53 protein-coding genes and 1 tRNA gene (2 of these 54 cut by a window edge) are annotated in these 57,671 nt (G+C 41.9%); 38 read left to right on the top strand and 16 right to left on the bottom strand.

Annotated elements, in window-relative coordinates:
• From B5X60_RS17350 to B5X60_RS17325, 6 genes are all read left to right on the top strand, one after another.
• A protein-coding gene (locus B5X60_RS17350; protein WP_079704004.1) for a serine hydrolase crosses the window boundary here: on the top strand, nucleotides 1-135 show its 3' portion. 1,428 nt of this gene lie to the left of the window's left edge; the window shows 135 of its 1,563 coding nt (coding positions 1,429-1,563); its start codon lies beyond the left edge, outside the window; its stop codon occupies nucleotides 133-135.
• A 73-nt stretch (nucleotides 136-208) separates the two neighbouring features.
• Nucleotides 209-1,249 (top strand): DUF1611 domain-containing protein, encoded by a 1,041-nt coding sequence (locus B5X60_RS17345; protein WP_079704003.1) that lies wholly within the window; start codon nucleotides 209-211, stop codon nucleotides 1,247-1,249.
• On the top strand, nucleotides 1,246-2,310 hold the full coding sequence (locus B5X60_RS17340) for a mandelate racemase/muconate lactonizing enzyme family protein (RefSeq protein ID WP_079704002.1): 1,065 nt from the start codon (nucleotides 1,246-1,248) through the stop codon (nucleotides 2,308-2,310). Before B5X60_RS17345 ends, B5X60_RS17340 begins: the two co-directional genes overlap by 4 nt.
• A 1-nt stretch (nucleotide 2,311) precedes the next feature.
• Nucleotides 2,312-3,697, top strand: a complete 1,386-nt coding sequence (locus tag B5X60_RS17335) for an APC family permease (RefSeq protein ID WP_079704001.1) — start codon at nucleotides 2,312-2,314, stop codon at nucleotides 3,695-3,697.
• A 4-nt stretch (nucleotides 3,698-3,701) separates the two neighbouring features.
• Nucleotides 3,702-4,883, top strand: coding sequence for a cystathionine gamma-synthase family protein (locus B5X60_RS17330; RefSeq protein WP_079704000.1), 1,182 nt, complete (start codon nucleotides 3,702-3,704; stop codon nucleotides 4,881-4,883).
• Nucleotides 4,884-4,978: 95 nt separating this feature from the next.
• A complete protein-coding gene (locus tag B5X60_RS17325) occupies nucleotides 4,979-6,241 on the top strand; it encodes a serine hydrolase domain-containing protein (protein WP_079703999.1) in 1,263 nt (420 codons plus the stop codon).
• Between the two features lie 107 nt (nucleotides 6,242-6,348).
• Here B5X60_RS17325 and B5X60_RS17320 read toward each other — a convergent pair whose 3' ends face one another.
• The gene (locus B5X60_RS17320) at nucleotides 6,349-6,780 is read right to left on the bottom strand and encodes an SRPBCC family protein (protein ID WP_079703998.1); all 432 of its coding nucleotides are present in this window, start codon (nucleotides 6,778-6,780) and stop codon (nucleotides 6,349-6,351) included.
• Between the two features lie 20 nt (nucleotides 6,781-6,800).
• Complete coding sequence (locus B5X60_RS17315) at nucleotides 6,801-7,124, bottom strand: ArsR/SmtB family transcription factor (RefSeq protein WP_079703997.1); 324 nt, start codon at nucleotides 7,122-7,124, stop codon at nucleotides 6,801-6,803.
• A 223-nt stretch (nucleotides 7,125-7,347) separates the two neighbouring features.
• Here B5X60_RS17315 and B5X60_RS17310 point away from each other — a divergent pair, with 223 nt between their 5' ends.
• The 19 genes from B5X60_RS17310 to gnd all read left to right on the top strand — a co-directional run bounded on the left by B5X60_RS17310 (nucleotide 7,348) and on the right by gnd (nucleotide 30,542).
• Nucleotides 7,348-8,736 (top strand): gliding motility-associated C-terminal domain-containing protein, encoded by a 1,389-nt coding sequence (locus tag B5X60_RS17310; RefSeq protein ID WP_170878487.1) that lies wholly within the window; start codon nucleotides 7,348-7,350, stop codon nucleotides 8,734-8,736.
• Nucleotides 8,737-8,918: 182 nt separating this feature from the next.
• Nucleotides 8,919-10,055: a DUF2341 domain-containing protein gene (locus B5X60_RS17305; RefSeq protein WP_079703995.1), complete on the top strand. Its 1,137-nt coding sequence runs from the start codon at nucleotides 8,919-8,921 to the stop codon at nucleotides 10,053-10,055.
• 193 nt (nucleotides 10,056-10,248) lie between these two features.
• Nucleotides 10,249-10,677 carry a PTS sugar transporter subunit IIA gene (locus B5X60_RS17300; RefSeq protein ID WP_079703994.1) on the top strand — a complete coding sequence of 143 codons (429 nt, stop codon included), beginning with the start codon at nucleotides 10,249-10,251 and terminating at the stop codon, nucleotides 10,675-10,677.
• Nucleotides 10,670-11,140: a PTS system mannose/fructose/N-acetylgalactosamine-transporter subunit IIB gene (locus B5X60_RS17295; protein ID WP_079703993.1), complete on the top strand. Its 471-nt coding sequence runs from the start codon at nucleotides 10,670-10,672 to the stop codon at nucleotides 11,138-11,140. The genes B5X60_RS17300 and B5X60_RS17295 overlap by 8 nt, the downstream gene beginning before the upstream one ends.
• A 39-nt stretch (nucleotides 11,141-11,179) precedes the next feature.
• On the top strand, nucleotides 11,180-12,751 hold the full coding sequence (locus tag B5X60_RS18410) for a PTS system mannose/fructose/sorbose family transporter subunit IID (protein ID WP_221406276.1): 1,572 nt from the start codon (nucleotides 11,180-11,182) through the stop codon (nucleotides 12,749-12,751).
• A gap of 7 nt (nucleotides 12,752-12,758) precedes the next feature.
• A complete protein-coding gene (gene ptsP / locus B5X60_RS17285; protein ID WP_079703992.1) occupies nucleotides 12,759-14,477 on the top strand; it encodes a phosphoenolpyruvate--protein phosphotransferase in 1,719 nt (572 codons plus the stop codon).
• Nucleotides 14,478-14,567: 90 nt separating this feature from the next.
• Nucleotides 14,568-14,834 carry an HPr family phosphocarrier protein gene (locus tag B5X60_RS17280; protein ID WP_221406275.1) on the top strand — a complete coding sequence of 89 codons (267 nt, stop codon included), beginning with the start codon at nucleotides 14,568-14,570 and terminating at the stop codon, nucleotides 14,832-14,834.
• Nucleotides 14,835-14,849: 15 nt separating this feature from the next.
• Nucleotides 14,850-15,605: a 6-phosphogluconolactonase gene (locus tag B5X60_RS17275; protein ID WP_079703991.1), complete on the top strand. Its 756-nt coding sequence runs from the start codon at nucleotides 14,850-14,852 to the stop codon at nucleotides 15,603-15,605.
• Between the two features lie 385 nt (nucleotides 15,606-15,990).
• A complete protein-coding gene (locus B5X60_RS17270) occupies nucleotides 15,991-17,766 on the top strand; it encodes a glycoside hydrolase family 9 protein (RefSeq protein ID WP_221406274.1) in 1,776 nt (591 codons plus the stop codon).
• A 23-nt stretch (nucleotides 17,767-17,789) separates the two neighbouring features.
• On the top strand, nucleotides 17,790-18,965 hold the full coding sequence (locus tag B5X60_RS17265) for a DUF5009 domain-containing protein (protein ID WP_079703989.1): 1,176 nt from the start codon (nucleotides 17,790-17,792) through the stop codon (nucleotides 18,963-18,965).
• A 62-nt stretch (nucleotides 18,966-19,027) separates the two neighbouring features.
• Entirely contained in the window at nucleotides 19,028-19,792 is a 765-nt protein-coding gene (locus B5X60_RS17260) for a ThuA domain-containing protein (RefSeq protein ID WP_079703988.1), read from the top strand.
• Between the two features lie 18 nt (nucleotides 19,793-19,810).
• Nucleotides 19,811-20,587: a ThuA domain-containing protein gene (locus tag B5X60_RS17255; RefSeq protein WP_079703987.1), complete on the top strand. Its 777-nt coding sequence runs from the start codon at nucleotides 19,811-19,813 to the stop codon at nucleotides 20,585-20,587.
• Between the two features lie 24 nt (nucleotides 20,588-20,611).
• Nucleotides 20,612-21,403 (top strand): ThuA domain-containing protein, encoded by a 792-nt coding sequence (locus B5X60_RS17250; RefSeq protein WP_079703986.1) that lies wholly within the window; start codon nucleotides 20,612-20,614, stop codon nucleotides 21,401-21,403.
• A gap of 21 nt (nucleotides 21,404-21,424) precedes the next feature.
• Nucleotides 21,425-22,924, top strand: coding sequence for an SUMF1/EgtB/PvdO family nonheme iron enzyme (locus tag B5X60_RS17245; RefSeq protein ID WP_079703985.1), 1,500 nt, complete (start codon nucleotides 21,425-21,427; stop codon nucleotides 22,922-22,924).
• A gap of 24 nt (nucleotides 22,925-22,948) precedes the next feature.
• Entirely contained in the window at nucleotides 22,949-25,954 is a 3,006-nt protein-coding gene (locus B5X60_RS17240; RefSeq protein WP_079703984.1) for a glycosyl hydrolase family 28-related protein, read from the top strand.
• Between the two features lie 28 nt (nucleotides 25,955-25,982).
• A complete protein-coding gene (locus tag B5X60_RS17235) occupies nucleotides 25,983-26,849 on the top strand; it encodes a sugar phosphate isomerase/epimerase family protein (protein ID WP_079703983.1) in 867 nt (288 codons plus the stop codon).
• Between the two features lie 10 nt (nucleotides 26,850-26,859).
• Nucleotides 26,860-28,347: a gluconokinase gene (locus B5X60_RS17230; protein ID WP_079703982.1), complete on the top strand. Its 1,488-nt coding sequence runs from the start codon at nucleotides 26,860-26,862 to the stop codon at nucleotides 28,345-28,347.
• A gap of 2 nt (nucleotides 28,348-28,349) precedes the next feature.
• Entirely contained in the window at nucleotides 28,350-29,639 is a 1,290-nt protein-coding gene (locus tag B5X60_RS17225; protein ID WP_079703981.1) for a gluconate:H+ symporter, read from the top strand.
• Nucleotides 29,640-29,645: 6 nt separating this feature from the next.
• Nucleotides 29,646-30,542 (top strand): phosphogluconate dehydrogenase (NAD(+)-dependent, decarboxylating), encoded by an 897-nt coding sequence (gene gnd / locus B5X60_RS17220; RefSeq protein WP_079703980.1) that lies wholly within the window; start codon nucleotides 29,646-29,648, stop codon nucleotides 30,540-30,542.
• Here the strand turns inward: gnd and B5X60_RS17215 are convergent.
• Nucleotides 30,435-31,646 carry a triple tyrosine motif-containing protein gene (locus tag B5X60_RS17215; RefSeq protein WP_079703979.1) on the bottom strand — a complete coding sequence of 404 codons (1,212 nt, stop codon included), beginning with the start codon at nucleotides 31,644-31,646 and terminating at the stop codon, nucleotides 30,435-30,437. The genes gnd and B5X60_RS17215 overlap by 108 nt on opposite strands.
• Nucleotides 31,647-31,903: 257 nt before the next feature.
• Here B5X60_RS17215 and B5X60_RS17210 point away from each other — a divergent pair, with 257 nt between their 5' ends.
• Entirely contained in the window at nucleotides 31,904-32,083 is a 180-nt protein-coding gene (locus tag B5X60_RS17210) for a histone H1 (protein WP_079704025.1), read from the top strand.
• A 170-nt stretch (nucleotides 32,084-32,253) separates the two neighbouring features.
• Nucleotides 32,254-33,219, top strand: coding sequence for a GlxA family transcriptional regulator (locus B5X60_RS17205; RefSeq protein ID WP_079703978.1), 966 nt, complete (start codon nucleotides 32,254-32,256; stop codon nucleotides 33,217-33,219).
• A 6-nt stretch (nucleotides 33,220-33,225) separates the two neighbouring features.
• Here the strand turns inward: B5X60_RS17205 and B5X60_RS17200 are convergent, their stop codons facing one another.
• The 5 genes from B5X60_RS17200 to B5X60_RS17180 all read right to left on the bottom strand — a co-directional run bounded on the left by B5X60_RS17200 (nucleotide 33,226) and on the right by B5X60_RS17180 (nucleotide 37,212).
• On the bottom strand, nucleotides 33,226-34,134 hold the full coding sequence (locus B5X60_RS17200) for a hypothetical protein (RefSeq protein ID WP_139377519.1): 909 nt from the start codon (nucleotides 34,132-34,134) through the stop codon (nucleotides 33,226-33,228).
• Between the two features lie 100 nt (nucleotides 34,135-34,234).
• On the bottom strand, nucleotides 34,235-34,690 hold the full coding sequence (locus B5X60_RS17195) for a nuclear transport factor 2 family protein (RefSeq protein WP_079703976.1): 456 nt from the start codon (nucleotides 34,688-34,690) through the stop codon (nucleotides 34,235-34,237).
• A 397-nt stretch (nucleotides 34,691-35,087) separates the two neighbouring features.
• On the bottom strand, nucleotides 35,088-35,678 hold the full coding sequence (locus B5X60_RS17190; protein WP_079703975.1) for a DUF4136 domain-containing protein: 591 nt from the start codon (nucleotides 35,676-35,678) through the stop codon (nucleotides 35,088-35,090).
• A gap of 221 nt (nucleotides 35,679-35,899) precedes the next feature.
• Nucleotides 35,900-36,769 (bottom strand): helix-turn-helix transcriptional regulator, encoded by an 870-nt coding sequence (locus tag B5X60_RS17185; RefSeq protein ID WP_079703974.1) that lies wholly within the window; start codon nucleotides 36,767-36,769, stop codon nucleotides 35,900-35,902.
• Between the two features lie 11 nt (nucleotides 36,770-36,780).
• On the bottom strand, nucleotides 36,781-37,212 hold the full coding sequence (locus B5X60_RS17180; RefSeq protein WP_079703973.1) for a hypothetical protein: 432 nt from the start codon (nucleotides 37,210-37,212) through the stop codon (nucleotides 36,781-36,783).
• 437 nt (nucleotides 37,213-37,649) lie between these two features.
• On the opposite strand from B5X60_RS17180, the gene B5X60_RS17175 reads away from it, so the two are divergent.
• From B5X60_RS17175 to B5X60_RS17145, 7 genes are all read left to right on the top strand, one after another.
• The gene (locus B5X60_RS17175; RefSeq protein ID WP_079703972.1) at nucleotides 37,650-38,030 is read left to right on the top strand and encodes an SRPBCC domain-containing protein; all 381 of its coding nucleotides are present in this window, start codon (nucleotides 37,650-37,652) and stop codon (nucleotides 38,028-38,030) included.
• A gap of 11 nt (nucleotides 38,031-38,041) precedes the next feature.
• Nucleotides 38,042-38,824, top strand: a complete 783-nt coding sequence (locus B5X60_RS17170) for an ABC transporter substrate-binding protein (protein WP_221406273.1) — start codon at nucleotides 38,042-38,044, stop codon at nucleotides 38,822-38,824.
• A gap of 129 nt (nucleotides 38,825-38,953) precedes the next feature.
• Nucleotides 38,954-39,035 (top strand) — tRNA-Leu (locus B5X60_RS17165).
• Nucleotides 39,036-39,102: 67 nt separating this feature from the next.
• Nucleotides 39,103-40,449, top strand: coding sequence for a trigger factor (gene tig, locus B5X60_RS17160; protein ID WP_079703970.1), 1,347 nt, complete (start codon nucleotides 39,103-39,105; stop codon nucleotides 40,447-40,449).
• 92 nt (nucleotides 40,450-40,541) lie between these two features.
• On the top strand, nucleotides 40,542-41,243 hold the full coding sequence (gene clpP / locus B5X60_RS17155) for an ATP-dependent Clp endopeptidase proteolytic subunit ClpP (RefSeq protein WP_079703969.1): 702 nt from the start codon (nucleotides 40,542-40,544) through the stop codon (nucleotides 41,241-41,243).
• On the top strand, nucleotides 41,243-42,481 hold the full coding sequence (gene clpX, locus B5X60_RS17150; protein WP_079703968.1) for an ATP-dependent Clp protease ATP-binding subunit ClpX: 1,239 nt from the start codon (nucleotides 41,243-41,245) through the stop codon (nucleotides 42,479-42,481). Before clpP ends, clpX begins: the two co-directional genes overlap by 1 nt.
• Nucleotides 42,482-42,526: 45 nt before the next feature.
• Nucleotides 42,527-43,393, top strand: a complete 867-nt coding sequence (locus B5X60_RS17145; protein ID WP_079703967.1) for an AMP nucleosidase — start codon at nucleotides 42,527-42,529, stop codon at nucleotides 43,391-43,393.
• A gap of 21 nt (nucleotides 43,394-43,414) precedes the next feature.
• Here the strand turns inward: B5X60_RS17145 and B5X60_RS17140 are convergent, their stop codons facing one another.
• From B5X60_RS17140 to B5X60_RS17130, 3 genes are read right to left on the bottom strand one after another with little or no spacing between them, the layout of a single operon-like run.
• Nucleotides 43,415-44,659, bottom strand: coding sequence for a DUF5009 domain-containing protein (locus tag B5X60_RS17140; protein WP_079703966.1), 1,245 nt, complete (start codon nucleotides 44,657-44,659; stop codon nucleotides 43,415-43,417).
• A gap of 27 nt (nucleotides 44,660-44,686) precedes the next feature.
• Nucleotides 44,687-45,997, bottom strand: a complete 1,311-nt coding sequence (locus B5X60_RS17135; protein ID WP_079703965.1) for a polysaccharide deacetylase family protein — start codon at nucleotides 45,995-45,997, stop codon at nucleotides 44,687-44,689.
• Complete coding sequence (locus B5X60_RS17130) at nucleotides 45,994-47,133, bottom strand: family 20 glycosylhydrolase (protein ID WP_079703964.1); 1,140 nt, start codon at nucleotides 47,131-47,133, stop codon at nucleotides 45,994-45,996. Before B5X60_RS17130 ends, B5X60_RS17135 begins: the two co-directional genes overlap by 4 nt.
• 291 nt (nucleotides 47,134-47,424) lie before the next feature.
• Between B5X60_RS17130 and B5X60_RS17125 the strand changes: the two genes are divergently transcribed.
• A complete protein-coding gene (locus B5X60_RS17125; protein ID WP_079703963.1) occupies nucleotides 47,425-48,786 on the top strand; it encodes a pyridoxal-phosphate dependent enzyme in 1,362 nt (453 codons plus the stop codon).
• 252 nt (nucleotides 48,787-49,038) lie between these two features.
• Here the strand turns inward: B5X60_RS17125 and B5X60_RS17120 are convergent, their stop codons facing one another.
• The 5 genes from B5X60_RS17120 to B5X60_RS17100 all read right to left on the bottom strand — a co-directional run bounded on the left by B5X60_RS17120 (nucleotide 49,039) and on the right by B5X60_RS17100 (nucleotide 56,698).
• Nucleotides 49,039-50,577, bottom strand: a complete 1,539-nt coding sequence (locus B5X60_RS17120) for a glycosyltransferase family 39 protein (RefSeq protein ID WP_079703962.1) — start codon at nucleotides 50,575-50,577, stop codon at nucleotides 49,039-49,041.
• 76 nt (nucleotides 50,578-50,653) lie between these two features.
• On the bottom strand, nucleotides 50,654-51,979 hold the full coding sequence (gene murA, locus B5X60_RS17115) for a UDP-N-acetylglucosamine 1-carboxyvinyltransferase (protein WP_079703961.1): 1,326 nt from the start codon (nucleotides 51,977-51,979) through the stop codon (nucleotides 50,654-50,656).
• A 138-nt stretch (nucleotides 51,980-52,117) separates the two neighbouring features.
• Nucleotides 52,118-52,804, bottom strand: coding sequence for a DUF4290 domain-containing protein (locus B5X60_RS17110; protein ID WP_079703960.1), 687 nt, complete (start codon nucleotides 52,802-52,804; stop codon nucleotides 52,118-52,120).
• Nucleotides 52,805-52,868: 64 nt separating this feature from the next.
• Nucleotides 52,869-55,139, bottom strand: a complete 2,271-nt coding sequence (locus tag B5X60_RS17105) for an ATP-dependent helicase (RefSeq protein ID WP_079703959.1) — start codon at nucleotides 55,137-55,139, stop codon at nucleotides 52,869-52,871.
• Between the two features lie 101 nt (nucleotides 55,140-55,240).
• Nucleotides 55,241-56,698: a tetratricopeptide repeat protein gene (locus tag B5X60_RS17100; RefSeq protein ID WP_079703958.1), complete on the bottom strand. Its 1,458-nt coding sequence runs from the start codon at nucleotides 56,696-56,698 to the stop codon at nucleotides 55,241-55,243.
• Between the two features lie 133 nt (nucleotides 56,699-56,831).
• Between B5X60_RS17100 and B5X60_RS17095 the strand changes: the two genes are divergently transcribed.
• The 3 genes from B5X60_RS17095 to B5X60_RS17090 all read left to right on the top strand — a co-directional run.
• Nucleotides 56,832-57,080 (top strand): hypothetical protein, encoded by a 249-nt coding sequence (locus B5X60_RS17095; protein WP_079703957.1) that lies wholly within the window; start codon nucleotides 56,832-56,834, stop codon nucleotides 57,078-57,080.
• A gap of 39 nt (nucleotides 57,081-57,119) precedes the next feature.
• On the top strand, nucleotides 57,120-57,284 hold the full coding sequence (locus B5X60_RS18340) for a hypothetical protein (protein ID WP_170878486.1): 165 nt from the start codon (nucleotides 57,120-57,122) through the stop codon (nucleotides 57,282-57,284).
• A gap of 106 nt (nucleotides 57,285-57,390) precedes the next feature.
• Nucleotides 57,391-57,671, top strand: partial view of a dipeptidase gene (locus tag B5X60_RS17090; protein ID WP_079703956.1) — the beginning only. Its footprint extends 1,093 nt past the window's final position; only the first 281 of its 1,374 coding nucleotides appear in the window; its start codon is at nucleotides 57,391-57,393; the stop codon falls past the right edge of the window.

Genomic DNA, 57,671 nt, shown 5'->3' with positions numbered 1-57,671 from the left:
AGAAGTCTTAAAGGGGATGCATACGTTACGTTTTCGTTAAATCCCGACGGCACCGTTGATCAGGTTAAAATGAAGATAATTGACCCTGATTCGGATCATACGTATCAGGATGTATTGCTAAAACCCGTCAAATAGTAATATTCGATGGAAATAGGTCTCCATTCTTTGCTCCTTACTCTTTGCTTTTTTTTTAACTTAATATATTAAAATGATACCTAATGCCCTGGTGCTTACTGGAGGATTACTCCATACTTCTGATGCTAAAACTGCTCATGGATTAATACGCGAAAGCAATCGCTTCAATATTGTAGGCTTTGTTGACAGTGCTAGCGCGGGAAAAGATGCCGGGGAGGTACTGGATGGCCGGAACCGCAATTTGCCGATATTCGCGAGTGTCAATGAGGCACTTGATACAAAGCCTGAATATTGTGTTGTGGGTGTTGCTACAACGGGCGGCATATTTCCTGACAGTATGCTTGCCGATGTAAAAATTGCTATAAAAAACGGCCTCTCGATTGTAAACGGGTTGCATGATTACCTGAATGACCGTCCCGAAATGCTAGAGCTTGCAAAGCAATATAATGTCGAGTTAATAGATATAAGGAGGCCAAAGAACAGGAAGGACCTTCATTTTTGGACTGGAGCTATTAAAAAGCTTGAAATTCCTGTTATCGCCATGTTGGGTACAGATTGCTCACTTGGTAAAAGAACTACTACCCGATTTATTCTAAAAGCCTGTTCGGAAAATAATATCCATGCGGAGATGATTTACACCGGGCAGACCGGATGGCTGCAAGGCGGCAAATACGGTTTTGTGTTCGATTCTACCCTGAACGATTTTGTTGGAGGTGAGATGGAACACGCGATACTTTCGTGCGCGAAAGAAGCGAATCCGGATGTTATCTTAATAGAAGGGCAGGCTGCGTTGAGAAATCCAAGCGGCCCGTGCGGCTCGGAAATGCTGATCTCGGGGAATGCAAAATATGTGGTATTAGTACACGCTCCCAAGCGCAAATATTATGAACATGAACCCTCATGGGGCGCTATTCCTGATCTGGAATCTGAGATTGAACTGATTAGGCTTTATGGATCAAAAGTGATAGCAATCGCTTTAAATACTGAAGATTGCAGTAGGGAAGAAGCGCTGGATTTCAAGAATAAGTTCCACGGGCGATATAACCTTCCTGTCATGCTTCCTTTGGAAGAAGGATGTGACGATTTAATTCCTTTGATAAAAGAGCTTCTATGAAGATCAGGTCGATCAAGGCTTACAAGAGATCTCTTGCGCTAAAGAAGCCATATACTATTGCCCGAGACACATTTTACGATACTGAAAATGTGTTCCTTGAGATCGAACTTCAAAATGGAATAACTGGCCTCGGCGCAGCTTGTCCTGAAGGAGCAGTTGTTGGTGAAACAGCAGAAAAAACAATCAAAAATCTGGAGTCAGACCTCGTCCAGCAATTGGTCGGCAAAGATATCCGAGAGTTTTTGGGGCACATTTCGGAGATTGCTGAAATCTACGGCCATTTTCCTGGGACGATGGCTGCTATCGACATTGCGCTTCACGATGCTTTTGGACAATGGCTAGAGGTTCCGGTGGTAGATTTTTATGGGAGGAAACATAAGAAGATGCTTACATCAATCACCATCGGTATCAAAAATGTTGAGGAAACCATTGAAGAGGCAAAGGAGTATTACGATCAGGGATTTAGAGCCCTCAAAGTAAAAACCGGCCTGGACTCTCGGGAGGATGCAGAACGGATTTTAAAGCTGAGGGAAGTGTTCAATCGCCATTTTAGTATCCGCGTAGACGCAAACACAGGCTATGATGCACAACAACTTGGTCATTTTTTAGACCTTACTAAAAACGCCGATGTGGAAGTGATAGAGCAGCCTTTTTTGCCGGGCAAAGAAAATGATTTACTCCAATTTTCGGAAGAGCTTAGAAGCGTATTCACAGCGGATGAGTCGTTAACTAGTCCTGCTACCGCACTGTCACTGACCAAAGCCATGCCTTATGGTATCTTTAACATCAAGCTAATGAAGTGCGGGGGAATCAGACCTGCATTGCAGATTGCTGATATCGCGAGACATGCCGATATTAAACTCTTTTGGGGATGCAACGATGAGAGTCTTATTAGCATCACAGCTGCACTACATGCAGCATTATCTTGTAGTCATACGCGATTTCTTGATCTTGATGGAAGCTTTGATCTGGCGGAAGATCTGGCTGAAGGAGGTTTCGTTTTGGAAGACGGTTTTCTCACCACAAATAGTAAAAGCGGTTTAGGCCTAACTAAATTATAAAATGGCAGCACCAACGCTCGACAGGACCATAACCAGGTGGCCGGCAATACTTCTGGTAGTAAGTGCTATTGTAGGCTCGGGCGTGTTTAAGAAAATTGCGCCTATGTCGGATTCTTTGCAATCCTCCGGCTGGATATTGATTTGTTGGCTCACTGCCGGGGTGCTTAGCCTGATTGGTGCTTTATGTACCGCAGAGCTTGCTGCCATGATGCCAGGGTCAGGCGGCGAATATGTTTATTTCAAGAAGATCTACGGTAAATTTTTTGCCTTTTTGTATGGCTGGGGTAACTTGACAGTGATGAAATCGGCTTCGATAGCAGCTCTTGCCTACATATTTTCGGAATCTGCCTACAGTCTTTTTAATCTCCCAGTTTTAGATCTCCCGGTTCTGGGGTTTTTAGGATTAAACGCCGGAGCAAAGATCATCGCATCTCTACTTATTTTTTTTCTCAGCTTCATTAATCATCGGGGCGTGGTCTTCGGGGAGAGGTTGAGCAGATTTCTTATCGCCGGAATTATCATCGCTATATTGGGATTTTGTGTTGCAGCGTTTGTATCCTCTGAGGGAAGTAGAAGCCATTTTACTACTGGAGCAAATGCACCGACAGGCTGGCCCATGATTGCGGCATTTTTCGCAGCTTCTGTTAGTGCATTTTGGGGCTATGAAGGCTGGAATAATATTGGTTATCTGGGGGAAGAAGTTAAAGAACCCCAAAAAAATATTCCTCTGGCACTGACGGTTGGAACCTTTAGCGTAATCATTCTCTATATGATGGTTAATGCGGCTTACATCTATATTTTGCCGGTTGCAGATTTAGCAGCCCTGAACACAATGGCTAACAAAATTGCTGCCGTGGAGGTAGCGCGTGTAATCAGTGGGAGTGGAGGTGCAATCCTGTTATCGGCTCTAATTGTTTTGGCTACTTTCACCTGTACGAACAGTACGATTCTGATGTCGTCCCGAATGGTGTATGCCATTGGCAGGGATAAATTATTCTTCAAAAAGGCAGGAGAAGTTCACCCAAAATATCATTCACCATCACACGCATTATGGTGGCAATGCGGCTGGTCCATTATACTAGTCTGGTCAGGTAGTTTTGACCAGCTTACAGATCTGTTAATATTCGCCTCATTTATTTTTTACGGTGCAACAGCTTTAGGAGTAATTGTAATGCGTTACAAATTTCCGAAAGCGGACCGGCCATATAAAGTGATTGCCTATCCTCTTTTACCTGTTATCTTTACACTGTTTTGCATGACACTTGTTGTCGTTACGGTCATTCAAAATCCAGTACAAGCCCTGGTGGGTTTGATACTTATATTTTCCGGAGTTCCGGTTTACCTTTATTTTTCAAGCCGAAATACCACAGATCCTTTAATAGAATAGTACCATGGAACAAAAAAAATACTCCAAATCAACAGAAGCTGTATGGGCAGGAGAAGACAGTCCTTATTTTAAAGGGGCAGCGACTACTCCTATCGTCAACAGCGTAGCATTTGCATACACCGACCTTGACGAATGGTATGACGTATCAGTTGGAAAATCCGAAGGGTTCATATACAGCCGAAATACCAACCCAACAGTAGCAGCATTGGAAGAAAAGATCAGGGTATTAGAGAACGCGGAGGCAGCAACGGCATTTGCTACTGGTATGGCAGCAATCAGCAATACACTTTTTACTTTTCTAAAACCAGGCAAGCGGGTTGTTTCTGTAAAGGATACCTACGGCGGAACAAGCAAACTTTTCCTGGATTTTTTTCCTGCATACCACGTAGAAATTAAGCTTTGCGAAACCGGGAATCATGACGAGCTGGAACTAGAGATAGATAAAGGCTGCGATCTGGTATACCTTGAAACACCTACGAATCCAACGCTGAAAATCATTGACATCAAACGTATCGCGGCTGCCGCAAAGAAAGTCGGCGCAGTTGTAGTTGTTGATAACACTTTTGCTACTCCTATCAACCAAAATCCGCTGGAACTGGGTGCCGATCTTGTACTTCATAGTGCCACCAAATATCTTTGCGGCCACTCCGATGCTATGGGCGGACTTCTTGCAGGTAAGAAAGATCTTGTTCAGCAGGTTTTCCACTTTCGTGAAATAAATGGTGCAAGCTTACAGGCGGATCCCGCTTATATGATCGCCAGGGGTATGAAAACTTTGGAACTTCGAATATCACGTCAGAATGAATCTGCTTTAAAAATCGCACGTTATTTGAAAAGCCATTCAAAAGTTAGTGATGTGTTTTATCCGGGACTGGAAACCCATACAGGTCATGAAATTGCCAAATCGCAAATGCGTGGATTTGGAGGTATGCTGAGCTTCGCGCTTGACGGAGGTTACGATCTTGTCGAGAAATTCCTGCCTGCATTAAAGCTTGTCCACCTTGCAGCAAGCCTCGGTTCGGTAAGCACGCTGGCTGGTCCGCCGCGTACAACAAGTCACGTTGAATTGACGACCGAGCAAAGGGCGCTATTGGGAATACCCGAAAGTTTGGTAAGGTACTCAGTTGGGATTGAAAATGTGGATGATTTGTTGAGCGATTTGGAACAGGGGCTGGACAGGCTTTAATCCTGACACCTAAATTTCCTGCTGGGATATTATTTCACAGTTCGAACAAAGGGATTTTTATTCTTATATTCATATTTCAATAATAGTTTAGTTTCATGCATAAGCATTCCAAGATAATTTCTTTAGTCGCCTGTTTCCTGACAATTGCTTTCTCTTCGTATTCACAACCAGATGGCCCCCGGGACGACGTAATTCGCTATTCTGAAGGTCAGATTGCTGCAAGAGATTGGAGAGAGAATCGTAAATTTATAAACGCATTTTTGTCTGAAAAGACAGAAAAGGATATAAAAGCGATCATGAAAGTTCAGGACATCATTGGAATGTCGCTGGCTGTGGTTAAACATGGTAAAATCATCTATGCTAATTCATTTGGCTATAACAATATCGACCAAGTTAGGATGCTTAAAAATGATGACATCTTCCGGATCGCATCTATTTCTAAGTCATTCTCAGCAACCTCGATCATGCAACTGGTCGACGCAAAGAAAATATCTCTCGACGATGATTTTGGAAAACTGGTTGGATTCAGGATTAGAAATCCCAAATTCCCCGATCAGGTTATCACGCTGCGAATGGTCATGTCACATACTTCCAGTATCAATGATAGTCAGGGATACTTCAATCTCGATGTAATAAACCCAGATAAAAACCCTGACTGGGCAAAATGCTACAATGATTACGCTCCAGGAGCGGATTATCAGTACTGCAACTTGAACTATAATATGGTGGGTACTGTCATTGAACGGGTTTCTGGTGAGCGTTTTGACAATTATGTAAAGAACCATATCATAAAGCCGCTGGGTTTATATGCCGGTTATAACGTCGATTCTCTGGATAATCAGAAATTCGTCACGCTATATGACTACGATTCTAAAAACAAAAAATTCACTCCATCACCACAGGCATATGCCCCGCGTAGAGAAGAGATCTCCAAATATGTTATGGGGTATTCAACCCCCATTTTTTCGCCGACGGGAGGAATGAAAATATCTGCAATTGATCTTGCAAAATATATGATCATGCATATGCACAATGGTAAAGCAAATGGCACTCAAATAATCTCAAAAAAGAGTTCTAAGATCATGCAAACCAAAATTGCTGATGAAGAGAATTATGGTCTTGCCCTTGGGACAAATCGTGAAGACATCATCCCTGGAGAAAAGATGACCGGCCATACCGGATCATCCTACGGCCTTTATAGCACGATGTTTTTCAATCAACAGAAAGATTTCGGATTTGTGGTGATTGTAAATGGCAGCAGTACAGCTGATAAATATACCAAAGGACTGCGGACCATTATGTATACTACTATTAACAGTTTGTATGATAATCTGATAAGTAGCAGTAAAGTTAGATAGGTGTTAGTAGTAAATTGGTTTTTAGTGGTTAGTTGTTAGTTTGTCAGGCAATGCCTCTACGTCGCCCAGGCTAACTACTAACCAACTAATCACTTACACAATCATTTTCACAAAGCTTCAACGTAGTTTTTCAGGGATTCGCCAAGGATAGAGTTCCAGCCTTTGGTAAAGCTTGCCACCTCGAAATTTGGATCTCCATTTGAAAAGCTGCTAAGTCCATCGTGTGTTAGTATAACACGTGTTTTATTTTCACCCACTTTCGTAAGTTCCCAGGTCACCACCGAATATCCTGCATTTTTTTCATAGGTCCAGGTATGACTGAGCTTATTTGGCGGGTCAACTTCAAGTACCTCACAGTTATGAACATACTGTACATGTTCATCGCCGCCGGTAAAGCTGAACTTAAAGCCTTTCTCAGCCTTAAATTCCTTTAGGTCAAAGTACCATTCTTTCATTTGATCTTTGTTGGTAATGGCATTCCATACTTTTTCAATCGACGCGTTGTATGTGCGTTCTACAATCAGTGGTTTCGTTTCCATTTTTTATTTTATTGATATTTTTATTTTTCACCATTTTCCTGTTCCAGGAAATCTCCCAGAGCATCTAGTTTCTTGTTCCAGAATTTTCGGTAAGTATCAAGCCACTTATCAACCTCTTTAAGTTTTTGCAGATCTGCACGGCAGTACCGATCCCGGCCATCCTGGCGGATTATAATTACTCCGCATTCGGTTAAAATCTTAATGTGCTTTGAAATTGCGGGCCTGCTGATGGCAAAGTGACCTGCGACCGCATTTAAATTCAGCGATTGCTGGCTAAGCAATTTAATTATATCTCTCCGTGTGGGATCGGATATTGCCTGAAAAATGTCTCTCCTTAATTCCATATAGGTAACCGTATGGTTACAAATTTATATGTAATTAAGTGGTTACGCAAATTTTCAGCAAAAAACTTTTAAATTTTAGGCTACTGCATTTCATCCCGGGATTAATTTAAAAAACAGCCTGTCAACTACTCATTAAAGTCTTAGTTTTAGACATCTACATTGAGCGATGCTAATAAGGATTTCAGTTTGTCTTATTTTGTTGGCCTTCCTGCCGCTTATATCCATGAGCCAAACATGTACCGGGAGCTTCGGGGAACCCGTGGTCAATCTTACTTTCGGCACGGTAGCCAATCCAGTTTCCGGCAGTTTTACCAATTATACGGCCACTTCAACTACCTGTCCACCTGATGGAAGCTACACACTCACAGGGATCACAAGTGGCTGCTTTGGAGGTAATTGGCATACGATTTCGCAGGATCACACACCAAATGACAACAATGGAAATATGATGCTTGTAAACGCATCGACCGCGCCAGGCGAATTTTTCAAGGAAACTATTGGTGGTTTGTGTACAGGGACAATTTTTGAATTCTCTGCCTATGTCATAAATGTGTTAAAACCAACTGCAGCCGGAAATAAACCTAATTTAACGTTCATTATTGAATCAACTGATGGAACAGAATTAGGTAAATATTCTACAGGTAACATCCTCGAAACACCTAGTCCAGAAGGGAAGAAATACGGAATGATCTTTACTACCCCAGTAGGTATTTCGCAGGTCACATTAAAAATTATAAACAATGCGCCTGGTGGCAATGGTAATGACCTCGCTATTGATGATATTACCTTCAGAGCGTGTGGTCCTGTAATTGAGGCTAAAATAAATGGGGGAATAGTCCCCGTTTCATTGTGTGAGGGGGAAAAGAGCACAATATTGTTAAGTGCCGATGTGTCTGCCGGTTACAACGCACCCGCATATCAATGGCAGATCAGCATTGATAATACAGTCTGGACTGATATACCCGGAGGTAATACAAAAAACTTAACAGTTACGATCCCATCAGCTGCAGCTGGAGGATACAAATATAGACTCACCGTAGCGGAGCAGGCAAACATAGGTTCTGTAAAATGCAGGGCATTATCGGAAGCCCGGGAAGTGGTGGTCATTGACCGGCCGACAGTTGATGCGGGGCCTGATAAATCATTTTTTAAGGGAATCCCCGCGCAACTAGATGGGAAAGCGGGCGGGAACGATGTTAGTTATTTATGGAGCCCGCCCAATTACCTTGACGATCCTACTAAGCTTAATCCGCTTGCAAGTCCGCCGGTTGAAACGACTTATACACTTGAGGTTACCAATGCGTGCAATGTGACTGTGCGCGACGAGATGGTGGTCAAGGTTTATCTTGAGATAAAGATACCTAATACCTTCAGCCCTAATGGAGATGGGGTAAACGACGTATGGAATATTGGAGGCCTGATATCTTATTCTGACGCGATAGTAAAAATATTTAATCGGTACGGCGATCTTGTCTATACCTCTCGTGGTTATGATTTACCCTGGGATGGAAAATACGATTCAAAAACTCTACCTGTTGGCACCTACTATTATTTAATCGACCTGAAAACGGGGGAGAAATCTTACAGTGGACCAGTCACTATACTCGAATAGAGCGTAATCTTATCCCTCAACGCAAAAGTACTTCAGTTGTGCCACCCTACTTAAGCACTACAAGCAGCCTCAGCTGTCATCAAAGAGATCAGATTGTAAAAATATTAAGGGTTCTTTATTTAGTTTAGGTTTTAATTAGCCAGCGGCGGGCAGCTAGAACCTATACCGAAATTCTGATAATTATGAATTCTTTACGACACGTTACTTCTGTTTATGCGATCCTTCTGGTCTCTGTTGCAAGTGCACAGGATTTTGCTAAATCCAGGTTCAGGCAGACTTTTGAACTGAACACGAGTCCCAATGGAGCTAATGTTAAAGGTGATGTTTATAATTTTCCTGTTGCCATAAGCCTGAATGAGAAGAACTTCAATTTCTCCGAAGCGAATGGAAATGGTTCTGATATACGTTTTTCAAGGGGCAAAGACACCGGATTGCTGGCGCATAGTGTAGAGCTTTGGGACAAGGAAAATAAAAGCGCTTTGATCTGGGTGAAAATGGATGTGAGTGGTAATAAATCGGGGCAGACTATTTTTATGCATTGGGGTGATGTAGCTGCTCAGAATATGAGTGATTCGAAGGCTGTATTTAATAATAAAGAAGGTTTTGTTTCTGTGTGGCATCTTGGTGAAACGAGTGATACTATAAAAGATCATTATAAGGACGCAACAGCAAATGCTGCTCACGGGACAGGCATAAATATAAAAAAGGGTTCATCAGTAAACGGCCGTTTGGGCAAGGCCGCCGCATTGATTAATTCGGAAAAGGAATGGATTCGAATTGACGCCGGAGACCGTAAAATATTTGATCTCACTAACAAAATGACCTTTTCGATCTGGGCGATGGCCAATAGTTATCCGAATAAAGGTGGTTACGAAACCATGTTCGCCAAAGGAGACAACTCCTGGCGTCTTCAGAAGTTTGGGATAAAGAGCTGGCATAATCCTCCGGCTGATCTGATAGAGATTTGTGTAGAAGAGCCGCCGCACGCTGATCTTTGCCTGGTTGGTAGGACTGATATGGTTCCGAAGAAGTGGTTTCACATTGTTGCTGTGCACGATTATCCTAATCTCAAATTATACGTAAATGGGGTCCTCGACAACACCGCAAATCTTCAAACAAATTGGATATCAGATGTCCATCCGGTAGGGATTGGGAATCAAAGTCAATTTCCCGACAATGGGCGCTCGTGGGACGGTATCTTAGATGAGGCAAGGGTGTACAATCTTCCTAAAGATGAGAATTGGATAAAATTGGATTATGAGAGCCAGAAAGAAGGGCAGCAGTTTTTAACGTGGAAGCAGAAGGAGGTTAAATTTTAGGGTGGAGAGTTGAGAATTCAAAGGGGGAAGTGGAGAGTGGAGAGTGGAGAGTGGAGAGTGGAGAGTGGAGAGTGGAGAGTGGAGAGTGGAGAGTGGAGAGTGGAGAGTGGAAACTGTATAAGTTAGGATTTTTTAATGATAATGTGGATTGTCAATTGCCTATTATCAATTTATCAGCTTGCATTAATGAACTATGAACGGAACGCGTAAGTTTTTGATTGCATCACATGGTAGCCTGGCGAGCGGGATAAAATCGTCGCTGGATATTATAGTCGGTGAAATGGACAATGTTTTCTTGATAGAAGCTTATCTGGCTGAAAATAAATCCATTGAGGAAGAGGTAAATGAGGTGATGAATACGCTCGGCAATGAGGATGAACTTATTATCTTCACTGATCTTCTGGGTGGCAGCGTGACAAATCAAATGGCAGTTTTTACCGGAAATGACAATGTTCATCTGGTGGCTGGGTTTAATCTGGCATTAATAATTGAGGTTTTACTCTCAGATGCGGAAGCCCCGATTGCTGCAGTAATAGAAAGTGCGGTAAATAACGCAAAATCGCAAATGGCGTATGTTAACCGGATGATTAACTCGAGTAAGGAAAAATTGAATCATGATTAAACTAACACGGATTGACGACAGACTAGTTCATGGTCAGGTTGCTTTGGTTTGGACACCTTCACTGTCAGCAGACTGTTTGATCGTTGCGAATGATAAAGTGGCGAAGGACGATTTTCTTAAAATGACTTTAGGATTTGCCAAGCCGGCAAATGCGAAGCTGCTGATCAAATCTCTTGATGAAACTGCGGAGTTTCTGAATAATCCAGAAAATGAGAGCCTCAGTGTGCTACTTATCATAAATTCAGTACAGGATGCTTTAACCTTGTCGGATGCAATACCTGAGATCACATCAATAAATTTCGGAGGCTTGCGCGGTAAAGAAGGATCAAAACTTATCTCTAAAGCTGTGGCCGTTACTGAGGCCGATATTGAAATAAGTAAAAAACTTCTGGATAAAGGTATCGAGCTGGAGGTGCGTCAGGTGCCGGGAGACAAGAAGCAAATGTTTATGGACCTTGTATAGCACATGACATTTCCGATCATATTTATAAAATAAGCAGACTTGCAGGTAAACTACATACTAATCACATTGATCGCCATGTTTGGACACATGGAAGATTTTCTGGGCACAACCTTGCTCAGCAGGCCACTTGTGCTAGGACCGCTTGTTGGCCTTGTTCTTGGCGACGTAAATCAGGGGGTGGTGATTGGCGCAACACTTGAGCTCATATTTATGGGGAACATCAAGGTGGGTGCGGCTATTCCGCCTGATGTCATTACGGGCGGCGTGCTCGGGACGGCTTTTGCAATCATGTCGGGTCAGGGTCCAGCTATAGCACTCGCACTGGCAGTGCCAATATCTATATTTGCAGAAATGGTTATCAGCGGACTTTTCGTCTTCAGGCCAGTATTCAACAAGAAATTCAATCAATATGCAGAAGAAGGAAACTATAGAAAGATCGAGCGACTCCATATTGCCTCCGGACTATTAAAGCCCCTGTTGATGGGTGTAATCGCATATCTATCTTTGCAGCTTGGCTCTGGTGTGATTAAAGGCTTTCTGGAATCTATCCCTGATTGGGTGCATGAAGGTTTAGGGGTCGCAGGAAACATGCTTCCTGCGCTCGGCTTTGCCTTGCTAATGAATCTGATGTTTAATAAGAAGGTTGCCCCCTATTTTTTTCTGGGATTTGTTCTTAGCAGTTACCTTAAACTGCCAATGATAGCGATTGGTGCACTGGGTGTGATAACTGCCCTAATTATTACAAGTATCACGCATAAAGAAGATGAACAATCAGCACCTCCCAAAGATAGTGCGTCGGGAAAGTCAGCATCAAAAGTTACGAGGGGTGATATAAGAAATGTTTTCTTCAGATCGATGGCCCTGGAAGCAAACTTTAACTTTGAAACATGGCAGAATACCGGCTTTGCATTTTCTATACTACCCATCCTCAAACGGCTTTACCCAAAACAGGATGCAATGAGAATTGCCCTCAAAAGGCACTTGCAGTTCTTCAATACGGCCCCACATGGCTCTACGCTGATCCTTGGCATGACCGCAGCAATGGAGGAGCAGAACAGTAAAGACGATAATTTCGACTCTGAATCTATTAATGCCGTCAAAATGGGTTTAATGGGTCCATTGGCCGGGGTATTTGATTCTTTGTTCTGGGGAACATTAAAAGTTATCGCTGCTGGGGTTGGAACGTCGCTGGCTTTAGAGGGGAATATCCTGGGACCAATTCTGTTCCTTCTAATATTCAATGTGCCCCATCTTGTGCTGAGATATAATTTAACTTTTATCGGCTATAATCAGGGAAATAAATTCCTGCAGAAATTGTCGCAGAGCAATGTGATGGACAAGCTTACCTTCGGGGCATCGATCCTTGGATTAATGGTAGTCGGTGCTATGCCTGCGCTGCTGATGTCAATCAAAACTCCTTTGGCCTTAGGTGCTGGTGGCTCGGTAGTCAAGTTACAAGGTATCCTCGATCAGATAGTTCCAAATATCCTGCCGCTTGCCCTGACGTTTTTTGTTTATTACCTGGTGCGGAGGAATGTTAAAACGACATATCTGCTGTTTGGACTGCTTCTTTTTGGATTTCTAGGAAGTATATTTCATATCTTAACGTAGAAATGATATGAAAGGAATAGGAGTTTCTTCTGGAATAGCTATAGGCAAGGCGTTCGTTATTAAAAAGAGCGAGCATGCATTAACGGGTATACTACTAAGCAGTGACTCCGGTACATTCTCAGAGATTGCCAAGTTCGATCAGGCGGTGGCGACATCTGTACAGGAAGTGCAATTGATCATCTCGAATAAAGATCTGAAACTGCAGGAAGAGGAGATTGCGATACTGGAAACTCAGATTGAATTTTTGAGTGACCCGCAGATCAGGATCGATGTACTTGATAAGATCCAGAACAATCACAGCACGGCACATGATTCATTAATACTGGTGATACATAAGCTTGTTGAAATGTTCAAGAACATGGATGATGAGTACATGAGCGCGCGGTCGGCAGATATTCAGGACATAGGCTACAGGATCCTAAAACACTTGAATAATTCATTTCATAGTGCTGCAATTACGCTGGAGAAGGACACTATCATTATCGCAGAAGATATTTCTCCTTCGGATACCATTACGATGGACCTGGAGCATGTTATAGGTTTTGCCACAGGCGCTGGCAGCAGGACATCACACACCGCTATCCTCGCCAAAGCCAAGGGAATCCCGGCCGTAGTAGGATGCGGAGACAGACTGAGTCTCATCAAAAATAATGATGTAATAATTCTGGATGGGAAGAGTGGTTATGTGCTGGTTAATCCTGATAACGCGAGTCTGAATGAGTATATCCGTTTGAGAACCGACCATATCAGGATGACCGAAGCTTTGAAGTCGTTGATGGATGTTTCTGCCGTAACGGTCGACGGCACTGAAATATCCCTTATGGGAAATATCTCGGATGCAGAGGGTCTAAATAACGTTTTTGACAATGGCGGAGAAGGTGTAGGGCTCTTCAGAACTGAAATACTATTCATGGGGCGTAGCTCCTTGCCCTCAGAGGACGAACAATTTGCCTTTTATAAGAAGGTTGCAGATAACTCCAATAACTGCCCTGTTGTAGTCAGGACCATTGACATTGGAGGTGATAAAGAGATAAAATATCTAGGCTTAGCGAAGGAGCGAAACCCTTTTTTGGGTTACCGTGCGATACGGATCTCGCTTGATCAGCCCGATCTTTTCATTGCCCAGCTTAAAGCGATCCTCAGGGCAAGCGCATTCGGGAATTTCAAGATCATGTTCCCAATGATATCAAATATCAGCGAGCTGAGACGAGCAAAGGAACTGCTCGAACAAGCCAAAGAATCCCTCAGGGCGGGTAACATAGCTTTCGATGAAAATCTTCAAACGGGTATCATGATAGAAATACCCTCGGCAGCTATCATGGCAGACATTTTTGCAAAGGAAGTTGATTTCTTCAGTATAGGAACTAATGACCTTTGTCAGTATACCCTTGCTGTCGACCGGATGAATGAAAAGATCGAACACCTGTACGATCCGTTCAACCCGGGTGTTCTCAGGCTTATAAAGTACACGATTGAACAGGCCGAAAAGAACAATATCCATGTTGGCATATGTGGGGAAATGGCTTCTGAGCCGCTGGCTGTTCAACTTCTGCTGGGAATGGGACTTCGGGAACTTTCTATGAATGCAGGTTCAATATCTGAAGTGAAGGAAATTATCCTTAACACAGACATCGAGAACGCAAAGGAATTATGTGGAAGGGTAATGGAAATGACCGATTCGGACAGTATTGTCAAATACCTGAAGGAACAGAACAGAGCGCGGTAATTAAAAAGCTTTTCAGGGGATTGAAATCTATTATATCGTTCGCAATGCGTTCGCGGATCACTTTTGAGAATAATAAGCTAAATCACATACATGATAATTAAGGAATACACCATCCAATCAGCAGACGGATTGCATGCCCGTCCTGCAACTACCTTAGTCCGGCTGGCTAAGAAATTCAAATCATCCATGCAGATCAAAAAGGATGATAAACAGATAGAGCTCAACAGCCTATTGAATGTCCTCGGCCTCACGCTGAAATATGGTGACTCAATCTCATTAATCATAGAAGGACATGATGAGCAGGAAGCCGCTGCCGCTGTTGAACAATTCTTCCAAGAACAATTAAAAAACCTTTAAACCTTTAAAATCATAATGAAGATCACCATTACAAAGAACGAGCACGAATTTAATGTTACTGCAGCATGGCGGATCATCGCACAGATGCTCGAAAAGCCTAACGCTGTGATAGGGCTGTCGACCGGTCAGACAACGATAGATATGCATGCAATTGTTTCAAAAATATACGCTGAGTATCCTTTTGATGTATCAAAAATTACATTGTTCAACGTCGATGAGTTAACAAATCTATCGCGGGATTATGCGGGCAGCTGTTATACCATGATCGTCAACCAGATTGCGGGACCCCTCGGAATTCCCGATGAAAATTTTATTATGCCTCCAACATTATCTGATGATTTTGAAGCAGAGAGCCGCTTATTTGAAGAGCGTTTAGCCGAGCGTGGTGGTGCAGATCTACAAATGCTGGGGATTGGAAGTAACGGGCATATAGGCATTAACCAGCCAGGTACTCCCTTTGAAAGTGAAACCTGGGTATCGCCGATGGATCCTGACTTTGAGGCCCGGGTGAGAAGAGAAACGCAGGTGCCCGAAAATATAGAGTTAGGCGGACTTACACGAGGCATTAAGAATATCATGCATACCCGCAAGCTTATCCTCATAGCAAAGGGTGCACATAAAGCAGACATCGTCGAGCAAGCCATTATGGGTCCAGTCACAATAGATATTCCTGCTTCGATTGTTCAGATGCATCCTAACTGTGAAATTCTGCTTGATGCAGATGCGGGCAAAGGGATTCCGGACTGGGCCAGAGCGAAATATTCTAAATAAAGCTTGCGGCAAAACAGCATGGAGAATTTAATATCAGAGTAGAACAGCAAAATATCGCAAAATCAATAGTGTTTCGACCTCTCAATTTGAGGCTCATCTCAGTGTGATCTCAGTGTGATCTCAGTACCATCACTGTGTTGAGCGTGTGTTATCGGATAAAGCTGAATCTTGCTGTTTTCATGCTGTTTTTAGATTCAACAGAGGTATACTTCTGGCGAAGGAGCACGAAGCTGCCGAAGAGATGATTGATTCTGGAACTTCTTTAAAAAGTGCTGGACTTTGTAGTGGTAATGTAGTGCCTCAAAAATAGCATCGAATGCTCTTTAATAAGAGATTTACATAAGGCTAACTAATTAACTTTTGAGGGAAGAATTAAATGACCGCTATGAAGAAACTTATAAAGTCCATTGTTCTGACTTTCCTATTCCCTGTGATGGGTTTCGCGCAGACTGCAATTTTTACAAACCAGGTGGGTTTTGATAGCCGCGGACCGAAACTGGCGGTTGTCAGGCTGGACGCTGAGAATAAGTCAAAGGTTTCCTTTAGCTTACTAGATGCCCAAACTTCGAAGGCGGTCTATACGGCGTTGCTTGGTGAGCCAATGGAAATCAGGGATTGGTTTCCAGGTAAGTTTTTTCACAAAGCAGATTTCTCATCCTACAGTAAAGCGGGAAATTATAAAATTGCCGTATCGATTGATGGAACTCAAACCGTTTCAGAAGAATTTAGAATCGATGAGAATGCATTGGCTAAGCTTACAATGCCTGCCATTGTAAGATACTATAATAAGCAACGGGCAAATACTCCGGAGGAGCTTGGGGCAGATATCAAGATTAAACCTAAAGGCAGCACTAAGGAAGTGGATATGCGCGGGGGATGGGCAGATGCATCGGGTGATATCAGTAAGTATTTCTCACATCTGGCCTATGCCAATTTTATGTCGCCGCAGCAGATCCCGCTTGTTACCTGGTCATTGATCAATACTACGGAGGCAATACCAAAGATGCTGACATCTCTGGGGATCCAGGATTCGATAAAAGACGAAGCACTTTACGGAGCAGATTACATGATGCGTTCCTTGTCGTCTGATGATTACTTCTACATGATCATCTTCAGTCATTTTAAAAAGGATCCGGCGGCAAGGGATATTGTCGGACTGCTGGCAAATAGTGTTACTACCACAGATTACCAGAGTGCTTTCCGCGAAGGAGGCGGGATTGCTATTGCCTCTTTAGCCAGGATTTCTCAATGGAAGAAGAATGGCGTATTTACTGCAGACCAATATTTGGATGGGGCCAAACGTGCCTTTGCACATCTGCTAGTTAATAACAGCAAATATGCCGATGACGGCAAGGATAATATCATCGATGATTACTGTGCTCTGATGGCGGCTACTGAGCTCTGGATTGCAACCGACGAGCCGCTTTATCGCGATGAGGCCAGGAAGCGTGCGGCAAATCTGACAGCAAGGATGACTCCGGAAGGATATTTCCGTTCCGATGATGGTGACCGGCCTTACTTTCATGCTTCTGATGCGGGTTTGCCGGTAGTGGCATTGTCGCGTTATTTGAAAAAAGAAAAAGATGCAACCTTACGTACTGCTGCGTTAAATGTGATCAGGAAAGCTCTGGATTACAACCTGGCGGTAACTAATAAAGTTGCCAATCCCTTCGGTTATGCCCGGCAAACATTCAAACATAAGGGTACTATAAAAGAAGGATTTTTTATTCCCCATGAAAATGAGACAGGCTGGTGGTGGCAGGGGGAAAACGCACGATTAGGTTCTTTGGCAACAGCTGCATTAGTTGGCGGACGGCTGGTATATCCCGCACAGGGCAATTGGGGAGTGAAAGCTCCGCTCGCGGAATATGCCTCACAGCAATTGTCGTGGGTATTGGGATCAAATCCTTATGCTATGTGTTTTATGTATGGTTTTGGGAAGAATAATGTCCCATATATGGCGGCATTATTTGGACATGGCTCGCAGGCTGGGGGAATATCAAATGGTATAACCGGGAAGGATGGCAACGGAGACGGTTCCGGAATAGATTTTAAACTGCATGCAGATGGAAATGAGTGGCGATGGACTGAACAATGGATCCCGCATGCCGCTTGGTTCCTTCAGGCAATAGCCGCAATAGCAGAGGAACCCTCTAAATAAATAACGCATTCTAAACCGTCGAAATGAAGCAATTACCAAATCGTCTATTGTCCATCGATGTGTTCAGGGCCATAACTATGCTCCTGATGATCTTTGTGAATGATGTAAGTGGAGTAAAGAATATCCCGGAATGGATAGAGCATGTTTCTGGTAAAGATGACGGGATGGGTTTTGCCGATACCATATTCCCTACCTTTTTGTTTATTGTAGGATTGTCGCTACCCTTCGCCTTACAAAATAAAATGAAGAAGGGCGAATCCTTCCTGAATATTGCTGCTTACATTCTGTTGAGATCGGCGGCACTGATCATTATGGGCTTCTTCCATGTAAATTTTGGTAGTTACAATGCCGAAGCTGCAGGGCTGTCATATAGCTGGTATGTGATCCTCGTTACCATCAGTTTTTTCCTGATCTGGCTGGATTATCCTGAAACTATGGATAAGATGAAGAAGTTCATTTTAATTGGAATCGGAGTTGGCATCCTGATGCTGATGGCATCCATCTTTAAAGGAGGAGATGCTGAAAAGCTGCACGGCCTCCGACCATCCTGGTGGGGTATCCTTGGTATCATCGGATGGGCGTATCTGGTATGTGCAACTGTATTTTTATTGGTAAAAGGAAATTTGAATGCTGTGATTGCTGCATTCATCATCTTCATGGGGATCAATATTTTGAAACATATGGATCAACTAAATGTGGATATCTGGCTGATCGGGGATGCCTCGTCGGTATCTCTAATTATGGCTGGTGCGGTGATTTCGCTGCTTTATTCTGAGATCATCAGCAAGGGACAGGACAGGAAGCTGTTGGGAGTTTTTGCGGCACTTGGCGTATTGACGTTAGCCGCGGGCCATGTTGTACGGCCATTTGCGGATGGCATTTCGAAGATCAGGTCTACGCCTGCCTGGGTGCTTATCAGCATTGGTACGGCTATCCTTGTTTTTGAGTTGCTGATATATTTGATTGATGTAAAAGGCCAGAAAAACTGGTTCAAGGCAATCAGTCCGGCAGGAACAAGTACCCTGACCTGTTATCTCATCCCCTATCTTGCTTATTCTGTAATGGGCCTTTTTGATACCTGGTTTCCACCCTTTTTCAGTACCGGCGGCTGGGGGATATTCCGCTCTTTCGCTTTCGCGTTTGCGGTCATCTTACTTGTTGGGCTGATGGAAAAAAGAAGGATACGGTTAAAGGTATAATATGATTGAACTCCATTTTGTGAAGTCTTGCTGAGGTTATTTGAATATTTAAAGATAATCAAATGAAAATTAGAGCTCTTTTTATTAGTACACTGCTGTCGGTTCTTACTTTGGCAGCCATGGCGCAAAAGCCTAAATTCAGAGTATTGGTAGTTGCGTCTGATGCGAAGGATCATGTCAAAATGATTACTGCTGCACGTCCCTTTTTTATGAATCTTGGAAAAGAGAATGAATTCGCAGTTGACTTTACCGACGACTCAAGTATAATAAACGATCTGAACTTATCACGTTACCAGGTTTTTGTGATGCTGCATCTGGCTCCCTTCGATATGAAACCTGAAGAACAGGCGGCACTACAGCGGTTTATTGAACAGGGTAAAGGATGGGTTGGGATCCATGCCGCCGGTCTGACTGGCCAGACCTTTGGTAATGCCCGTGTTCAGCCGTATTGGCAATGGTTTGAAGACTTTATGGGAGGGATAACCTATTCGCCTCATCCTGCCTTTCAGAAAGGAAGACTGATCATTGAAGACCGCAAGCATCCGGCCACTAAAGGTATGCCACCCACAATAGAAATTTCAGATGAGTGGTACGAGTGGAGTAAGAGTCCCCGTGCAAATGTGCGGGTGCTGGCTGTTGCCGACGAGTCAAGCTACAAACAAACAATTGTGATGGGTGATCACCCCTTGATATGGACCAATGAGAAATATCCTAAGACGATTTATATTGGGGTCGGTCATGATCCTTCGGTACTGGAAAATAAAGATTACGTAGCCCTGCTTAAGAATTCCATCTTATGGGGTGCCTCAAAGAAGAAGAAATATTAAGGAAAAATTTAAATTGATATGAAACGCATATATGTAGTTTTATTTATCTGCGCACTGCTTTTGGGAGGCGCTGCCTGGGCCCAGGATAAGACACCAAGATTCAAAGTTTTAGCAATCGGCGAAAATGGAGGCCATCACATTCTTCACACCAAAGCTGCGAAGATTTGGCTGAATAAACTGGCGGCGGATAGTAATTTCACTATTGATTATTATTCCAACTCAAAGCCAATAACGAAGGCATTCCTTGAGCAGTATCAGCTGTTCATACAAATAGATTATCCACCGTATACCTGGAGTAAAGAATCCGAAAATGCTTTTATTGAATATATAGAGCAGGGTAAGGGCGGATGGATAGGCTTTCACCATGCAACACTGCTTGGCACTTTTGACGGCTTTCCCTTATGGCAATGGTTCTCCGACTTTATGGGCGGCATTAAATACAAAAACTACATTGCAGATTTTGCAGCAGCTTCGGTGAATGTAGAGAACAAGAAGCATCCGATTATGAAAGGTGTTCCGGCTTCTTTTCCGATCATCAAGGAAGAATGGTATACCTATGATAAGAGTCCAAGGCTGAGTAAGAATATCCAGGTGCTGGCCAGTGTTGATGAAGACACATACACTCCTGTACGGGATATTAAAATGGGTGATCACCCGGTGATCTGGACAAACACAAAGATGAAAGCAAGGAACGTCTATATTTTCATGGGACATGCACCTGAGCTCTTCGAAAACCCCTCATATACCACCATGTACCGGAATGCTATTTTTTGGGCGGCCTCTAAAAAGAAATAATGATGCTTCACGAATATTAAATCAATGATTAAAACTTTTATCAGGCTGAGCTTGTTCTGTTCGATCATTCTAGCGGCCATATTCTCATCAGCTTTTGCCCAGGAGCAAAAGCCGCAGTTTAAGGTTGTTGCATTTTATACAACGAATGTGGAAATGGATCATGCAAACTTTGCTAATGATGCACTCTATTTTTTTAAGCTTATTGCTGGTCAGCAGAATTTCACCTTTGATGCAACTACGGACTGGACTAATTTGAATGATGACTTTCTTAGTAATTACCAGGTTGTGATCTGGCTGAATAATTCTCCCGGCGGTGCTGATCAGCAGGCTGCTTTTCAAAGATATGTCGACAAGGGAGGTGCATGGTTCGGATGCCATGTTTCAGCATTTAATTTAGCAAGTTCAAGATGGAAATGGTTCAATACTTTTCTGGGAGGTGCTATGTTCAAAAGCAACAACTGGCCTCCTCTTCCTGCCAAAGTTATTGTTGATGACCGAACCCATCCCATTACCAAACGGCTGCCGGCAACTTTTGAGTCACCTTCGGGTGAATGGTACCAGTGGGAACCCAGTCCGCGTTTAAACCCTGATGTTAAAGTCTTGGTAACTCTGGCGCCGGATAATTATCCCTTAGGGATAAAGAGCTTCATCAGCGGAGGTGACACTCCTGTGGTTTGGACCAACACCAGGTATAAAATGTTATATATGAATATGGGCCATGGCAATAAAATCTTTTCAAACCGGGATCAGAATAACATGATCACTGATGCGGTGATATGGCTCGGGGGCGGTGTGAGAAAAGAAAATGTTAGATAGAATTGAATCAATCTCATACCAATGAAAAGATATTTAGTTTTCATAGTAATTCTGCAGCTGTGTACGATTATGAATCTCTCAGCTTTCGCTCAAAAGCCGGAATTTAAAGTGCTTGCATTTTACTCTACAAAAGTTGAATCAGATCATGTAGATTTTTCTAATGATGTCCGTGCTTTCCTGAAAAATCTTGCGGTACAAAAGAATTTCACATTTGACGCTACAACAGACTGGACAAACCTTAATGACACACTTCTCAGGAATTATCAGGTAGTGATCTGGATCAATGATTTCCCGCACAGTGAAAATCAGAGATCAACCTTTCAGAGATACATGGAAAACGGCGGGGGCTGGCTTGGCTTTCATGTGGCGGGATATAATGATAAAACTACCAAATGGCCCTGGTTCCTGAGCTTTTTAGGTGGCGGCGTGTTTCACAGTAACAGCTGGCCGCCAATTCCTGCACGCTTATTAGTTGACGACACAAACCACCCAGTAACGAAGCGAGTTTCGGCAGCTTTTGCTTCTCCAGTAAACGAATGGTATCAGTGGAAGCCGAGCCCGCGGGAGAATAAAGATGTAAAGGTGCTTGTTTCTCTGGACCCTGAGAATTATCCTCTTGGTATTAAAGACATCTTAACAGGAGGAGATAACCCGGTGGTTTGGACTAATACGAAGTACAATATGATCTACATGAATATGGGTCATGGCGACAAAGTGATGAGCGATTATATGCAGAATAATATGATTACAGACGCAGTATTATGGGTTGGAAAGAAGAAAAACCCGTCAACTACCAATCCTGTTGCGTTAATCCAAACAATCAGCACTCCTACAATTGAAATCCCAGAAATGATAACGGTTCAAGGCGGTGCCTTTATGATGGGCGATGAAACCGGACTGGGTAATAAAGATGAGATGCCGGTGCATGAGGTTAAGCTTACGACCTTTAAAATCGCGAAAACTGAAACGACGGTTGCTCAATGGAGGGCCTTCTGTAACGCTACGAATCGCGCTATGCCTGCTGAACCAGCTTTTGGGTGGCAGGAAGATCATCCCATAGTCAACGTTAGTTACGATGACGCCATCGCATACTGCTATTGGCTCAATGAAAAAGGAGCGAAATTTAGATTGCCCACAGAAGCCGAATGGGAATTTGCGGCCAGAGGGGGTGTAAAAACAAAATCTTATAAATACAGCGGAGGTGATATTATAGACTCAGTTGCCTGGTATGGCGGCAAAGGCGGATATGGAACCAAAGCTGTGGCAAAGAAGCTACCCAACGAACTTGGGCTTTTTGATATGGCCGGGAATGTTTACGAATGGGTTAGTGGTGGCTATGATCCCGCGTCTTATGCATCAAGTCCGAAAGAAAATCCGAAGGGGACGCCGAACGCGAGGTTTTACGTCCTAAGAAGCGGAGGATTTGACAATGAAGCTTTCAAAAGCCGGATCACTTACAGGAATATCCTGCTGCCTTCCCGCAGTAATTTTAATAAAGGATTTAGGGTTGCATCAGATTGAATTTATCCCGTCTATATTTTACAAATGAAAAAACTTCTCCCCATCATTTATCTTGTTTTCATCAATGCGGTGTGCTTTGCGCAGAAAGCTCTCGTAAACCCGGCTCCAAGTACATCGTTCTATACTGTGATGCCTGTCGATCCGGAGGCCGCTTATTTTAGCGCGGAAAACTTTGATATTAAGGCAGACGGCCGAACAGATGTTTCAGATGAGTTACAAAAAGCGATTAATCAGGTTAAGACAATATATAATTTTGGAATTGTTTTTATACCTGAGGGGAAGTACCTCATATCTAAGACGATCTATGTGCCACAGGCTATTCGGATTATTGGATATGGCAGTAAAAGACCTGAAATCATTCTAGCTTCGAATTCGCCTGGTTTTCAAACGCCTGATCAGGCAGATAAAGGAAAGGCGAAGTATATGTTTTGGTTTACAAGCGGAATCGTGCAGCCGGGCAGGCCAGTCTCCGATGCTGGTGCGGGTACTTTCTATAGCGCCATGTCTAACATTGATTTACGTATTTCTGATGGTAATCCGGCTGCTGTTGCCTTGCGGACTCACTATGCACAGCACAGTTTTATTGCTCATGTTGATATTCATATTGGTAAAGGGCTTGCAGGCATGTTCGATGTAGGGAATGAGATGGAAGATGTTCGTTTTTTTGGAGGGGACTATGGGATCTACACGACTAAACCATCGCCCGGATGGCAGTTTGTAATGGTAGATACTTACTTTGAAGGTCAACGGAAGGCCGCTGTAAAAACTCAGGAAGCCGGCCTTACAATCATCAGAATGAAAGTTAAGAATACCCCAACAGTGATTGAGACCAACCGGGATTTCTATGAGAAATTATTCATGGAAGACAGTCAGTTGGAAAATATAAGTGGGCCAGCAATTATAATAAGTAATGAGGGTAATGCCTATACGCAGATCAGCCTTCGGAATGTAGATTGTAAGAACGTTCCGGTTCTGGCAAAACTTCGAAATAGTGGAAAAGAATTTAAGCAGTCAGCAGCTATTTACAAAGTAGAAAACTACAATTATGGACTGCAAATGGACGACCTGGGATCCAAGCCTGTTTATCAAGTTAGGGAAGAAATAATAGCTCTGGCATCTATTCCAGCTGCCGTTAAAAAAGACATTCCTGCCCTGCCGGATATGAGCACATGGGTGAACATTCGCGCACTCGGGGCCAAGGGAGATGGAACAACTGATGACACGAAAATAATTCAGGACGCTATAGATCAAAATATTGCTGTATATATTCCGCAGGGTTGGTACCGTGTCACACAAACAATCAAGCTTAAGCCGAAGTCGGTTCTTATTGGACTTAATCCGATTTCTACGCAGTTTATAATTACTGATAACGAGCTGGCATTCGGCAGTTTCGGCCCGCCGAAGTCTCTGCTTGAAACTGCAGTTGGCGGCTCGACCGTTGTGAGCGGTATTGGTTTGTTTACCGGAACCAGCAATCCGAGGGCTGTAGCTTGCAAATGGATGGCCGGGGCGGATTCTTACATGAACGATGTCAAGTTCGTTGGCGGTCACGGAACTATGTCGCGCCCGCAGCCAATTTCAGGCGGGAGCGGCCAGGGAGCCCAGAGAAACTCTTCCACAGTTTTGCCAGGGAAGGATTCTTTGTGGGATACTCAATATTGGAGTCTCTGGATAACAAATAATGGAGGGGGAACATTTAAGAACATCTGGACGGCCAATACCTACGCCACTTCAGGCATTTATGTCTCTGATACTTCCACTCCGGGACGGATTTATGCTATGTCTGTAGAACACCACGTTCGCAATGAAGTAAGGCTCAAGAATGTTTCCAACTGGAAAGTTTATGCTTTGCAACTGGAGGAAGAAAGCCGTGAGAGTTCCGACTGCCAGCCAATGGAATTGGAGGGCTGCAGCAACATGGTATTTGCAAATCTTTATATGTTCAGGGTTATCCGGATTGGAACCCCATATCCCTATTCTATTCGCGCAAGCAATAATAAGAACGTGGAATTTTTGAACGTTCATAATTATAGCCAGATAAAATACACGACCAATCTCCCCTTGTACGATGTAAACAGTAAGATACAGGTGCGGCCATGGGAGTTTAACAGACTTTTCATTAGCGGATCGATCGATCCAGGAACCAAGGCAGAAATGGTCGGCGAGGTGAAGGAATTGGTGAAAGGTTTTGAATTCGCTGATGGAATTACAAGCGACAGTAAAGGAAATATTTATTTCAGCGAGTCGCGGATGAGGCGCATTTACAGATGGTCGCCGCAATCAAAGAGCCTAAGCCTGATCGCGGATTTTCCCTGGGAACCACTATCGCTTGGAACAGACAAAAATGATAATCTTCTGGTTGTTTTTAAATACGTTCCGCGTGCTGGCTATCTGGTAGATGGCAAACCTGAAAGTTTTCCAAACCCTCCTGATGCGGCTGGTACTTCTTTCAGCGGCTGGGGAAATTCCGGGTTCGGAACTTTGGTTTATTCAATAAATCCCAACCGCCCGGAGGAATCCATTAAACTGCTTGATAAAGTTCCTGTTCAGGATTTACCGAAAATCTATAAGACTTTAAACCCGGCAAACAGGCGCCGTGATTCAGGCGATTTCAACAAAGTAAGTACAAATCACTTTACCCATTATTTTATGGCACCAGATGGGGTAACAGCCATTCCGGTCGTTTACGATCTGGCAAGATCCAATTCCCTGGTGGAAGGCTATCCGGGGAAATCCCTCTATGCAACTGATGAGTATCTAAAAAGAACTGTTAAATTTAATGTTGGCTCTGAAGGTTATCTTTCTGACCCTAAGATATTTGCTGAGAAAGGAGAATTCAGCTCCGCAGTGGATAAAGATGGCAATGTGTATGTTGCTGACGGACAAATTTACGTTTATAATCCGCAGGGAATCCAAATAGGCGAGATTGAAGTTCCCGAACGGCCATCTACAATAGTTTTTGGTGGAAATGACCATCAAACTCTATATATTACAGGCAGAAATTCACTTTATAGTGTTAGAATTAAATAAGTAACCAAATACGGTCATAATAATATCTATGAGTAACAGAAGAATATTCCTCCAGCAGGCAGCATTAATCGGTGCGGGAGTGCTGGCAAATCCGGTAGATCTCTTTAGTAAGCCCAATCAAAAGGTTGGATTGCAGTTATATACCCTCCGGGATCAAATTTCGAAAGATGTGCACGGCGTGATTGCCAAAGTTGCTGACATTGGCTTTCGTGAAGTGGAAACCTATGGTTATTCTCTTAAGGGTGGATTCTGGGGCCTTAACATTAAAGAGTTTAAATCTCTGTTAAAAAGCCATGGCCTTAAATCGCCCAGCGGGCATTACAATTTTGATCCATACCTCGGAAATAACAATCTTGATAGCCTGAAAGAGAACATTGAAGCCGCTCAGGGAATTGGCCAGAAGTATCTTACAGTACCGTATTTGAGCGAACCCTTACGCAAGAATCTTGACAGTTACAAAGTTTTGGCTGCAAAGCTGAATCAGGCAGCAATACTTGCCAGAAAGGCCGGGCTTCAATTGGTGTATCATAATCATGATTTTGAATTCAAAGACTTTAATGGCACTACGGGTTATGACATCCTGCTGCGTGAGACTGACCCGTCAGACCTCAAGTTCGAACTGGATATTTACTGGACAGTAAAAGCTGGAAAGGATCCTATCGCATTATTTGAGCAGAGCCCCGGAAGATACGTGATGTGGCATGTGAAGGATATGGACAAGACAGACAAATCCTACACAGAGGTTGGATCCGGAACGATAGACTATAAACAGATATTTGCAAAAGCGAAGTTATCGGGAATGAAGCATTTCTTTGTCGAGCAGGATGTGATTAAAATAGATCATTTTCAGAGCATAACCAGGAGCTTTCAGCATGTTAAAGGCAATATTCTGTAGCGGGCTGTAGATGGAATACGTTCTGGGTATTGATATTGGCACCGGTAGCACAAAAGCTGTTGCCGTAGATTTTTATTCACAATCCATTGCTGTTTCCCAACATCATTATCAAACGTATTCACCCCGTTCCGGAACCAGTGAGCAAGACCCTGAACTTATTTGGCAGGCTTTACAGGCTTGTCTTATAGAAGTACATAGTAAATTGAAATGCTGTCCTGCAGCGATATGTTTCAGCAGTGCTATGCACAGTCTAATTCCTGTCGACAAGCAGGGAAAGAAGCTCATGAATATGATAACATGGGCGGATAGTAGAAGCGATTATGTTGCGACCAGACTAAAAGCCTCGCCTGGAGCAATACGCATGTATGAGTCATCAGGTATGCCATTGCATGCAATGTCGCCCTTATGTAAGATTATATGGCTTAAAGAAAATATGCCTGATGTCTTCGACGCGGCCCATAAATTCATTTCAATAAAAGAGTTTATTTGGTTCAGATTATTCGGCGAATATGTTGTAGATCATTCAATCGCTTGCGCTACCGGGATGCTCGATTTGTTGTCAAGGACCTGGAATAAAGATTTATTAGCTCTAGCAGGTATTACAGAGGATCGGTTATCAAGGCCGGTAAGTACAACCTATACCAGAAGCGGAGCGCAATTCCTGCCGGCAATACTGGAGGAAGGGACGCCTTTCGTGATTGGGGCAAGTGACGGGTGTTTGGCAAACCTTGGAAGTTTTGCAATTCAACGAGGAGTCGCTGCGGTGACAATTGGTACTAGTGGGGCTGTGAGAATCTCTAGCGAAAAGCCGATTTTTAACAGAGAAGCATTCACCTTTAGTTATTGCCTGGACGAGGATACTTTCATATGCGGCGGGCCGGTCAATAATGGCGGGAATGTGTTGCAATGGTTAGTGACAAATTTCTTAGGGAAAATTGCCAATCTGGATACTTTTGAAGAAGTTTTTATGATGGCTGATGGAATTTCTCCCGGTTCAGAAGGATTACTTTTTTTGCCATACATAAATGGTGAACGCGCGCCTGTTTGGGATTCAAACAGCTCAGGTGCTTTTGTAGGGGTCCGTTCTATTCATACACAGGCACACTTTTGCAGGGCGGTCCTGGAAGGTGTATGTTTTGCTTTATTTGAAGTTCTGCAGGCGGTCGAATCAAAATCACAAGAGATCAGGCAGATAAACGTTAGCGGAGGTTTCGTTAATTCCAGGCTTTGGATGCACCTGCTGGCTGATATTACTGGCAAGGATTTAATTCTCAAGCAAACGGAAGACGCTTCAGCTAACGGAGCGGCATTTATGGCAATGAAGGTGCTTGGCTTGAATGGCGGAAAATACCCGGCCGAAGCTGAAAATGCCGAGGAAGTTATCATTAAATCTGATCCTGAAAAACATAAATTATATAGTAAGAACTTCGCTGTATATAAAAGTTTATATCTAGGTTTAAAAGATAGCATGCACCAATTAAACAATATCAGTTACTGATCATGTCACTACTTATTGTCCTTTTCGGGCTCATTCTTTTGCTGGTCCTTATTGTCAGGAAGCTAAGCCCAATGATAGCCTTGTTGCTAGTCTCCATCATAACCGGCTTATTACTAGGGATGCCTGTTGCTAAAGTTATGACTACAATAGGGGCCGGAATAGGCGGTACGTTGGGGAGCATGGTTATGGTTCTCGCCCTAGGAGCAATGATGGGGAAATTGATTGAGGATACGGGGGCGGCAAAAAAGATCGTCTTTATATTGATTCGGTTCTTTGGATATAAAAATATCCAGTGGGCAATCTTGCTTACCGGTCTCCTGGTGGGAATTCCATTGTTCTATAATGCCGGATTTGTTGTGCTTGTACCCTTAGTTTTTGCGATTGCTTCCGCTACCCGATTGCCGCTATTATATCTCGCCTTGCCAATGGCTGCCTCTTTGTCTGTTACACATGGTTTTCTCCCTCCACATCCAGGACCGATTGCTCTGGCATCGATATTCAAAGCGGATGTGGGATATATTCTTATTTATGGATTGATATTAAGCGTTCCAATAGCCATTGCTGGCGGGATTATATTTCCGCGACTTATTCTAAAAAGCAATATGGGAGATATCCCAAGTGAATTCAATCCCGAAGGAGAGGAATTGCTTCCCTCTGGTTTAAGAAGTTTCACTACGGCATTACTTCCGGTAGTGCTGATCATCATAGGGACTATTGGTACAAATTTCCTATCAGCAGGAGCTGCTAAGCCACTGTTTGTTTTTTTGTCAGATCCGACAGTTGCGTTGCTCATAGCTGTTCTTGTAACAATTATTGTTCAAAGAATTCCGATAACGAAAGCTATGGATTCCTGTACAGAAGGGGTAAAAAGCATCGCAATGATAATTTTGATCATAGCAGCCGGAGGTGCATTTAAACAGGTGCTGATAGACAGTGGTGTCGGCGATACGGTAAAAAGCATGTCTGCTTCGCTGGAACTGTCACCGCTATTTCTCGCATGGCTAATCACAGCACTTCTAAGAGTCACATTGGGATCGGCAACGGTTGCTGGTCTAACAGCTTCAGGGATCGTTTTGCCCCTGGTAGGAGAGGGCGTGTCACCTGAACTTATGGTATTGTCTGTAGGAGCAGGGAGTCTGATGTTTTCTCATGTTAATGATACAGGATTCTGGATGTTTAAAGAGTATTTCAATCTGACTTTGAAGCAAACATTCGGCACCTGGACGATTATGGAAAGTATTGTTTCCCTTCTTGGGTTGGCAGGCGTTTTAATAATAAATCAATTTATATAAAATAAAATGAAGATCGGACTTATAGGCCTGGGCAAGATGGGGTATAACCTGGCACTCAACCTGAAAAGGAACGGACATGACGTAATTGGTTATGATGTAAATCAGGCTATTATGGAGAGTATAAATACAGACGGGGTTGAAACTGCAAGCTCTCTCTCTGATCTTGTAGGTAAGCTTGGTGCAAACCGGGTCATTTGGATGATGATTCCTTCTGGTGAGTTTGTGGAGTCGGCATTATCAGACTTAAAGCCATTATTAATAAAGGGCGATATAATTGTTGAGGGAGGTAATTCTAACTATAAAGATTCAATAAGGAGATCTGGAGAATGGGAGCCTTTAGGTGTTCATTATCTCGACTGCGGAACGAGCGGTGGTACGGAGGGGGCACTGAATGGCATATGTGCCATGATAGGGGGCAGCAAGGAAGGATTTGAAAGGATTGAATCCGTGATCAAAGACATTTCTCAGCCGGGTGCATATCTACATTGCGGCCCTGCCGGATCGGGTCATTATGTTAAAATGATCCATAACGGTATAGAGTATGGTATGATGCAGGCCATAGCCGAGGGCTTTGAGATGCTTCAGAAAAGCGATATGGACCTTGATCTTGCAAAGATCGCAGGACTTTGGAATCAGGGCTCTGTAGTACGAAGCTGGCTCATGGAACTTACCGAACGGGCACTGACAAAGGAGCCCGATCTCGCTTCAATTAAGGGCATTATGAATTCTTCTGGCGAAGGCAAATGGACACTCGAAACTGCACTTGAAAAGCAAATTGCTACACCTGTTATTGCTTTATCCCTTATTATGCGCTATCGATCCCTTGAAGATGATTCCTTCGCTGGAAAAATCGTAGCCGCCCTGCGTAATGAATTTGGCGGTCATGCTCTTGTTAAAAAATGACAGGAACCTGGCCAGTTCGTCCGCTTGCTGGTCTGTTTCAGTGCTTTCCGTAGCCTTGGCCGGGAGATTTGAGTTGGAAATTTTATGCAGGAAATCAAATAAGTTGACGTCTTTGGAGATATTTAATTTCTTGCGAAGCCGGTATCGACTTACCTCAACACCTTTTACGGTGATATTCATCGATTGAGCGATTTCTTTGGAACTCAGGTTTAATTTCAGGTAAGCACATAGTTTAAGGTCGGTCGTGCTTAGTGCTGGATATTGCGACTTTAGCACCGACAGGAAATTTCGATGTACGTCATCAAAGTGTATCGAAAACTGCTCCCAATCGTGACGATTTTTTTCAGCATCAGTGAGCATCCGAAGGATAATCTTAAAATCGTTTGAGTCGGCAAGCTGCAGATTATTCTTCAAAGCTAAAGCCAATTCTTCCCGCACCCGGGATAATAACTTTCCGCGCTCAACAAGGTGCATTGTAACCGTGGCAAGTTCTTTATTTTTCGTGTTTACCTCAACAACAAGTTCTTCTTTCTGCAGCGAGCTAATCACTTTATCAGTTTCAATGTGATAAAATTCCGGGTGTTCTGCTTTTATACCGGGATTTGCATGTTGGAGCCGTTGTTGAAATATCAGATAAAAGAGAATGCATAACGATGATAAAAATGCCAGAATAGCCCAGCTAGTCAGGTACCATGGAGTAGAAATAATAAAAGGAAAGGATAATTGCTGAACAATAGCACCAGAGGTATTTCGAATCTGAACTGATAGTTTATAGTTTCCGTTTGGCAAGCCCTCGTAGTCAGCATAGGGACTAGCTGACCATCGCGACCAGTTTTCATCGATGCCATTAAGTTTATGCGAATATTCAAAGTTCCCAATATTCTCAGGTTTGAACTCAAAATAAAGTGTTTTCCAATTATTCCCTAGTTTGACGGTTTTAGAGTTCTCTGAACAATCTAGTAAATATAAAAGGTCTGAATTCCGGGCTTTTACTCTGAGATTAATGTGGCTATTACCATCCTGAGCGCTAAAAGGGTGGGGTTTATTGCCTGCCAATAGCATGCATGGCAGAAAAAACGCATATATAGATAACCATAATTTCATCTCTTGAAAATAGGGGTTCGGTTTTTAAACTATTGTAAATTGATACTAAATATGCGATAATTCATTGATTTCAAGCGCTTAGTGTATAAAATATTACATATTATAACAGTAATCGGCCTGTAATACAATTTCTTCAGTCCATCAGATATGGAAAATAATTAAATCGCAATGAAAAATAATTGAAAAAGGATTTGGCAATACCTGTAAATAATTTAGATTTGTTAAACCTTAATCAAATTATTAAAAAAGAAAAAACAATGGATAAGTTTACAAAAATGAAAGACCTGTTCGCTTCTGTTGAGGCTGACGCTAATAAATTCTACAATTCAGGCAACAGCGCAGCTGGAACTCGTGTTCGTAAAGGTATGCAGGATCTTAAAAACCTTGCTCAGGAGATCAGAACTGAAGTAACTGCGAAAAAAAATAGCGGTAAATAATATACCCTTTTTCAGATATTAAAAGCCCGCCCAATTAAATGGAGCGGGCTTTTTTTTGAATTAAACATGACCACTTAAGTTAAGAAATCTAGGTCTTATCCAAAAAATCTCCGATAGGGGTCATTTAAGACAAAAAATGCTATTTTTACTTTACATCAACCCTGTTGCTCATGGTTAAATTAGGCATCATTCTTACGAAGCATTATCGGTTATTAAGTGTAGCTGCAATCCTCGACATTTTTGAGAGTGTAAACAGTATATACCGCAAGGAGGATAAAGGGAATCCATTCCTGATTACGATGATCTCTTCCGATGAGTCTGCACGAGACACTGCGTTCTCGAAATACCCCGTTTCTTCGCTTGAACGGGCGGAGCATATGGATCTTTTATTAATTCCTGCGTTTTCAACTGAAAACATCAAAAATGCCATTCACGAAAATGAAAAGTTTATTCCATGGTTAAAGGCTCGTTTCGAAGCAGGAACTGAAATTGCAACATTTTGTACCGGGGCCTTTCTGCTTGGTGCCACGGGCATGTTAAATGGACGTCATGCGACAACCCATATAGACGCTTGCGAGGCTTTTAGCCTCAATTTTCCTGATGTGCGATTGCTGCGTGATAAAGTAGTAACCGGTGATAATGGTTTATTTACAAGCGGTGGTGCAACATCAAGCTTTCACCTGCTGCTTCACTTAATTCAGGGTTATTGCGGCAAGGAGACTGCCATTAAAACGGCCAAATTGTTCGCAATTGATATGGATAGAGCTAATCAATCCTATTTCGGGACGTTTCAGCCGGCACAGGACCATAATGATGAGCTTGTTGCTATGGCTCAGCAAAAGATCGAAGCAGCCTATCATAACGCCTGTACAATTGAGGAAATTATTAAGGATGTACCTGCAAGCAGAAGAAATATTGCCAGAAGGTTTAAGCTGGTGACCGGCATTACACCAATAGAGTATCTACAAAAAACCCGAATTGAAGCCGCCAAGAAATTACTTGAGCAAACGAACCAACAGATGCTGGAAATTATGCTTAATTCAGGGTACAATGATCCTAAGGCTTTCCGAAAGATCTTTAGAAAAACTGTAGGGATGACACCCACGGGTTATCGTGCGAAATTCCAGGCTGCCTAAATTAGATTAAATCGGACCAAACGGGTCAGCTTTTTTGGTTTTCAGGTAATCTTTTTCCAAAAGCAAATCGATGGTTTTATTAACAAACCGTTGAAGATCTTCATGCTGGCCAAGTAAAATCTTATGGTCAGAAATAAACTGGTATAGTTCCATTATCAGGCGTTGCACAAGTTCTGTATTGCCGGTGGAAGAAATATCTTCACAGATAAAAATGACATGGCTTTTTATAACGGCTTCTATCTGAATTTTTCCCAGCATTTTAAAATAGATTCGCACGAGATCTATTTTGTTAAATTTCGTTCTGCTCTTTAAGCGCGTTTTAAAAAAGTGCAGGTCATCGGTATTACCTTCAGCCTGGAATATTTCAGCAATTGCTAGATCGAGATTTCCACTTGATCCTTCAGCGCGGAACTTTGCCATTTGGTAGGCTTTTTCTTTATCCAGCTTAAAAAGTCCCCGCAGTCCGGATGCAGATTCTTTAGAACTTTTTAGTAATGAGGTTGAAAAGAACAGGTCGTGATGTTCTGCGGCATTCATTCCGGAAAGCCTGTCCATAGCAAGTGCACGCACTTGAATTTTTTCGTCGTTCTTTGCTATATCGGCAAGGCAACTTTGAATTTCACGGTCGTTCACATTCTTAAAATCATAGTTTTGGAGCACATAAACTTTTACCTGCGAGCAGAAATCGTTTAAGGCATCGATAAATATACTTTCCGGGAAGGTAAATTTTCCAGAAACCCTAATGAGGTATTTTATGGCTTCTAATCTGCCTTGATAATTTTTCGAAGTGTAAAACTGATCGACGTATTGATCGGTCTCCGCCTGGCCATCATTTATCAGCATTTTTAAAAAGCCTCTCGTATATCTGCTGCTGTACCTCTCGGATCTGACGACATCTTTGTTGGAATTATTCATATAAAAGGAATGAGGTTTGCATCGTTTCTTATTTTAATAAAGGAGAGCCCTCGTAATAAAGTGATACGAGCGCTCTTTTTACTTTGCTACAAGCGATTTGTTATTCTTGTGTCAAAACTTTTGGAGACCCCGCTTCAGTGTAGAACTTATTGATGCGAGTAATTTTCCAGTTCTGATTTCTATCCAGTTCCAGCGTGAGGTAGTTTTCGATAACGAACCCTTCATATACGAAGTTTACTTTTGCTAAAACCATAGCGTCGCTGCTGGCAAGTACATCAACCACGGTAGAGCAGTTCTGCTTAATTCCCTGATTCTGGCGCATAAGCTTAATGATAGCAGCCTGACCCTGTGACATTACTTCACTTCCTTTTGAAAATTTCATGAGAGCATCATAACTAAGGATTTTCTCGAGCTTACTGGCGTCGGTATTTACATGACTTTCAGCGTAAGCGTCCAGTACATTTTTGGCCTCAGCAGAAGGTGGAGTATTTGCAAAAGTTGCGGTGGTTAGAACAGCACCCAGTACTGTACATAACAAGAAAGATTTAAGTTTCATAATGGTGTGATTTTATACCTCAAATGTCTGCTACAAAACATTGTTTTATATAGGCAGAAATCACCATTCGCGGTCTGTAACTTAAATGTTAGGAGGGTAAAATGTGTAAATTTAGCTTGGATTTGCGTCAAAGATTTTGACTTAAGTATGTGATAGTGAGGCTTTAAATAAATTTCAATTTATTTGAGTTGCTAGAACCGTGGAAAATTACCCATTGATCTCAAAATATACTTTGTTAAAATGTGTTAACGACATGCGAAATGTCATTTTATGATGGTCTTTTGGTCAATTATTTTGGATTTATGAGTCGTTATAAAACACGTGCAGATTTCTGCTAAAAACGCAAAAAAGCCCGCCGTAAAAATTCACGACGGGCTAATCACACACACACACTATCTTATGTTGCCGGGAACTTGCCGAAGATTTTTTCAATAACTTCGGGTATATCTTCTACGGCTTTTTCAGGATCGTTAACCTGTCCTTTTCCCCAGCCTCTCCAGATCACTTTTGAAGTTGCTCTGTCGATAAGGTCAATCATTACACTGCCTTCTTCGAAATTTTCTTTTCGCATTTCCGACCCCACATATACAGGAAAGGGGTTAACAAATTGGTAGTAATAATAACGTCTCCCTCCTGAATAAGCTACTCTAGGGACATAATAGGAGGGTGCTCGATAATAGACCGGATTGCTGGTCGTTCTCGTTTTGTCATCCACAACGGCTGTGTATTTAATAAGCAGGTCAGGCTGCTCATTATTTAACTCCAGCCCTTTTTTACTTAATGCCTGACTTGTCGCTTCAATTATCCTTTCCTCAGCAATGCTATTGTCAAATATGCCGTTTCCTTTAGCGTCTTTTGACGGAAGCCAGGCAAAGGTGCGATATTTAGAGAAATCAGTTTTGTCGCTCTTGTATGAATAATAATTGTATGGTGAACAAGCTCCAAGCATAATAGTGCTCAAAGCAAATAATAACATCAACTTTTTCATAATCTCCTTCTTTTATTTTGTTATTACACATATAACGCATATAATATACTTACTTGTGTATGTTATAAGTAAGTTACACTAGGCTTACGTTACCGTGATAATTGAAGGAAATGAAAGTAAATTCCTGGTTATAGTAAGGAGTTAATTTGGAGAAATGAAGTGGAGAGGATTGATTGCATTTAAATTCGAATACATGTCGATAAAATTCATGATATCCGAACCTAACTATACATTCTAAATTTGCCAGGTGTGATATTGTTCATGCTTTTGAAAAGCCTGATGAAGGAGCTCGGGCATTCGAAGCCAATTATTTCCACTATTTCGTTGATGGTGTAGTTAGTGTTTCTTAGAAAATATTTTGCCCGGTCAATTTTGGTTTTTATTAGAAATTGATGCGGTGATTGTCCGTAGGCTTGTTTGAATGTCCGGAGTAAATGATTTACTGATAAACAAGCGTGTCGTGCAATATCCTCCAAATCGATGCCTTTATTGTAATTGCTTATAATAAATTCTTTGGCAAGAGTCAATCTTTTAAGGATCTCGACTTTGGTGCTGCTATTCAAGAAGTTTAATTTTTCGGATTTATCAACAACTTCTTTATTGTACACTTTATAATAATTTATCAGGCAATGATGCAGGTATTCGTTTATAAGAAGGTCATCTGGAGTGCCTTTTTCTAAATGATCTTTGAGATGCATGATGTTGTACTTCATGTCGCCAGAGAAAGGGTATATCGTTTCCATAAAAGAGAATTCCGGGTGGTCCCCATCCTGGAAAGGTTCGTCAAGCAAATCTGCGTGATTATATTTCTGCACTCTGTCAAAATCCTGAAGAAATGATGGAGAAAATGAAATAGATAGATTATTAACCGGTACAGATGAATCGATCTCACTTGAGTACGACGTGCCATTCTTGATCACCAGAAAGCTCTCCGGATATAGATTTAACTGACGTTTACCTAGTTGAAATGTTCTATGACCACTAAATACAGTCTTGATCGAGAAATCACTCTTATGTTCAGGATAGTAGGCCTGCTGTACAGTTTCGCTGGAGATCCTGTTTTCATTCTTAAGCACTCGTAGAAATTTCATATAGGCGTAGATTAGGATTCGTTGTAATATCGTTCTTCAAGTAGGGTATAATGATTGTCGTGGTCATCTATAAATTTCACCTGAAGGCCACAATTACTGTACTCCGGACGGTTTACAAACTCTACACCCAGCATTATATATTTATGATAGTCACGAAGGCAGTCGTCGGTGTGGAATATGATATTTTCAGAACTTGTTCCAGGCTTTGTGATATTCAGTTCCACACTAACTTTATTTCGATTTGTCGTTAAAAGGATGTACTGGTCCTGGTTTTCTACATAATTAAAGTCTTCCAGCATGACATATCCCATTTTAAGGGTTACAAAACGTAAAGCGGTGTTGAGTTTGTTGGTCAAGGCTGGATTACAGCTAATTTTAAGTGATATGGTTTTCGGTTGCAGTATTTCAGCTTGTTCGTTGTCGTTATAGAATTCGCTTAACATAATTGCTATCGGTTTTGATGTCTTTTTTGGTAGAAAATTAATTCATGTCTGGTAATTATCAATCACATCGCTTCAACTTCGAGTATAGGACGAGATGTTTTATGAAATGTTGCTGGAAATTTTAAAAAAAGTGATTTTCGCATACTTTTGTTAAAAACATTCACACGCATTTGATTTTTGTACTTGTAAGGTGTATTCTGAATCAAATCCAACATAATTTCCCAACGACTAAGTAATGCCCCAGCTATTAAGGCAATGTTACCCCTGAAATAATTAATAGCATACAAAATGTGACGGGAAGCTTTAAAAATGTGACGGATGAATTGAAATCGAATCCTTCAAGCCGATGTACGTCCTTTTATGTTAAATTTGCGCTGTCTACTATCTTCTTTCCAACCAGTTTAATTGGACTGCGGTAATAGCAAAAAGGAAGTCTGATGAAAAATTACAAAAACTATTACCTCGTACAGGCACCACCCGAGGATGTTTATCTGGCGCTAACTAATCCCCTGACCATTTCATTGTGGACTGGCGCGGAAGCAATAATGAGCACGGAACCTGGTTCAGAGTTTTCACTTTGGGATGACAGCATCGCAGGAAAAAATCTGGAGTTTATCGAAAATAAGAAGATTGTACAGCAATGGTATTTTGGTGACCAGCCCGAAGCATCCATTGTTACATTTATTCTCCACCCCGATAAAAATGGAACATCGGTAGAATTAAGACATACAAATATTCCTGATTCTGACATAGATGATATGATAGAAGGCTGGAATCTCAATTATTTTGGTTCACTGCAGGACTTCTACGAGGAATAGAAATGCCTTTGATGCAAGTTGAAGACCAAATGGGGAGGCTAGTCTGCGTTAAGGACCCCCCTAAGCGCATAATTTCACTTGTTCCATCTCAGACAGAACTCCTCTTCGATCTTGGGCTGGATGAAGAAATAATAGGAATTACAAAATTTTGCATTCATCCTGCGAGTAGGTTTAAGTCGACCACAAAGATAGGCGGCACGAAAAAGCTAAATTTTCCAGCAATAAGGGAACTGAAGCCCGATCTTATCATTGGCAATAAGGAAGAAAATGAAAAGCTACAGATTGAAGAGCTGATGAACGAATTTCCCGTTTGGATGAGTGACATTTCAACGCTTGAAGATGCTCTTGAAATGATTACTCAATTGGGAAGCATCACGGGGAAATCACACCGTGCCAATTCAATTTGCAGCGAAATTCTGGCCGGATTCAATTCTTTAAGGGATGACAATATAGTCGGCAAGTCAGTTGCATACTTTATATGGAAAGACCCCTTCATGATTGCCGGCAAAGACACATTCATAGACAGCATTTTGAAACATGCTGGTTTCGAAAACTTTTCACAGGAAATGAGGTACCCCGAGCTAACGCTGCAACAGCTTAAAGAAGCAAAGCCGGATATTATAATGCTTTCATCAGAGCCGTATCCTTTTAAAGATGTGCACGTTAGCGAAATGCAAGGAATTTGCCCTGGTGCCGAAGTGCTTATTGTCGATGGTGAGATGTTCTCCTGGTATGGTAGCCGCCTGCTTCATACAAGCTCTTATTTGAAAACTCTTAAGGGACTTCTAAAATAAATTATTGAAAGAATTAACTGATTAGATTTTGTACTTATCGGGAAAAACGTTATTTTTGCCGACCGAAATATCTGATAAATGGCTGTTCTCAGCACGTTAAAATTTGTTTCGAACATAAATCCTAAATATGCGGATGTGGCGTAATTGGTAGCCGCACCAGACTTAGGATCTGGCGCTTCACGGCGTGGGGGTTCGAGTCCCTTCATCCGCACTGATTAATTCCCCGGTTACAAAACCGGGGAATTTTTGTATAAAAAGAAACGATAAAATCTCATAAAATGAACATTACACAGGACAAAATTGACAATCTGAATTCTGTACTAACGGTAAAGATTAATCCTGACGATTACAAAGAGCGCGTAGAGAAGGCGATAAAAACACAAGCAAAGAAGGCACAACTGCCGGGATTTCGTAAAGGAATGGTTCCTGCATCTCACATTAAAAAAATGTATGGAAAGAATATTTTGGTTGATGAAATCAACAATATCCTGAACGACACCCTTAATAATTACATCACTGAAAATAAGCTGGAAGTTTTGGGGCAACCCCTGCCTAAGATCGATGACAGCAAAGAATTCAATTGGGACTTCACTGACGAATTTGAATTCATTTATGAACTAGGCCTGGCTCCTGAGTTTAATCTTGATTTCTCATCCAAAGACAAAATCACTTATTATAAAGTTAAAGTTGACGAAGAGACATTGGCGTCAAGAATCACGAATCTTCGCAAATCTTATGGCAAAATGTCAAATCCTGACGTATCGGCAGACGAAGATGTTTTGTACGCAGATTTGAAGCAGCTTTCTGCTGATGGTTCTGTTTTTGAAGAGGGAATTAGCAATACTGCATCTATTCGTTTGGATCAGGTGACCGATGACAAGATCAAAAAATCATTGGTCGGTTTGAAGAAGGATGATGTAGTTGAGCTGGATCTTCAGAAAGCGTTTGATGGTAATGCAACTATTATAGCGAAGCTTTTGAATATTTCTGAAGAAGATGCGCAAGACCTGAAATCCAAATTCCAGGTAACAGTTAAGAATATTAACCGTTTAGAGGAAGGAGATCTTAATCAGGAGTTCTTTGATAAACTATTTGGTGCTGATGTTGTAAAAACAGAGGAAGAATTCAGGAACAAGATCAGGGAAGAACTTGAATCAATGATGGTTCAGAATGCAGACCAAAAGCTTCAGGCAGATATGTTGAAGTTTGGTTTGGATAAAGTTACGATGAACCTTCCTGATGAATTTTTAAAGCGCTGGTTGAAGGCAACAAACGAAAAGCTAAGTGATGAGGAGTTGGCACAAGGTTATGATGACTTTGCCCGAAACCTGAGATGGACACTTATCGAGAACCGCATCATCAAGGATAATAAACTTGAGATTAAATATGATCAGGTTTTTGAAACAGCTAAAAAGCGTTTGGATGCACAGTTCAGAATGTACAGCCCGCAGCCACTTTCAGAAGAACAATTGGGTCAGTATACGGCTCAATTCTTGCAGGATAAAGAAAATGCGAATAGAATTTTTGAAGAAGTAAAAGCACAGCACGTATTTGATTATCTGAAGAGTGTAATCACTTTAGATACAAAAGAAATAGAGTACAATAAATTTTTAGAATTGAAATAGCCTATGATTTAAATGTGGGTTATTGAAGTCTAAAATTTTGAAATTCATTATAAATTACAAAATAACTCATACCTTAAATTATAATATTCAATATGAACATCGATAAAAACGAATTCCGGAAATACGCAGTAAAACACCATCGTATTGGCAGCCAACACGTAGATAGCTTCATTGGCCGCGTGAATAATGCTTCTTTACCAAGTGCGATGACACCTTATATCATTGAGGAGCGTCAGTTAAACGTAGCACAAATGGATGTGTTCTCACGTCTGATGATGGATCGTATAATTTTCCTTGGCGATGCGGTACATGAAGGTATTGCCAACATTATTCAGGCACAACTGTTATTTCTTCAGTCAACAGATAACAAAAGAGATATTCAGATTTATATTAACTCACCGGGTGGCTCTGTTTATGCAGGTCTTGGTATTTACGATACCATGCAGTATATCGCACCTGATGTTGCGACAATTTGCACCGGAATGGCTGCATCAATGGCAGCAGTATTGTTGTGCGCTGGTACTAAAGGGAAAAGAGCAGCGTTACCACATTCAAGGGTGATGATTCACCAGCCTTCAGGAGGTGCTCAAGGTGTTGCTTCAGATATGGAGATTAATCTGAGGGAAATGCTTAAATTGAAGAAAGAACTTTACGATATCATTGCCAAACATTCAGGCCAAACTTACGAATGGGTTGAGAAAGCTTCAGATCGTGATTATTGGATGATCGCTGACGAGGCAAAAGAATATGGTATGATTGATGAGGTGTTAGTTGGAACCGGAGATAAAAAATAATGAGTAAAGGAAATAAAGATATTAAGTGCTCCTTCTGCGGCTCAGGCAAGCAGGATACATTAATGTTGATAGCTGGGCTTGATGCACACATTTGTGATAAGTGCGTTGCGCAGGCTAATCAAATTTTGGCGGAAGAACTTAATGTCCGTAAAACAAAATCCACTCAAACGTTCGAAACTCTGTTAAAGCCGATTGAGATAAAAACCCATCTCGACCAATACGTTATCGGACAGGATCAGGCGAAGAAAATTTTGTCTGTAGCCGTTTACAACCACTATAAACGCCTTAATCAAAAGGTAGGCAAAGATGAGGTTGAGATTGAAAAATCCAACATAATTATGGTGGGTGAAACGGGAACAGGAAAAACTCTTTTAGCTAAGACCATTGCCCGGGTCTTAAACGTACCCTTCTGTATTTGTGATGCAACAGTTCTGACTGAAGCAGGCTATGTTGGCGAGGATGTTGAAAGTATTCTGACGCGATTATTGCAAGCTGCAGATTACGATGTTACAGCGGCTGAACGCGGAATAGTTTACATCGACGAGGTAGATAAAATCGCTCGTAAGAGCGATAATCCTTCTATTACCCGTGATGTATCAGGAGAAGGTGTTCAACAGGCCTTACTCAAAATCCTTGAGGGGACGATTGTAAATGTTCCGCCTCAGGGAGGAAGAAAACATCCGGATCAGAAAATGATCGCGGTAAATACTAATAACATCCTGTTTATCTGCGGTGGTGCTTTCGATGGTATCGAAAAGAAGATTGCCAACAGACTGCGGACGCAAACGGTAGGTTACAAGGTTGATAAGGAGGATTTAAATATAGACCTGAAAAATCTTTACAAGTATATCACTCCTCAGGATCTTAAATCCTTCGGACTTATACCTGAGCTTATCGGACGGTTACCAGTGATTACTCATTTAAATCCACTAGATAGAGAAACACTCCTGAATATTCTTACTGAGCCTAAAAACTCTCTGATCAAGCAATACAAAAAATTGTTTGAATATGAGAATGTAAAACTTGAGTTCGAGCAGGACGTGATGGAATTTGTGGTTGATAAAGCAATGGAATTTAAGCTGGGGGCCCGTGGTCTTCGCTCTATCTGTGAAGCCATAATGATCGATGCAATGTATGAAACTCCCTCGGGGAAGAACACGAAGGACCTGTTCATCACACTCGATTATGCAACGGACAAATTTGAAAAATCCGACCTCAAGAAATTAAAAGTAGCATAAAAGAGCCCCGCACCTGCGGGGTTCTTTGTTTAAAAGAAATTAATTATGAACGAAGAAAAAGACGTAAAAAAGGATCCTGTAGAAGGCGCAACTAAAACCAAAAAAATTAAGGAAGTAGAATCGCCCGTAAAGGCAGGTCTGAAGAACAAAGAAGATATTGTTAATAATTGGCTGCCACGATATACAGGTAGGCCATTAAGCGAGTTTACCGGGTTTATATTGCTTACCAACTTCTCGCGATACCTGAATTTATTTTCAGAATGGAATGATAACGCACCTATCGTGGGTCTGGATAAGCCAATGCAAAGTGTGGCTGCTAATGGCATCACTCTGATCAATTTTGGTATGGGAAGTCCTATGGCTGCTACAATGATGGATTTGTTAACTGCGATAAAACCTAAAGCAGTGTTATTCCTCGGCAAATGCGGAGGGTTAAAAAAGAACAATAGCATTGGTGACCTGATTCTTCCAATTGCAGCAATACGGGGAGAGGGGACATCAAATGATTATTTTCCGCCTGAAGTCCCGGCACTACCCTCATTTGCCCTTCAAAAAGCAATTTCCACAACTATACGCGATCATTCTCGTGATTACTGGACAGGAACCGTTTACACGACAAACAGACGTGTCTGGGAGCATGATAAAGTATTTAAAAAGTACCTGAAAAGCCTGCGGGCAATGGCAGTTGATATGGAGACCGCTACGATTTTTACGACAGGCTTTGCAAACAAGATTCCTACAGGGGCCCTACTTCTGGTTTCGGATCAGCCAATGATTCCTGAAGGTGTGAAAACAGCCGAGAGCGATTCAAAGGTGACAGAGCAATACGTTGAAACTCATTTGAGGGTTGGTATAGATTCACTAAAGCAGCTCAGCAATAATGGACTAACTGTGAAGCATCTAAAATTTTAACAGAGCTGGGTTTTCTTTATTCTAAAGTTTTAATTTAATGCCCGCCTTATTAAGCATTGATGTCAGGAGGACACAAAGCATGGCAAAAAGAAAAGACTTCAGTAAACCGACCCCGCCTGTGATGAGCCATTCAGGGTATTCGATATGTAACACTTTTCGCAGAATGAGCCCAATCAGGTAGGGCATAAGGTAACACAGTAAGGTGTCGGTGCCTGCAGGTTTGATGACCTTAAACCAGTGAGATTTTCCTTTAACATCGGAGATCCAGTAAATAATCACAAATGCGCCCAAAGTAAATGCGCTGCATAAAAACAGCCATGCTGGAGTGGCACCAAGCTTTGCCAGGCCCCAATAAGGACGCGTAAGTAAAGAAAGAAAGACCAGCACTACAATGGCGGCAGTGAAGATAATGGTCATAGACTTATTGTCTTTTCGTTCACGATAGTAAATGAAAGCCCAGGATGCAAGTACGCCGCCCATCGTCAGACCGGCCAAGGTACCACCGCTGATGGCACTTGGTATTAGTGATAGCGTGCCGCGAGGAAGCAGCTGAGCCTTCATTACCATGCTAAGAACACAGAAGAAAACCCAACCAATGAGTAAGGGAGCGAACCTGTTTTTTGCGAAAATTGTGATCAATGAGCTTGCCAGGTAAGCCCAGCCAATTAAACCCAAAATACCCCACCATTGCGGGGAGAACCGGTAGACTTCTTTTCCATCCTCGCCGCCGCCACGATATATGAATGCCAATACGACCAGCGTGATAATTCCGATTCCTTTTAGTATCAGCCAAAGTGCCTTTTTGTTGTCCTGCGGATAACTATTCCAAATCAATATAAACGACAGGCAGCACAATGGGTTCCAGAGGTAGCGGGGCATTCCCGTTGCGTCAGCGTTAAACGTTTCACCATTTACAAGAAAAACACCCATTACCAACAGTGCAATGGTGCGTAAGATAACATGGGTAACTAATTCCAAATCTGTATCTCCCTTTTTTCGCCGGTTATTAACGGCAAATGGCAGTGATAATCCAACTATAAAAAGAAAGGCCGGAAAAACAACATCTGCCAGTCCTATTCCGTCGACGCCCCTTTCGACATGACCTAGCCAGGCTGGTATATCCTTTAATGACCACAGGTCGTTTACAAAGATCATAAGGACCATTGTAAGAGCCCGAAGTATATCAATCGAAGCGATGCGCGGGACGAATCCTTGCTTTGGTGCTGAACTTATAGGAGAGTCTTCCAGGGTTTTTGTTTTGGTCATTAGTTTACGTTTAGGGATCTTAGCGGATTATATTTTTGAAAGAATTATTTGATCCGAATTTGGCACCGCGCGGTACAAAACAAAGCTTCCATTTCCATCCTGCTGAACTTTGTGGCGGGTGTTTTGCTTTCCCTGTTTAACTTGTATTTCTTTCCATCCGGCAGGTACATAAGTTTTTAAGGTCAAAGGGATATCATACATCATCTTATCCAGGCCATGTGTAAGTCTAACAGATACGCTGTTCTTTTTGGTGGTGGTTTTAATTTCAGCATTCATCCGTTCACGCATATACTTTGTAGCATCCGCAAACGTGGCGATCCAAAGGTCTTTATCCCTGGCTTTCATGTATTGGAAATACTCATCAAGGGCTTGGCTTGTAAGAGCCTCCCAACCAATTCCATCTACACCATGGATAACTAAAACTAACCAGATGTTATCCTTAACTGCAGTTGTATCAATCCACGATTTCATGAGTGGCATTGGCGTTTTGGTAGTTGCACCACGCTGCCATTGTACATATTCTTTTTTAAACAAGCCCGGATTTTTGCGGCTCGAACGATTCAACTCCTCCATGAAAGTTTCAGGCATCCGGTTTCGAAGCGCGGGATAAACTTTATGGGCATATTCCATTACCCGTTCGTTTTCCGTACCATAAGGACCCTCAGCAGAAAATGTATACCTGGATCCTAATTGTTTCAGGATATCTGCTTTGCTTTTTTCAAGCTCATACATCATGTTCAGCTCATCCAGTGCAGCCAGCCTGGGGTGAGTGACTGTATGACTTGCAAATTCATGACCCTGGGCAGCATAAGTTCGTATATCGTCCCATGTAACACCTCGTGCTTCGTCTACTTCATTGTTTGTTTTATTTCCGGATGTGAACTCACCTGCCCGGACTTTTTTATATAGATCGTCTATTATTTTGTAAGCCTCGGCCGGCCTGCCCGCATCAATTTGAGCACCTGCATTGGTATGATAATCTAAAGTTCCGCTAAAACCCAGAAAGCCAGCTGCCGATGATCGTTCATAGAAATTATCTTTGTTCGTCGCAATCGTGGCAGTCTCTTCAATGATTGTTTTAACGGGCCTTCCAATAAACCTGCCCTGGTAATCTGAACCGGGAATTTGTCCCGTGATGATAAAGAAAGTGGCGGGAATATTCATCCTGTTCATAATTGGCAATGCCTTTCTGAACTGATTTATGGATCCATCATCGTAAGTAATAGACACTGCACCTCGTTTTCCGTCCTGCCATTTGGTGATAGTTGTTTGCGCAATTGCACCGACCGATAGGAGCAGGGATGCCGTTGGTAGAATTAGGCTGCAAAGAATTTTCATGGCTTAAGTTCTAATTTGCCTATTTTATCGTACATAACTTTGAACGTATTCCAGGGTGTTTCATTCGGATCGACCGGACGGGTTCCGTCTGATGCAGCGGCTGTAACTGGAGTTCGTCCATAATATCCATTAAAAAATGGAACAGGCCCAGACCAGACCGTGTGCGCTACACCATAAAAATTAGGCTTAACTTCTTTAGTTGCATACTGACGTGACCGAATCATATCGTCAATCTGCACTAGCGCAACATTTGGTTTATCCCACGGGCAGCTTACCACTCTGAACCCTTTTAGCGCAAAATAGACAGCAGTTTGATTGGGGCGACCGTATTGCCAGTCGCAAATGATCACATCTTTCGGGATCATGTCGATGGCCTTATGAGTATTGTTTAAGCTTGCAGCCCACATTCCAATACCTGTAGTTTTTCCATCTATGAGACGGTCACCCCAAATCCAAAGCTCCTTACCACTTAGAGCCAGATGGTCACGGATCTTTCGCACCTCACCTGCAAACAATTCTGCTTTGTCTCTGCCCCCGCAGCGCGGACATTTGTCGTCTCCGATGTAAAATACTTCATCCATACCTGCATGGAATGCATTGGTTTCAAAGGCTTCTGTTATTTCGTCGACTAAAGCAAAAACAACTTTATGCACGCCGGGGTGAAGAGGACAATAGCTTTTACAGTACAGGCCATCGGGGTTGGGCCATTTGTAATCGGCTGGCATTTTCACTGATGGGGTTTCATCAAATTCCGGATAGACTTTTAACAGATTTTCTAGTTTGCCTGCCCAGGATTGGTGGCCTAACAAGTTGATCTGGGGTATAATTCGAATATTAAACTTTTTGGCCGCATTAACCAGTTTCCTAACGTCCGACCTGGAAAGTGCTGCCGAATCCCGGAGTTCAGGGTGGCTTTTAAACTGGTAGTTGTAATCAACCCTTAAAATAAGGGTATTTACTTTCTTTGGGCCCAATTCTTCTTCAATGAACTTTATAAAATCATTCAATCCGCTGGGCTTCGGCGCAGCAATTGCGAAACCCCGGATAGGCAAAAGTTCATCCAACTTTTCCTGAGCCCTTACATCGGAAAACGATATTGTTAAAAAAAGGGCGAATAGCATGAAGCTGTGTTTCATATTTCGACAGTATATAAGGCGTGAGCAGATAATTTTCCTGATAATCTCTTTAAGTTAAATGATTTAGGTGGATTTATTTAAATATTATTAACCTAATCGACATAAATTGTTTATATCCAAATTATTACTTGCTGAATCCAATAGACAATCCAATTCAGATGTTAAAATTCGGGCAAAGCTGACCTAAAGCCGATGATGCTTTCCAATTGTTGTGTCACAATTAATCCCCACTCTTGTTAATAGCCGGTAGAATAACAATTAACCTTCATAGTATTTCCGTAATTTTGCATCATGTGGTATAACAATATTCTCGAAACGATAGGTAATACTCCCCTGGTCAGGTTAAATGCGATCACGAAAGACGTTAAAGCGACTGTCTTGGCGAAGATCGAGACTACCAACCCAGGCAATTCCATTAAGGACCGGATGGCAGTAAAGATGATTGAAGATGCGGAGAGAGACGGGCGCCTCAAACCGGGAGGAACCATTATCGAAGGGACATCCGGAAATACCGGAATGGGTCTCGCCATTGCAGCCGTGATTAAGGGATACAGATGTATTTTTACTACAACAGATAAGCAATCAAAGGAGAAGGTTGATGCCCTAAGGGCATTTGGTGCCGAAGTGATAGTTTGTCCAACAAATGTTGATCCTGAAGATCCCCGTTCATATTATTCTGTTTCTACCCGGCTCGAACGTGAAGTACCAAATTCATGGAAACCGAACCAATATGATAATCTCTCAAATTCTAAAGCTCATTACGAACAAACCGGCCCGGAGATCTGGGAACAAACTGAAGGAAAGATCACTCATCTGGTAGTCGGCGTTGGAACGGGGGGGACAATTTCGGGAGCAGGAAAATATTTGAAGGAAAAGAACCCGAACATCAAGGTTTGGGGAATAGACACTTATGGTTCGGTGTTCAAAAAATACAAGGAAACCGGAGAGTTCGACAAGAATGAGATATATCCTTATATAACAGAGGGCATTGGCGAAGATTTTTTACCAAAAAATGTAGACTTTGATGTAATCGATCGTTTTGAAAAAGTTACCGATAAGGATGCAGCCTTGATGACACGTGAGATAGCACGTAAAGAAGGTATTTTCGCAGGTAATTCAGCAGGGTCGGCCCTTGCCGGACTTATGCAGCTGAAAGGTGAATTAAAGGAGGGTGACATTGTAGTAATTATCTTTCATGATCATGGCTCCAGGTATATGGGCAAAATGTACAATGAGGATTGGCTTCGTGAGCGAGGTTTCCTGGCCGACGAGAAGCTTACAGCAAAATCGATCCTGTCTAGAAGGGATCGCCAGGATATCATCACAATTGACTGTGAAAAATCTGTGCTTGAAGCGATAAATACGATAAAGTCGCTAAATATATCTCAGATTCCAGTAACTCAGCAAGGGATGATCATCGGCAAACTTACTGAAAGTGATATTTTAAATTCGGTGCTCGAAAATCCAGGCTTAAAATCCGGTAGTATCAAAGAAATTATGACCGCTTCGTTCCCATTCATTGACTTGAACACTTCAATTGATAAAATTTCGTCGATCATCAATAAAGACAATATGGCTGTATTAGTCGAAGACGAAGCCGGCAAGATTGAGATCATAACTCAATATGATATAATCAATGCTATTTCAGCCTAAGTAGAGCTGAGGGTACAAATATCGGTGCACCTCACTGCAACGCTGAAGTTAATCACTGCAGTGATGCAGTAAATTGCTGCAACGCCCGAGTAAATTACTACAGTGATGGAGTAAATTACTGCAACGCCCGAGTAAATTGCTGCAGTGATGGAGTAAATTACTACAGTGATTGAGAAAATAACTGCAGACAATCAGCAATTAAACGAATGCATTGTTGAATTAGGTTCAACATGCATCAAAATGGTGATGGGATCAGTTCAACTCTTTTGATCGCTCTGTTTTGTAAAAATTGTTAACGTCAATTAGTGGCTCCGATAAAAGATAAATTCCTGTGTCCTTTTCGCGTGCATAGGGATTTTCCACTTTGCCAATATCTACCTTGCTGCCAAAAGCCCCAGCTATTTTATCAATATCATCGTCGATCATAATGATGTATTTAGTTTCGATGGAGTCAGGTGACCATAACGCAAAACTACTGCTTAAACTCACGGGATCAGGCAAATCATACTTTTCCCCGTAATGCTGAATTGCACCGGCCAGCCCATAATTCCCGGCGATGAGCGTAGTCTTTGATCGTTCTTCTTTCGGGATTTTCTGATATGCAGCTTTCGCATGTTTTGCTATTTCCTCCCAGCCAAGCATGTCAGCGTAGTCCTGTGTGGTAGCGTGGGTCTTTTGATCTTCCCATTTAACAGGAAATTCCAGGCCCCTATCAGTAGTGAATTCAAAAAAACGAAGGGTAGAAGCGAAGGGTAAAATAGGAATAACGGTGGGCACAAGTAATAGGGAAGGTGCTAGCAATAAACAAACTGCCGCATACCTGAACGGTGCTACAATACTCCCCAATACTTTATGAAGACAAATGCCACCTGCCGCGAACAACATTGGAAATGCTCCAAAACTGTAATAGACTTTGCCGTTAAGAGCGAGTAAAAGGACCACAACCACAATAAATGAATACGCCATGAAGATGTACCTTTTATTGCTTTTGGTAAAGAAAAGATAAATGAGTCCGGACAGCCAAATAACGGATGCAGAAGCGTGGATTATCAACAGTTGAACAAGAAATTTCAAAGGGTCGATATAGTCGAGTTGCGTCTCCTTCAATTCTTTCATATGGGACACAACCGGCAAGTCATGTGTTATCTGCCAGATGAGATTGGGCAGGAAAATGACGAAAGCAATTAAAAATGCAACAATCCAGGATTTGTTTAGCAGAATCCTTCTTTGAGGGCTTATGAGGACACCGACAATCAGCGACAGTATGAAAAATGCCATGGTGTACTTAGTTAGCATCCCGACACCGACTGTTAATCCCAATAAATAGACATAGCTTGTTTTTCTTGTTTGAATGTGTTTGAGGAGCAGATAGGCCGTTATCACCCAGAATAATTGATCAAAAACCACGGGTTGAAGTAAATACCCTGAAGCTAAAAACGACGGGGAAATCACCATGGCTCCGCAAGCTACGATCACGGAAAATCGCTTGCCGTTCATGGAGATTACAAGCAGCCCCGTAATGAAAACAATTAATGCGCTCGCAATAGAGGGCAAAATTCTCATGGCAAAAACACTATCACCCAGAAAAGCGTAGGAGAACCAGGAAATACCTGCTATAAAAGGTGGAACTTCTTTGTATCCCCAATCAATATGTTCAGACATTGCCATATATAGCAATTCATCCCGGTGAAATCCGAAATTACTATTAGACACGAGATGTAAAACCAGTTTGAGGAATGAAAAGAAAAGGACGACCTGGATTTCTTTTGCGTTTCTTTGATAGAAAGACATTGAGACTGGATTAAAATTAAATCTACAAAAAAACGGATTGAAATTTCAATCCGTTTTCTAACAAAGCATTTGAAGCTTAATGTCCGCTGTCATTCGCAGTAATACGCTTTATATTAGCTCCGATAGCCCTAAGGCGAATATCGATATCCTGGTACCCGCGTTCAATTTGTTCAATGTTAAAAATCGTTGAAGTTCCCTGCGCCGAGAGGGCAGCAATAAGAAGTGAAACACCGGCGCGAATATCCGGTGATGTCATAGAAATCCCACGAAGCTTAACTTTTTTGTCAAGACCAATTACAGTAGCACGATGCGGGTCACATAAAATAATCTGTGCGCCCATGTCAATTAACTTATCGACAAAGAAGAGCCTGCTTTCAAACATTTTTTGGTGAATCAGTACGTTGCCTTTAGCCTGAGTAGCAACAACAAGCATAATACTTAACAAATCGGGGGTAAATCCTGGCCAGGGTGCATCAGCTATCGTCATGATCGATCCGTCAATGAAGGTATCAACTTCATAGTGTTTTTGAGATGGGATGTAAATATCGTCACCCCGAAGTTCGAATTGAATACCCAGTTTTCTGAAAACTTCTGGTATCATACCTAGTTCCTCAAATCTTACATCTTTGATCGTAATCTCTGATTCTGTCATTGCTGCCAGGCCAATAAAAGATCCAATTTCAATCATGTCGGGAAGCAGCCTGTGGTCGGTTCCACCTAACTTTTCTACACCTTCTATGGTCAGCAAGTTTGAACCTACACCGGTAATTTTAGCGCCCATCCGGTTAAGCATTTTACATAACTGCTGTAGATATGGTTCACATGCAGCGTTGTAAATAGTCGTAACTCCCTTAGCAAGAACAGCTGCCATTACCACATTGGCTGTTCCTGTTACTGAAGCTTCATCCAGGAGGATATAAGCGCCTTTTAAATCACTTGCATCAACATTGAAAAAGTTAGTTTTTTTGTCGTAAACGAACTTTGCACCCAATTTCTCAAAGCCAAGAAAGTGTGTGTCGAGACGCCTGCGTCCAATTTTGTCGCCTCCAGGCTTTGGAATAGCTGCCTTGCCAAAGCGGGCCAGCAGGGGACCGACTATCATAATGGAACCCCTTAGGCTTCCACCTTTCGAACGAAATGATTCTGAGTGGAAAAAGTCAAGATCGATATTAGCGGCTTCAAAAGTATAGGTGTCTTTGCTTAAGCGTTCAACCTTTACTCCCAAATCACGAATCAGTTCAATCAGTTTATTTACATCCTTTATGTCAGGAATATTGCTTATTGTAATTTTCTCTGGTGTAAGTAATACGGCAGAAATAATCTGCAATGCTTCGTTTTTTGCTCCTTGAGGGATTATTTCTCCCTTTAATGGCTTACCACCAACAATTTCAAATGCGTTCATTTATGGGCTATGTGCTATGGCTATGGGCTAAGAGCTATAAGCTTCGAGCACCGAGCGCCGTTTTCTGTTAAAATTTATAAATTCCTTTTTTACCTGGGCTAAGCTCATTTCTCAAAGCGCTTTACTCACCGGCACTGACTAATATCTTTTGCCTCCCGAATTATTTGACCGTTGGCGATTTGATCCGCCGGCATTATTCCTGCTATTTGTATTATTCCTGTTTTTATTGTTCTGGTTGCTATTTCTCTGTCTGTTATTCGCCGGGGCAGGTGTTCTTACTTCGATTCGTTGCAGGTTGACGTTATCTTCCAGTTGCAGTGCACCGTTAGACATCTCACGAAGATCTTTTATAATCGTTTCATCAGCAACACTGTCTTTATTCCAGGTTACATATGCCATTTTCATAAAGTTAGCAATGGACTGAATCATAAGCTGCTTGCGTTGTGGCTCCTCAATAGCTTTTGCGCGACTGATCATCAGCTCAACGGTTTTTCCGTAATGTTTATACTTTATTCGTTGCTGAGGGTATGATAGTGGCGCTGGTTTAAAGCGGATCGCATCTTCAGACGGTTTTGGATATGGTGAATCAACGTCAATTTTAAAATCCGATATGATATGCAAATGATCCCAAAGTTTATGTTTGAAATCAGCTACATCGCGCAGGTGTGGGTTTAAAAAGCCCATCAAGTCAATTACAACCTGGGCATAACGATTCCGCTCGTCTTTAGTAGGCAAATCGACGATATATTTTACCATATTCTGTACATTCCGGCCGTATTCCGCAAGAATCAGTTTTTTCCTGGTGGTATTATAATCAAATGTCATGGTAATTCATTAATTCCGCTAACTCAAATATGTGGTTTGTGAGCTTCAGAGCGGCATTTTGGTTTTATTTTACAATTTTCAATTTAGCAAATTTTAGCAATAATTGCTTCTGCCCTAAATCTTTAAAAAATATCGTGGCCTTGACATCGGGTTTACTCCCTTCAAGGTTTATTACTTTTCCGAAGCCAAAGCGTTCGTGTTCAACTTCCATACCTACCTGAAGGCCAGAGGTGTCGGAAGGGGCGAAGTCAGCACTCGGTACATGGGCCTTTGGTAAGATTGATGTAGTTTTTTGCGGTGGAGCTGGCTTTGGCCTGCTGAACGTTTCTTTTTGCTGCCACGCTGACCTTTCATCATCAAAAAATGGATTGCCGGAACCTTTCAATTGTGGCTTAAAGTCCAGTTCCAGATAACTGGCATCAATCTCATCAATAAATCTGCTGGGTTCGCAGCTGGTGAGCGTTCCCCAGCGATATCTCGAAGTCGCGTATGATAGATTCAGCTTTTTGCCTGCCCGTGTTATTGCAACGTAAAAAAGTCGCCGCTCTTCTTCCAGATCAATGCGGGAACTGAGCGACATTTGTGAGGGGAAAAGATTTTCTTCAAGGCCCACAACAAAGACGTTATCAAACTCCAATCCCTTTGCCGAATGTATCGTCATTAGTGAAACGGTATCGGCGTTGGGGTTCTTATCGTTATCGTCATTGGTGAGAAGGGCAACATCCTGCATGAACACATCAAGGCCCTTTTCTTCCAGATCTTCCCGCTCACTGAATTCTTTTATCCCATTCAAAAGTTCCTGAATGTTTTCGTACCTGCTTAAACCTTCGATGGATTTGTCAGAATAAAGATCTTTTAAAATAGTTGAGTGCTGAGCGATGTGCAATGCTGTATCATAGGCAGAATGAGTTTTCGTCATGACCTGAAAACTCTGGATCATTAAAGCAAAATTTCCCACTGCCGAGGCACTTCGCGCATCAAGGTATTGGTGAGCATTGGTAATTATTTCCCAAAGTGTCAGGTTTTGCTGATCAGCAGCGATGATAATTTTTTCGATAGTGGTATCTCCAATGCCACGTCTGGGATAGTTTATAACACGCTTGATCGCCTCTTCATCGTTTGGATTGAAAGTCAGTCTGAAGTAAGCGATCAGGTCTTTAATCTCCTTGCGCTGATAGAACGAGAGACCGCCATAAATTTTATAGGGAACATTCAGCTTGCGGAGCGATTCTTCCATTGCCCTGGACTGGGCATTGGTGCGATATAAAATAGCAAAGTCTTTATATTTTGATCCCTTTAAGGCTTGTTCCTGGGCAATTGATTCAGCAACGATTTTACCCTCCTCATTGTCACTGAATGCACGCGATACTTTTATTTTATCACCCGTTTCGTTTTCCGAAAAAACAGATTTTTTCAGCTGATTTTTGTTGTTGGCAATAATGCTGTTTGCAACATTAACGATATTTTGCGTTGAACGATAATTCTGTTCAAGTTTGAATACTTTAAGATCGGGATAGTCTTTTTCAAAATTGAGAATGTTCTGGATGTTCGCGCCCCGGAAAGCATAAATACTTTGGGCATCATCGCCTACAACGCAAATATTCTCATTGTTTGCTGCTAGTTTTTTGACAATCAGATACTGTGAAAAGTTTGTGTCCTGATACTCATCTACCATCAGATATTTAAACTTATTCTGGTATTTGTAAAGGACATCAGGATGTTCCCGTAATAAAACATTTGTCTTGTATAGCAGATCATCGAAATCCATCGCCCCGGCTTTGTAACAGCGCTGAGCATAGGTTTGATAAATTTCTCCCATTTTGCCCCGGCCGGATGAAAAATCTTCAGCTTGAATGTGTTCATTTTGGAGGTATTCTGCCGGGGAAATCAGGTTGTTTTTTGAAGAGGAAATACGATTGTAAACGAAGTTTGCATTGTATAATTTGTCATCAAGCTGCTGCTCCTTTAAAATGCTACGGATTAAGCTTTTACTATCGTCTGTATCGTAAATAGTAAAGTTATTGGGATAACCGATCTTCTGTGCCTCTACTCTCAATAACTTTGCAAACACCGAGTGAAAAGTACCCATCCAGATATTTTTCGCTTCAGTGCCAACTACCTTCATGATGCGTTCACGCATTTCTTTGGCAGCCTTATTTGTGAACGTAAGCACGAGGATATTAAAAGGATCTACACCCTTACGGATCAGGTGTGCAACTCTATAGGTGATAACTCTCGTTTTACCTGAACCAGCTCCAGCGACAATCATCACTGGCCCTTCTGTCTGCTCTACTGCCGCCCTTTGTGAAGGATTTAAGCCGTCTAAATAATCCAAAATTTACTCCTGTTTTTTCCGGCTAAATTACTAAAGAGATTCGAGATTAAGACTTCCCGCAGCCCCTGGATCTGCAAATTGTTGAGAAAAACTAGTATACGTTAATCTTCGTTGATCAAACTCGAGCGATTCGGATTGTTTAGGTTCTCATTGATATTGATGATTTTATCATCAAGGTCATTGATGCATTTTCCCATTTGTTCAACAAATTCCTCTTTGTCAATAAGATTGTCATTTTCCAGAAGCATAAGTCCTTTTAGAGTCGCAACAGGACTTCTGATTTGGTGAGAGAGATGCGAAGAATATTCCGATAATTTTTTATTCTTGTTCTTTAAATCCATTGTACGGATTTCAATCAGTTCTTCAAGATTTTGGTTGGTCCGGTCAAGGTCGTCTTTTTGTTTAGAAACTTCCTGGTTGAGTCGCGTCAATTCCTTGTTAGTCTGCGCTGATTTTTTCACATTTTTAACCAGTAGAAATATTACGAAAAAAGCCAGCAATGCGACAATACTGCTGGCCAAAAACAATATTTGAGAATATTTCTGCTTGGCGATAATTAGTTCACTTTCCTTCTGCTTTTCCAGCTGCATGTGTTGCGTTTCCAGCAGACTTATCTTGTCGGAGATATTGTTAGCATAGCGTGCGCTATCTTGCTTATATGCCTGTTGCAGATATTGGAGGGCTTTAAAATAATTTTTGCGTTTATTTTCCAGCTCGTATGAGGTGAGGATATAGTTATATTCAAGTTTTTCGTCCTTCAATATCCTCGTAAACATCAGCCCTTCTTTTATGGTGCTTTCTGCTTCATCAAACTGCTTTTGAGCGATGTGTATAGAGCTAAGTGTTAAATTGATAGCAGCGGCAGAATTTATAAGCTTTTCCTCTTTTGCTTTTGCAAGGCCCTCTTCAAGGTTTTTTTTAGCACTTTCGTAATCCCGCAAGTTGAGGTAAAGGACTCCAAGATTTTGATGGCTTTGAATAACGCCAACCTTATTGCCGAGAGAATTAAACATCGATAAGCTTAACTTATAATAGGATAAAGCCTTCGAATAATGCTTTAATTTCTGATTGGCTGTGCCGATATTAAGGTATAGTCCTGCCTGTAAATCCTTGATGTTTAACTTTTTGGCAATTTTCAGGCTTTTATTAAAATTTTCGAGTGACTTGTAAGAATCTATGTCACGGTAGAGATTGCCTATGTTGTTAAAGACTTTTGCTTCTCCCTGGAGATTTCCGGCTTTTTTAAAATACGTTAGGGAGTTTAAATAATTCTCAATCGCCCCATCAATAGAATTTTTATAGCTTTTTCCGATACCGATAACTCGATAAGATTCGGCAATACCATTAGTATATTCTAGTTTTACCGCTAGTTTTAAAGCTTTATTCCCATTTGATATTGTGAGGCCTGGATTTGTGAGCCTGGCGTTAAAGGCTTGATTATTAAGAGCAATTACTGTGGAAGTATCAGAATTTGTTGTAATATTTGTAGAACTTTTTACACTGGCTTGCGTATAGACGTTAAAGCTTATAAATAACAATATAATGTTCAATATTCTCATTCCAGTATTTGACTGTAAGTTTAGAATAAATTTAGTCAATTAGAAGAAACCGTTTGAAAATTATTTATTCGAGCAGCATTTAAAGATCATAATCATATTAACACTAACAATAAATTAACAAAATCAAAAAATCATGAAAAAAGTATTATTAACGGTCGCAGTTTTAGGAACAATTTTTTTTACTGGATGTGAAAAAGACGAGGCTTTAGTGCCAGCTGAGAAAACTTTACTGAAAGCTGATAAAGGTATTCTATGTCGTGGTTGCGGCGATTGGGATATTGTTGATCCTGAAGCTACTTCGTTGAGAACCGCTACCTATGATGGCGCTACCGATACTGTAGCAGCTCCAGCTAAGCCAGGTAAGCCAGTTAGAAAAAAATAATCTGAACAAATTCTATAACAGCATTTAATACATATCGCCATGAAAAAACTTATAATCGCCATAGTATTGGTAGGATTTATCTCTTTAGGTTTCACTGTAGTTAATAATACACCTGAGAAAAAAGAAGTTGTTAAAGTACCCAAAGCAGAGAAAATTGATTTCTCTGGTAACCTCGACGAAAAGCGACTGGCAAGCTGGGACTAAACGCCTATCAAGTTAATATATATAATAGCCGTTTCACCTGGTATTTTCTTTACCATTTATGGAACGGCTATTTCATAGATTTCTATCTTTGCTAAAAACCAATTATATGCAAGAGATAAGAAAGTATGTAAGTGATAATAAACAGCGCTTCCTTGACGAGCTTTTTGAGCTGCTTCGATTTCCTTCTGTTAGTGCAGATCCGAAGTTTAAAGAGGATGTCATAAAGACAGCGGAATTTGTTGCGGAAAAGTTGAAAGCTGCCGGTGCGGAAAAAGTAGAGATTTGTCCCACCGCCGGCTATCCCATCGTGTACGCGGAAAAGATCATTGATAAATCATTGCCTACGGTATTGGTATACGGACATTATGATGTTCAACCTCCCGATCC

This window comes from Daejeonella lutea (assembly GCF_900168015.1).
GTDB lineage: Bacteria > Bacteroidota > Bacteroidia > Sphingobacteriales > Sphingobacteriaceae > Daejeonella > Daejeonella lutea.
The sequence above is the reverse complement of the archived record's forward strand: the minus strand, read 5'-3'. Positions and strand labels throughout refer to the sequence as shown.

What these genes read in the sequence shown, in the direction of transcription:
- B5X60_RS17345 (WP_079704003.1), top strand. Translation starts at nt 209, where the DNA reads ATGATACCTAATGCCCTGGTGCTTACTGGAGGATTACTCCATACTTCT.
- B5X60_RS17340 (WP_079704002.1), top strand. Translation starts at nt 1,246, where the DNA reads ATGAAGATCAGGTCGATCAAGGCTTACAAGAGATCTCTTGCGCTAAAG.
- B5X60_RS17335 (WP_079704001.1), top strand. Translation starts at nt 2,312, where the DNA reads ATGGCAGCACCAACGCTCGACAGGACCATAACCAGGTGGCCGGCAATA.
- B5X60_RS17330 (WP_079704000.1), top strand. Translation starts at nt 3,702, where the DNA reads ATGGAACAAAAAAAATACTCCAAATCAACAGAAGCTGTATGGGCAGGA.
- B5X60_RS17325 (WP_079703999.1), top strand. Translation starts at nt 4,979, where the DNA reads ATGCATAAGCATTCCAAGATAATTTCTTTAGTCGCCTGTTTCCTGACA.
- B5X60_RS17320 (WP_079703998.1), bottom strand. Translation starts at nt 6,780, where the DNA reads ATGGAAACGAAACCACTGATTGTAGAACGCACATACAACGCGTCGATT.
- B5X60_RS17315 (WP_079703997.1), bottom strand. Translation starts at nt 7,124, where the DNA reads ATGGAATTAAGGAGAGACATTTTTCAGGCAATATCCGATCCCACACGG.
- B5X60_RS17310 (WP_170878487.1), top strand. Translation starts at nt 7,348, where the DNA reads ATGAGCCAAACATGTACCGGGAGCTTCGGGGAACCCGTGGTCAATCTT.
- B5X60_RS17305 (WP_079703995.1), top strand. Translation starts at nt 8,919, where the DNA reads ATGAATTCTTTACGACACGTTACTTCTGTTTATGCGATCCTTCTGGTC.
- B5X60_RS17300 (WP_079703994.1), top strand. Translation starts at nt 10,249, where the DNA reads ATGAACGGAACGCGTAAGTTTTTGATTGCATCACATGGTAGCCTGGCG.
- B5X60_RS17295 (WP_079703993.1), top strand. Translation starts at nt 10,670, where the DNA reads ATGATTAAACTAACACGGATTGACGACAGACTAGTTCATGGTCAGGTT.
- ptsP (WP_079703992.1), top strand. Translation starts at nt 12,759, where the DNA reads ATGAAAGGAATAGGAGTTTCTTCTGGAATAGCTATAGGCAAGGCGTTC.
- B5X60_RS17280 (WP_221406275.1), top strand. Translation starts at nt 14,568, where the DNA reads ATGATAATTAAGGAATACACCATCCAATCAGCAGACGGATTGCATGCC.
- B5X60_RS17275 (WP_079703991.1), top strand. Translation starts at nt 14,850, where the DNA reads ATGAAGATCACCATTACAAAGAACGAGCACGAATTTAATGTTACTGCA.
- B5X60_RS17270 (WP_221406274.1), top strand. Translation starts at nt 15,991, where the DNA reads ATGAAGAAACTTATAAAGTCCATTGTTCTGACTTTCCTATTCCCTGTG.
- B5X60_RS17265 (WP_079703989.1), top strand. Translation starts at nt 17,790, where the DNA reads ATGAAGCAATTACCAAATCGTCTATTGTCCATCGATGTGTTCAGGGCC.
- B5X60_RS17260 (WP_079703988.1), top strand. Translation starts at nt 19,028, where the DNA reads ATGAAAATTAGAGCTCTTTTTATTAGTACACTGCTGTCGGTTCTTACT.
- B5X60_RS17255 (WP_079703987.1), top strand. Translation starts at nt 19,811, where the DNA reads ATGAAACGCATATATGTAGTTTTATTTATCTGCGCACTGCTTTTGGGA.
- B5X60_RS17250 (WP_079703986.1), top strand. Translation starts at nt 20,612, where the DNA reads ATGATTAAAACTTTTATCAGGCTGAGCTTGTTCTGTTCGATCATTCTA.
- B5X60_RS17245 (WP_079703985.1), top strand. Translation starts at nt 21,425, where the DNA reads ATGAAAAGATATTTAGTTTTCATAGTAATTCTGCAGCTGTGTACGATT.
- B5X60_RS17240 (WP_079703984.1), top strand. Translation starts at nt 22,949, where the DNA reads ATGAAAAAACTTCTCCCCATCATTTATCTTGTTTTCATCAATGCGGTG.
- B5X60_RS17235 (WP_079703983.1), top strand. Translation starts at nt 25,983, where the DNA reads ATGAGTAACAGAAGAATATTCCTCCAGCAGGCAGCATTAATCGGTGCG.
- B5X60_RS17230 (WP_079703982.1), top strand. Translation starts at nt 26,860, where the DNA reads ATGGAATACGTTCTGGGTATTGATATTGGCACCGGTAGCACAAAAGCT.
- B5X60_RS17225 (WP_079703981.1), top strand. Translation starts at nt 28,350, where the DNA reads ATGTCACTACTTATTGTCCTTTTCGGGCTCATTCTTTTGCTGGTCCTT.
- gnd (WP_079703980.1), top strand. Translation starts at nt 29,646, where the DNA reads ATGAAGATCGGACTTATAGGCCTGGGCAAGATGGGGTATAACCTGGCA.
- B5X60_RS17215 (WP_079703979.1), bottom strand. Translation starts at nt 31,646, where the DNA reads ATGAAATTATGGTTATCTATATATGCGTTTTTTCTGCCATGCATGCTA.
- B5X60_RS17210 (WP_079704025.1), top strand. Translation starts at nt 31,904, where the DNA reads ATGGATAAGTTTACAAAAATGAAAGACCTGTTCGCTTCTGTTGAGGCT.
- B5X60_RS17205 (WP_079703978.1), top strand. Translation starts at nt 32,254, where the DNA reads ATGGTTAAATTAGGCATCATTCTTACGAAGCATTATCGGTTATTAAGT.
- B5X60_RS17200 (WP_139377519.1), bottom strand. Translation starts at nt 34,134, where the DNA reads ATGAATAATTCCAACAAAGATGTCGTCAGATCCGAGAGGTACAGCAGC.
- B5X60_RS17195 (WP_079703976.1), bottom strand. Translation starts at nt 34,690, where the DNA reads ATGAAACTTAAATCTTTCTTGTTATGTACAGTACTGGGTGCTGTTCTA.
- B5X60_RS17190 (WP_079703975.1), bottom strand. Translation starts at nt 35,678, where the DNA reads ATGAAAAAGTTGATGTTATTATTTGCTTTGAGCACTATTATGCTTGGA.
- B5X60_RS17185 (WP_079703974.1), bottom strand. Translation starts at nt 36,769, where the DNA reads ATGAAATTTCTACGAGTGCTTAAGAATGAAAACAGGATCTCCAGCGAA.
- B5X60_RS17180 (WP_079703973.1), bottom strand. Translation starts at nt 37,212, where the DNA reads ATGTTAAGCGAATTCTATAACGACAACGAACAAGCTGAAATACTGCAA.
- B5X60_RS17175 (WP_079703972.1), top strand. Translation starts at nt 37,650, where the DNA reads ATGAAAAATTACAAAAACTATTACCTCGTACAGGCACCACCCGAGGAT.
- B5X60_RS17170 (WP_221406273.1), top strand. Translation starts at nt 38,042, where the DNA reads ATGCAAGTTGAAGACCAAATGGGGAGGCTAGTCTGCGTTAAGGACCCC.
- tig (WP_079703970.1), top strand. Translation starts at nt 39,103, where the DNA reads ATGAACATTACACAGGACAAAATTGACAATCTGAATTCTGTACTAACG.
- clpP (WP_079703969.1), top strand. Translation starts at nt 40,542, where the DNA reads ATGAACATCGATAAAAACGAATTCCGGAAATACGCAGTAAAACACCAT.
- clpX (WP_079703968.1), top strand. Translation starts at nt 41,243, where the DNA reads ATGAGTAAAGGAAATAAAGATATTAAGTGCTCCTTCTGCGGCTCAGGC.
- B5X60_RS17145 (WP_079703967.1), top strand. Translation starts at nt 42,527, where the DNA reads ATGAACGAAGAAAAAGACGTAAAAAAGGATCCTGTAGAAGGCGCAACT.
- B5X60_RS17140 (WP_079703966.1), bottom strand. Translation starts at nt 44,659, where the DNA reads ATGACCAAAACAAAAACCCTGGAAGACTCTCCTATAAGTTCAGCACCA.
- B5X60_RS17135 (WP_079703965.1), bottom strand. Translation starts at nt 45,997, where the DNA reads ATGAAAATTCTTTGCAGCCTAATTCTACCAACGGCATCCCTGCTCCTA.
- B5X60_RS17130 (WP_079703964.1), bottom strand. Translation starts at nt 47,133, where the DNA reads ATGAAACACAGCTTCATGCTATTCGCCCTTTTTTTAACAATATCGTTT.
- B5X60_RS17125 (WP_079703963.1), top strand. Translation starts at nt 47,425, where the DNA reads ATGTGGTATAACAATATTCTCGAAACGATAGGTAATACTCCCCTGGTC.
- B5X60_RS17120 (WP_079703962.1), bottom strand. Translation starts at nt 50,577, where the DNA reads ATGTCTTTCTATCAAAGAAACGCAAAAGAAATCCAGGTCGTCCTTTTC.
- murA (WP_079703961.1), bottom strand. Translation starts at nt 51,979, where the DNA reads ATGAACGCATTTGAAATTGTTGGTGGTAAGCCATTAAAGGGAGAAATA.
- B5X60_RS17110 (WP_079703960.1), bottom strand. Translation starts at nt 52,804, where the DNA reads ATGACATTTGATTATAATACCACCAGGAAAAAACTGATTCTTGCGGAA.
- B5X60_RS17100 (WP_079703958.1), bottom strand. Translation starts at nt 56,698, where the DNA reads ATGAGAATATTGAACATTATATTGTTATTTATAAGCTTTAACGTCTAT.
- B5X60_RS17095 (WP_079703957.1), top strand. Translation starts at nt 56,832, where the DNA reads ATGAAAAAAGTATTATTAACGGTCGCAGTTTTAGGAACAATTTTTTTT.
- B5X60_RS18340 (WP_170878486.1), top strand. Translation starts at nt 57,120, where the DNA reads ATGAAAAAACTTATAATCGCCATAGTATTGGTAGGATTTATCTCTTTA.